This is a genomic window from Rhodovulum iodosum, assembly GCF_041020385.1.
GTDB lineage: Bacteria > Pseudomonadota > Alphaproteobacteria > Rhodobacterales > Rhodobacteraceae > Rhodovulum > Rhodovulum iodosum.
Genome location: NZ_JBEHHI010000001.1, coordinates 277,265 through 333,145, shown reverse-complemented (window position 1 = coordinate 333,145; position 55,881 = coordinate 277,265). Strand labels below are relative to the sequence as shown.

Annotated in this window: 53 protein-coding genes, 1 tRNA gene and 1 pseudogene (2 of these 55 only partly in view); 21 read left to right on the top strand and 34 right to left on the bottom strand. The window is 67.4% G+C overall.

Annotated features, from left to right (window positions below):
* The 20 genes from hypD to Ga0609869_RS01510 form a co-directional block, all read right to left on the bottom strand.
* Positions 1-1,031: the 5' portion of a hydrogenase formation protein HypD gene (gene hypD, locus Ga0609869_RS01605; protein WP_125404437.1), read on the bottom strand. 112 nt of this gene lie to the left of the window's left edge; 1,031 of the gene's 1,143 nt are visible here — the first part of the coding sequence; it begins with the start codon at positions 1,029-1,031; its stop codon lies beyond the left edge, outside the window.
* The gene (locus Ga0609869_RS01600; RefSeq protein WP_125404435.1) at positions 1,028-1,318 is read right to left on the bottom strand and encodes a HypC/HybG/HupF family hydrogenase formation chaperone; all 291 of its coding nucleotides are present in this window, start codon (positions 1,316-1,318) and stop codon (positions 1,028-1,030) included. The genes hypD and Ga0609869_RS01600 overlap by 4 nt, the downstream gene beginning before the upstream one ends.
* 3 nt (positions 1,319-1,321) lie before the next feature.
* Entirely contained in the window at positions 1,322-2,800 is a 1,479-nt protein-coding gene (locus tag Ga0609869_RS01595) for a sigma-54-dependent transcriptional regulator (protein ID WP_125404434.1), read from the bottom strand.
* A complete protein-coding gene (gene hypB, locus Ga0609869_RS01590; RefSeq protein ID WP_125404432.1) occupies positions 2,800-3,648 on the bottom strand; it encodes a hydrogenase nickel incorporation protein HypB in 849 nt (282 codons plus the stop codon). The genes Ga0609869_RS01595 and hypB overlap by 1 nt, the downstream gene beginning before the upstream one ends.
* Positions 3,648-3,989 carry a hydrogenase maturation nickel metallochaperone HypA gene (gene hypA / locus Ga0609869_RS01585; protein WP_125404430.1) on the bottom strand — a complete coding sequence of 114 codons (342 nt, stop codon included), beginning with the start codon at positions 3,987-3,989 and terminating at the stop codon, positions 3,648-3,650. Before hypA ends, hypB begins: the two co-directional genes overlap by 1 nt.
* Complete coding sequence (locus Ga0609869_RS01580; protein WP_125404428.1) at positions 3,982-4,872, bottom strand: HupK protein; 891 nt, start codon at positions 4,870-4,872, stop codon at positions 3,982-3,984. Before Ga0609869_RS01580 ends, hypA begins: the two co-directional genes overlap by 8 nt.
* Positions 4,869-5,684, bottom strand: coding sequence for a [NiFe]-hydrogenase assembly chaperone HybE (gene hybE / locus Ga0609869_RS01575; protein ID WP_125404426.1), 816 nt, complete (start codon positions 5,682-5,684; stop codon positions 4,869-4,871). Before hybE ends, Ga0609869_RS01580 begins: the two co-directional genes overlap by 4 nt.
* Positions 5,681-6,514, bottom strand: coding sequence for a hydrogenase expression/formation protein (locus Ga0609869_RS01570; protein ID WP_125404424.1), 834 nt, complete (start codon positions 6,512-6,514; stop codon positions 5,681-5,683). The genes hybE and Ga0609869_RS01570 overlap by 4 nt, the downstream gene beginning before the upstream one ends.
* Before the next feature lie 10 nt (positions 6,515-6,524).
* Positions 6,525-6,902, bottom strand: coding sequence for a thioredoxin domain-containing protein (locus Ga0609869_RS01565; RefSeq protein WP_125404423.1), 378 nt, complete (start codon positions 6,900-6,902; stop codon positions 6,525-6,527).
* 4 nt (positions 6,903-6,906) lie between these two features.
* Entirely contained in the window at positions 6,907-7,227 is a 321-nt protein-coding gene (locus Ga0609869_RS01560) for a HypC/HybG/HupF family hydrogenase formation chaperone (protein WP_125404421.1), read from the bottom strand.
* Positions 7,227-7,850: a HyaD/HybD family hydrogenase maturation endopeptidase gene (locus Ga0609869_RS01555; protein ID WP_125404419.1), complete on the bottom strand. Its 624-nt coding sequence runs from the start codon at positions 7,848-7,850 to the stop codon at positions 7,227-7,229. The genes Ga0609869_RS01560 and Ga0609869_RS01555 overlap by 1 nt, the downstream gene beginning before the upstream one ends.
* A 287-nt stretch (positions 7,851-8,137) precedes the next feature.
* Entirely contained in the window at positions 8,138-8,923 is a 786-nt protein-coding gene (gene cybH / locus Ga0609869_RS01550; protein ID WP_125404417.1) for a Ni/Fe-hydrogenase, b-type cytochrome subunit, read from the bottom strand.
* Positions 8,920-9,141 (bottom strand): hypothetical protein, encoded by a 222-nt coding sequence (locus Ga0609869_RS01545; protein WP_125404415.1) that lies wholly within the window; start codon positions 9,139-9,141, stop codon positions 8,920-8,922. Before Ga0609869_RS01545 ends, cybH begins: the two co-directional genes overlap by 4 nt.
* A gap of 14 nt (positions 9,142-9,155) precedes the next feature.
* Positions 9,156-10,946 carry a nickel-dependent hydrogenase large subunit gene (locus Ga0609869_RS01540; RefSeq protein ID WP_125404414.1) on the bottom strand — a complete coding sequence of 597 codons (1,791 nt, stop codon included), beginning with the start codon at positions 10,944-10,946 and terminating at the stop codon, positions 9,156-9,158.
* Between the two features lie 3 nt (positions 10,947-10,949).
* Positions 10,950-12,035, bottom strand: coding sequence for a hydrogenase small subunit (locus Ga0609869_RS01535; RefSeq protein WP_125404412.1), 1,086 nt, complete (start codon positions 12,033-12,035; stop codon positions 10,950-10,952).
* A 217-nt stretch (positions 12,036-12,252) separates the two neighbouring features.
* Positions 12,253-14,493, bottom strand: a complete 2,241-nt coding sequence (hypF, locus tag Ga0609869_RS01530; RefSeq protein WP_125404410.1) for a carbamoyltransferase HypF — start codon at positions 14,491-14,493, stop codon at positions 12,253-12,255.
* Positions 14,494-14,497: 4 nt separating this feature from the next.
* Positions 14,498-15,925, bottom strand: a complete 1,428-nt coding sequence (locus Ga0609869_RS01525; RefSeq protein WP_125404408.1) for a nickel-dependent hydrogenase large subunit — start codon at positions 15,923-15,925, stop codon at positions 14,498-14,500.
* Positions 15,922-16,914 carry an NADH-quinone oxidoreductase subunit B family protein gene (locus tag Ga0609869_RS01520; RefSeq protein WP_125404406.1) on the bottom strand — a complete coding sequence of 331 codons (993 nt, stop codon included), beginning with the start codon at positions 16,912-16,914 and terminating at the stop codon, positions 15,922-15,924. The genes Ga0609869_RS01525 and Ga0609869_RS01520 overlap by 4 nt, the downstream gene beginning before the upstream one ends.
* Complete coding sequence (locus Ga0609869_RS01515) at positions 16,911-18,242, bottom strand: sensor histidine kinase (RefSeq protein ID WP_125404404.1); 1,332 nt, start codon at positions 18,240-18,242, stop codon at positions 16,911-16,913. The genes Ga0609869_RS01520 and Ga0609869_RS01515 overlap by 4 nt, the downstream gene beginning before the upstream one ends.
* A 79-nt stretch (positions 18,243-18,321) precedes the next feature.
* On the bottom strand, positions 18,322-20,049 hold the full coding sequence (locus Ga0609869_RS01510; protein WP_245972211.1) for a serine protease: 1,728 nt from the start codon (positions 20,047-20,049) through the stop codon (positions 18,322-18,324).
* 161 nt (positions 20,050-20,210) lie between these two features.
* Here Ga0609869_RS01510 and Ga0609869_RS01505 point away from each other — a divergent pair, with 161 nt between their 5' ends.
* The 8 genes from Ga0609869_RS01505 (at position 20,211) to glmM (ending at position 30,892) form a co-directional block, all read left to right on the top strand.
* Positions 20,211-21,134: a glycine--tRNA ligase subunit alpha gene (locus Ga0609869_RS01505; protein WP_125404402.1), complete on the top strand. Its 924-nt coding sequence runs from the start codon at positions 20,211-20,213 to the stop codon at positions 21,132-21,134.
* Entirely contained in the window at positions 21,131-21,661 is a 531-nt protein-coding gene (locus tag Ga0609869_RS01500) for a DUF6446 family protein (protein WP_245972209.1), read from the top strand. Before Ga0609869_RS01505 ends, Ga0609869_RS01500 begins: the two co-directional genes overlap by 4 nt.
* A gap of 32 nt (positions 21,662-21,693) precedes the next feature.
* A complete protein-coding gene (gene glyS / locus Ga0609869_RS01495) occupies positions 21,694-23,946 on the top strand; it encodes a glycine--tRNA ligase subunit beta (RefSeq protein WP_125404401.1) in 2,253 nt (750 codons plus the stop codon).
* A 73-nt stretch (positions 23,947-24,019) separates the two neighbouring features.
* Positions 24,020-26,569, top strand: coding sequence for a putative PEP-binding protein (locus Ga0609869_RS01490; protein WP_438826856.1), 2,550 nt, complete (start codon positions 24,020-24,022; stop codon positions 26,567-26,569).
* A 181-nt stretch (positions 26,570-26,750) separates the two neighbouring features.
* Positions 26,751-27,440: a cell wall hydrolase gene (locus tag Ga0609869_RS01485; protein ID WP_245972207.1), complete on the top strand. Its 690-nt coding sequence runs from the start codon at positions 26,751-26,753 to the stop codon at positions 27,438-27,440.
* Positions 27,441-27,547: 107 nt separating this feature from the next.
* On the top strand, positions 27,548-28,492 hold the full coding sequence (locus Ga0609869_RS01480; RefSeq protein ID WP_125404395.1) for a dihydroneopterin aldolase: 945 nt from the start codon (positions 27,548-27,550) through the stop codon (positions 28,490-28,492).
* Positions 28,493-28,532: 40 nt separating this feature from the next.
* Positions 28,533-29,552 carry a dihydropteroate synthase gene (gene folP / locus Ga0609869_RS01475; protein WP_125404393.1) on the top strand — a complete coding sequence of 340 codons (1,020 nt, stop codon included), beginning with the start codon at positions 28,533-28,535 and terminating at the stop codon, positions 29,550-29,552.
* Entirely contained in the window at positions 29,549-30,892 is a 1,344-nt protein-coding gene (gene glmM / locus Ga0609869_RS01470) for a phosphoglucosamine mutase (RefSeq protein ID WP_125404391.1), read from the top strand. Before folP ends, glmM begins: the two co-directional genes overlap by 4 nt.
* Positions 30,893-30,949: 57 nt before the next feature.
* On the opposite strand, the gene Ga0609869_RS01465 is transcribed toward glmM, so the two are convergent.
* Entirely contained in the window at positions 30,950-31,768 is an 819-nt protein-coding gene (locus Ga0609869_RS01465; protein ID WP_170168795.1) for an FkbM family methyltransferase, read from the bottom strand.
* A 315-nt stretch (positions 31,769-32,083) separates the two neighbouring features.
* On the opposite strand from Ga0609869_RS01465, the gene Ga0609869_RS01460 reads away from it, so the two are divergent.
* Positions 32,084-32,239 (top strand): hypothetical protein, encoded by a 156-nt coding sequence (locus Ga0609869_RS01460; RefSeq protein ID WP_170168794.1) that lies wholly within the window; start codon positions 32,084-32,086, stop codon positions 32,237-32,239.
* Positions 32,240-32,303: 64 nt separating this feature from the next.
* Here the strand turns inward: Ga0609869_RS01460 and ilvC are convergent, their stop codons facing one another.
* Positions 32,304-33,326 carry a ketol-acid reductoisomerase gene (gene ilvC / locus Ga0609869_RS01455; protein WP_125404388.1) on the bottom strand — a complete coding sequence of 341 codons (1,023 nt, stop codon included), beginning with the start codon at positions 33,324-33,326 and terminating at the stop codon, positions 32,304-32,306.
* Positions 33,327-33,461: 135 nt separating this feature from the next.
* On the opposite strand from ilvC, the gene Ga0609869_RS01450 reads away from it, so the two are divergent.
* Positions 33,462-33,920, top strand: a complete 459-nt coding sequence (locus Ga0609869_RS01450) for an Lrp/AsnC family transcriptional regulator (RefSeq protein WP_125404386.1) — start codon at positions 33,462-33,464, stop codon at positions 33,918-33,920.
* A complete protein-coding gene (locus Ga0609869_RS01445) occupies positions 33,917-34,375 on the top strand; it encodes an Lrp/AsnC family transcriptional regulator (protein WP_125404384.1) in 459 nt (152 codons plus the stop codon). The genes Ga0609869_RS01450 and Ga0609869_RS01445 overlap by 4 nt, the downstream gene beginning before the upstream one ends.
* A gap of 6 nt (positions 34,376-34,381) precedes the next feature.
* Here Ga0609869_RS01445 and Ga0609869_RS01440 read toward each other — a convergent pair whose 3' ends face one another.
* The 3 genes from Ga0609869_RS01440 to Ga0609869_RS01430 all read right to left on the bottom strand — a co-directional run bounded on the left by Ga0609869_RS01440 (position 34,382) and on the right by Ga0609869_RS01430 (position 36,639).
* Positions 34,382-35,593, bottom strand: a complete 1,212-nt coding sequence (locus tag Ga0609869_RS01440; RefSeq protein WP_125404382.1) for a UbiH/UbiF family hydroxylase — start codon at positions 35,591-35,593, stop codon at positions 34,382-34,384.
* Positions 35,594-35,654: 61 nt separating this feature from the next.
* Positions 35,655-35,900, bottom strand: a complete 246-nt coding sequence (locus Ga0609869_RS01435) for a hypothetical protein (RefSeq protein ID WP_125404380.1) — start codon at positions 35,898-35,900, stop codon at positions 35,655-35,657.
* A gap of 73 nt (positions 35,901-35,973) precedes the next feature.
* Complete coding sequence (locus Ga0609869_RS01430) at positions 35,974-36,639, bottom strand: pyrimidine 5'-nucleotidase (RefSeq protein ID WP_125404379.1); 666 nt, start codon at positions 36,637-36,639, stop codon at positions 35,974-35,976.
* Positions 36,640-36,739: 100 nt separating this feature from the next.
* Between Ga0609869_RS01430 and Ga0609869_RS01425 the strand changes: the two genes are divergently transcribed.
* Positions 36,740-37,393, top strand: coding sequence for a GntR family transcriptional regulator (locus Ga0609869_RS01425; protein ID WP_125404377.1), 654 nt, complete (start codon positions 36,740-36,742; stop codon positions 37,391-37,393).
* 6 nt (positions 37,394-37,399) lie between these two features.
* Here Ga0609869_RS01425 and Ga0609869_RS01420 read toward each other — a convergent pair whose 3' ends face one another.
* Entirely contained in the window at positions 37,400-39,304 is a 1,905-nt protein-coding gene (locus tag Ga0609869_RS01420) for a glycosyltransferase (protein WP_125404375.1), read from the bottom strand.
* A 69-nt stretch (positions 39,305-39,373) separates the two neighbouring features.
* Positions 39,374-40,525 (bottom strand): glutamine-hydrolyzing carbamoyl-phosphate synthase small subunit, encoded by a 1,152-nt coding sequence (gene carA, locus Ga0609869_RS01415; RefSeq protein WP_125404373.1) that lies wholly within the window; start codon positions 40,523-40,525, stop codon positions 39,374-39,376.
* A gap of 177 nt (positions 40,526-40,702) precedes the next feature.
* On the opposite strand from carA, the gene Ga0609869_RS01410 reads away from it, so the two are divergent.
* Complete coding sequence (locus Ga0609869_RS01410) at positions 40,703-41,161, top strand: GatB/YqeY domain-containing protein (RefSeq protein WP_125404372.1); 459 nt, start codon at positions 40,703-40,705, stop codon at positions 41,159-41,161.
* Between the two features lie 200 nt (positions 41,162-41,361).
* Positions 41,362-41,682, top strand: coding sequence for a hypothetical protein (locus Ga0609869_RS01405; protein WP_125404370.1), 321 nt, complete (start codon positions 41,362-41,364; stop codon positions 41,680-41,682).
* Positions 41,683-41,691: 9 nt separating this feature from the next.
* Here the strand turns inward: Ga0609869_RS01405 and Ga0609869_RS01400 are convergent, their stop codons facing one another.
* The 3 genes from Ga0609869_RS01400 to lipB form a co-directional block, all read right to left on the bottom strand.
* Positions 41,692-42,216, bottom strand: a complete 525-nt coding sequence (locus Ga0609869_RS01400) for a DUF2244 domain-containing protein (protein WP_125404368.1) — start codon at positions 42,214-42,216, stop codon at positions 41,692-41,694.
* A 241-nt stretch (positions 42,217-42,457) separates the two neighbouring features.
* The gene (gene ctaD, locus Ga0609869_RS01395; protein WP_125404366.1) at positions 42,458-44,131 is read right to left on the bottom strand and encodes a cytochrome c oxidase subunit I; all 1,674 of its coding nucleotides are present in this window, start codon (positions 44,129-44,131) and stop codon (positions 42,458-42,460) included.
* A gap of 244 nt (positions 44,132-44,375) precedes the next feature.
* A complete protein-coding gene (lipB, locus tag Ga0609869_RS01390; RefSeq protein WP_281273273.1) occupies positions 44,376-45,041 on the bottom strand; it encodes a lipoyl(octanoyl) transferase LipB in 666 nt (221 codons plus the stop codon).
* 88 nt (positions 45,042-45,129) lie between these two features.
* Between lipB and Ga0609869_RS01385 the strand changes: the two genes are divergently transcribed.
* The 7 genes and pseudogenes from Ga0609869_RS01385 to Ga0609869_RS01355 all read left to right on the top strand — a co-directional run.
* Complete coding sequence (locus tag Ga0609869_RS01385; protein WP_125404362.1) at positions 45,130-46,470, top strand: peptidoglycan-binding domain-containing protein; 1,341 nt, start codon at positions 45,130-45,132, stop codon at positions 46,468-46,470.
* A 122-nt stretch (positions 46,471-46,592) separates the two neighbouring features.
* A tRNA-Leu gene (locus Ga0609869_RS01380) sits at positions 46,593-46,679 on the top strand.
* Positions 46,680-47,067: 388 nt separating this feature from the next.
* Complete coding sequence (locus Ga0609869_RS01375) at positions 47,068-48,165, top strand: ABC transporter ATP-binding protein (RefSeq protein ID WP_245972205.1); 1,098 nt, start codon at positions 47,068-47,070, stop codon at positions 48,163-48,165.
* A 79-nt stretch (positions 48,166-48,244) separates the two neighbouring features.
* Positions 48,245-49,351 carry an extracellular solute-binding protein gene (locus tag Ga0609869_RS01370; RefSeq protein WP_125404360.1) on the top strand — a complete coding sequence of 369 codons (1,107 nt, stop codon included), beginning with the start codon at positions 48,245-48,247 and terminating at the stop codon, positions 49,349-49,351.
* Between the two features lie 107 nt (positions 49,352-49,458).
* Positions 49,459-49,749, top strand: coding sequence for a DUF1330 domain-containing protein (locus Ga0609869_RS01365; protein WP_125404358.1), 291 nt, complete (start codon positions 49,459-49,461; stop codon positions 49,747-49,749).
* Positions 49,746-51,470 (top strand): ABC transporter permease, encoded by a 1,725-nt coding sequence (locus Ga0609869_RS01360; protein WP_245972203.1) that lies wholly within the window; start codon positions 49,746-49,748, stop codon positions 51,468-51,470. The genes Ga0609869_RS01365 and Ga0609869_RS01360 overlap by 4 nt, the downstream gene beginning before the upstream one ends.
* Before the next feature lie 12 nt (positions 51,471-51,482).
* Positions 51,483-52,337: pseudogene (locus Ga0609869_RS01355) on the top strand (ABC transporter permease); the annotation flags it as partial.
* Between the two features lie 3 nt (positions 52,338-52,340).
* On the opposite strand, the gene Ga0609869_RS01350 reads toward Ga0609869_RS01355, so the two are convergent.
* The 4 genes in view from Ga0609869_RS01350 to Ga0609869_RS01335 are tightly spaced (at most 9 nt apart) and all read right to left on the bottom strand, a layout consistent with a single transcriptional unit that may run on beyond the window.
* The gene (locus Ga0609869_RS01350; RefSeq protein WP_125404357.1) at positions 52,341-53,270 is read right to left on the bottom strand and encodes an AEC family transporter; all 930 of its coding nucleotides are present in this window, start codon (positions 53,268-53,270) and stop codon (positions 52,341-52,343) included.
* Positions 53,270-54,070, bottom strand: coding sequence for an MBL fold metallo-hydrolase (locus tag Ga0609869_RS01345; RefSeq protein ID WP_125404356.1), 801 nt, complete (start codon positions 54,068-54,070; stop codon positions 53,270-53,272). Before Ga0609869_RS01345 ends, Ga0609869_RS01350 begins: the two co-directional genes overlap by 1 nt.
* On the bottom strand, positions 54,067-54,873 hold the full coding sequence (locus Ga0609869_RS01340; protein WP_125404355.1) for a TatD family hydrolase: 807 nt from the start codon (positions 54,871-54,873) through the stop codon (positions 54,067-54,069). The genes Ga0609869_RS01345 and Ga0609869_RS01340 overlap by 4 nt, the downstream gene beginning before the upstream one ends.
* A 9-nt stretch (positions 54,874-54,882) precedes the next feature.
* A protein-coding gene (locus tag Ga0609869_RS01335; RefSeq protein ID WP_125404354.1) for a DNA polymerase III subunit delta' crosses the window boundary here: on the bottom strand, positions 54,883-55,881 show its 3' portion. 138 nt of this gene lie beyond the right edge of the window; the window shows 999 of its 1,137 coding nt (coding positions 139-1,137); its start codon lies beyond the right edge, outside the window; it ends in the stop codon at positions 54,883-54,885.

Genomic DNA, 55,881 nt, shown 5'->3' with positions numbered 1-55,881 from the left:
CCGAATTGCGGGCAGGCGGTCGGCTTGATCCGACCGGTCATCACCTGGCCGCAGGCGCAGCCCTCGGGCTCGGCCACATTGCGCGGTCCGGCGGCATAGCCCACGCCGAATTTTTCCTCGGCATCATAGGCGGCATAGACGGGCCGGATGCGCAGGCCCGAGGCGTCGATCTCGCCCAGCCCCCGCCATTCGAAAGACGGGCGGCGTTCGTAGACATCGGCCATCGCGGCCAGGCTGACCGGATTGCCATGCTCGGGCACGACGCGGGCATACTGGTTCTCGACCTCGGCCCGCCCGTCACGGATCTGTTCCAGCACCATCAGCACCGACTGCAAAAGGTCCAGCGGCTCGAACCCGGCCACCGCGATGGGCTTGGCGTAGTCGCGGGCGATAAAGTCATAGGGGTGCGTGCCGATCACCATGCTGACATGGCCCGGCCCGATAAAGCCGTCCAGCACCATATGCGGGTCGTCCAGCAGCGCCTTGATCGGCTCGGGCACGGTGATGTGGTTGCAGAAGACGCTGAAATTTTCCAGCCCCTCGCGTGCCGCCTGCTGGATCGCCAGCGCGGTCGAGGGCGTCGTGGTCTCGAACCCCAGGCCAAAGAACACCACCTCGCGGTCGGGGTTCCGGCGGGCCAGTTCCAGCGCGTCGAGCGGCGAATAGACCATGCGGATATCGGCCCCGTCGGCCTTGGCCTGCATCAGGGATTTCCTGGTCCCGGGTACCCGCATCGCATCGCCGAAGGTGGTGAAGACCACCTCCGGCCGCTCGGCGATCTCCACGCACTCGTCGACACGGGCCATCGGCAGCACGCAGACCGGGCAGCCTGGGCCGTGGATGAATTCGATCCCCTCATGCACCAGCTTGTCCAGCCCGTAGCGAAAAATCGCGTGGGTATGGCCGCCGCAGATCTCCATGATATGAACCGGGGCGGCACGGGTCGCGCCGATCTCGTCGGCCACAGCCGCGATCCGGGCGAGGACGGCCTTCGCGGCCTTCGGGTCGCGGAACTCGGTGGCGTATTTCATGACTGCCCCTCCAGCGCCTTCTGGCCCGCTTCCATCGCCTCGAGCGCCTCCTGCGCCTCGCCCAGATCGCGCAGGGCTTCAAGCGTCTTGGCGGCCTCGTCCGCGTCGATCAGGGCCATGGCAAAGCCGACATGGATCAGCGCCCATTCGCCCACCAGGTCGCCGATGGGGCGGTCCAGCACGCAGGCCACGTTGACCTCGCGCCGCACGCCCGACACTTCGGCCAGCGCCATCATGCGGGTCTCGTCCGTGACGGCCACGATCTGGCCGGGAATGCCAAGGCACATCGTTCAGTTCTCCTGTTCAGCTTTGGCGGCGGATTCTGCGATTCCGTAGCGGTCGAGCTTGGCTCGAAGCCCGACGCGCGACAGGCCGAGCTCCGCCGCCGCGCGGCTTTTGTTCCAGCGGTGGCGGGTGAGCGTTTCGCGCAGGATGCGCATCTCCATAAGCTCTACCCGGTCCTTCAGCGTGCCCTCGGCCGATATCGCGGACTCGGCCGAGCGGTCGGCGCCCTCTTCGCCCGGCGGCGCCTGCAGGATGTGGCGCGAGATGAGGTCGGCGCCAAGTACGCTGTCGCGGGCAAAGATCAGCATGCGGGTGATCTCGTTGGTCAGCTCGCGCAGGTTGCCGGGCCAGTCGTAGTTTTCCAGAAACTCCAGCGCGGCTTCGTCCAGCCCGTGCACCGGCTTGCCGTGCCTGGCGCTCAACTCGGCCAGCAATGCCTGCGCCAGGATTGCCACGTCGCCCCGGCGCGCGCGCAGCGGCGGCACCGCGATCTCGCCCCCGGCAAGCGCAAAGAACAGGTCCGAGCGGAACGTGCCCTCGGCCACGCAATCGCGCAGATCGCGCCCCGAGCCGCAGATCAGCCTCAGGTTGGTGGTCAGCCTTTCCTGCCCGCCGAGGGGGGCAAAGCTGCCCTGGGTCAGCACCCGCAAGAGCGCCAGTTGCAGCTCGGGCGAGGCCGTGTCGATCCCGCCAAGAAAGAGCGTGCCCCGGTCGGCCTTTTGAAACAGGCCGATCCGCGCGACAGACCCGGCCAGCATGCCCCGCTTGGCGCCCATCAACTCGGCCGCGGCCAGATCGGCGGGCATCCCTGTCAGGTCGAGCTCGTAAAACGGCTTGTCCGAGCGGAGCGAGCCGAAATGCATCGCCCGGGCGATCTGGGTCTTGCCGGTGCCGGGCTCGCCCGTCAGCAGCACCGGCACATCGAAGCTGGCGAATTGCCGCGCGGTTTCGACCGCGGCGTTCATCGGCGAATTCGGGGCCCGCAGCACGGTCTCGAAGCCCATGCCCTCGCGCAGTTTCTTGCGCCGCTTTTCCACGCGCGACTCGGCGGTCGCGTTCAGCAGCCGCATCTCCAGCGCCAGCCGCTCGTTCTCGCGCGCCAGGTGAAACAGCCGCGCCGCGTTGCGCGCCGCGATCAACAGCTGGTCGGGATGCCACGGCTTTGTCAGGAACTGGTGGATGCCGGCATCGTTGATCGCCGAGACCATCGCCGATGTGTCGGTATAGCCGGTGATCAGCAGGCGCACGGTCTCGGGCCAGCCCTCGCGCACATCGGACAGGAATTCGACACCGCTCTGGCCCGGCATCCGCTGGTCGCAGATCACGACCTGCACCCAGTCCTGTTCCAGCACGTTGCGGGCCTCGGCCGCGTCCGGCGCGGTGAGGATCTCGAACTCGTCCTCCAGCGCCATCCGCATTGCCGACAGCGAATGCGGCTCGTCATCGACGAGCAGGATCGCCGGCTGCGAACTGCCACCGGCCATTACGCCGCTGCCCCTTCGGTTTTCCGCGCAAGCTGCGCGCGCAGCCAGGCGACCCAGCCCTCCATGCCCTCGCCGGTGCGGGCCGAGACGCGCAGCACCTCGATATGCGGGTTCACACGGCGCAGGTTGGCCTCGTAGGCGTCCAGATCGGCATCGCAATGGGGGGCAAGGTCGACCTTGTTCAGGATGGCCAGCCGGGCGGCGGTGAACATGTCGGGATATTTCAGCGGCTTGTCCTCGCCCTCGGTGACCGACAGGATCGCCACCTTGGCGTCTTCGCCCAGGTCGAAGCCCGCGGGGCAGACCAGGTTGCCAACGTTCTCGATAAACAGCAGCGCGCCGCGCGGCAGGTCGAGATGGTCCATCGCGTGCCCGACCATGTGGCCGTCGAGGTGACAGCCCTTGCCGGTGTTGACCTGCACCGCCTTCGCGCCGGTCGCGCGGATGCGGTCGGCGTCGTTGCTGGTCTGCTGGTCGCCCTCGATCACCGCCAGCGGCTGCGCGCCCAGCATCTCGACCGTGCGGCACAACAGGGTCGTCTTGCCCGAGCCGGGCGAGGACACGAGGTTGACCGCGTAGGCGCCCAGCGCCTTCAGCACGCGGCGGTTGCCGTCGGCGTAGGCGTCGTTCTTCGACAGGATGTCGGTTTCGATTTCCAGCAGGCGCGACTGGCTGACGCCGGCCACACTGGTACCCGCCGCGCCGGCGCCGAAATGCAGATCGCCGGTCGGTCCGTGGTGATGATGGCCGTGGTCGTGGTGCTCGTGGTGGTCGTGGCCGGGCGCATCGTCCTCGCCATGGCCATGCCCCTCAACCGTCGCCGTTCCGCATCCGCACACCGTGCACATCAGACAACCTCCATGTCCTTGATCCGCATCTCGTCGCCCGCCACGGGCATCAGTTTGCCGCCGCCGCATCTGGGGCAGGGCGCAAGCCGATCTTCGATTTCCACCTCGACCATGCAATCGTAGCACATGGCCCGCCCCGGCAGGTCGATCATTTCCAGCCGCGCGCCCTCGGCCGGGCTGCCGCGCATCACCACATCGAAGGCAAAGGCGAGCGCGTCTTTTTCCACACCCGCGAAGCGCCCGATTTCCAGCCGCAGCGTCCTGACCGTATCGAAGCCGTGGGCGCGGGCCTGATCCTCTACGATCCCGCGAATCCCTTCGCAAAGCGACATCTCATGCATGGGCGGCCTCCGTGATCTCGACGGGCAGGCACGGGTCGAGGATATCGACCAGCAGCGGGGCCAGATGCGCCTTGGCCGGCGGCAGGCCCGCCAGGGCCTGCTCCAGCGCGCCGCCGGGGGCCAGCAGGTGTTCGGTGGGCGTATGGCGGACAAAGGCCGCGACGCGGCCCTCGACCAGCCGCGCCGAGAGCGTGTAGGTGCCCCGCGCGGCATGGACGTAACACGTGCCGTCGATCTTGCGCGGTGCACAGTCGAGCGTGCCGCGCGCGCAGGCGTCGAGATCGACGAGCCGCCCCAGCGCCCGCCACAGCGGACCCCGGCCAAAACGCTGCTCGGCCGAGTGCAGCAGGGCGGCGTCGCGGTGCCGCGACCAGGGGCTGTTTTCCTGGGCGACCGCGCGGCACAGCGTGTCGGGCCGCGGCGCCGGCAGGTCGGCCACCGCCTCGCCCGGGGCAAAGGCCCGGGCGATGGCATTCAGCACAGGCGCCACGCCGCTGCCCGAGGCCAGCCAGCCGTCCAGCCCGCCGGGATCCGGCAAACCGCCCGCGGGGCCGAAAACGGCCGCGCGCAGATCGTCGGCGTCCGGCAGGCGGGTGGGGGCGAGGCCCAGCCGGCGGGGCCACAGAACGAAGAGCCGCATCAGATGCTCGCGCAGGATCTCCTGCGCCAGCGCCTCGGTCACGCCGGGGCGGGCGGGCAGGCCCAGCGCCATCCGCGCGCCGGTTTCCTGCGCCGCGCGGCACAGGTTGAACAGCCGTGGCAGCATCTCGGCGGCCTCTTCGGCGCTGCGGCCCAGCACCATCGCCTCGACCCCGAGGGGGGCAGGCGGCGCGACCCGCACGCCGCCTTGTATCAGGGCGATATGCAGGGCCGCGAGGGTCATGCCTCTGAACCGGTGTCGCGCTCGGGCGCCATGCCGGCCGAGATGACGGTGCGCCGCGTGGGGGCTACGTCGGCCACGACCCGTTCGGCGGATTCGGCCTCCTGCGCGGCGGCGAGGTCGGCCTCGCGGGTTGCGCGGATGTCGGCGGTCCGGTCGGTCTCGGTCCGGTTCTCGGCCTTGAACAGCTCCGACATCACCGCGCGGGCGATCTCGACCGCCTGCATCTGGCTGGCGAAATCCGACATCGGCGAGAACAGCGAGCATGCCTTGTAGCCGCCTACCATCGGCCGGACATTATGGATGAATTCGTAGCTGCCCGAGGGGAAGGCGATGGCCTCCTTCGCGCCCGGCGTCAGCGTGCGCCAGTCCTCGCCCTCGGCGGGCAGAAGCACCAGGTTCATGAACCAAGGCGCCACCAGTACGCCCAGCGGCCGGCCCTCGTGCGCGGCAAAGCCCACCGCCTCGACATGGAGCGATTTGTTGACCAGCGGCACGTCGCGCATCTTGCTGTTCCAGACTTCCCGGAAATCGGCCGCCAGCGCCTCGGCCTTTTGCGCGATATAGACCGTCGAGCAGCCCGCCTGCGCGCCGGGGTCCTCGCGCACCATGAACTGCTCGCGGGGGGCGCCGCAGGTCGGGCAGGTCCAGTCGTCGGGCAGGGCGGCAAAGGGCGTTTCGGGCAGAACCTGGCGATAGTCGTCGCCCTCGGCCGGGTCGTAGACCGTCCAGCAGATCTTGCATTCCATGATGGCCGCGGCGCTGATCCGGTCGTCCGCGCCCAGGTAGCTGCCTTCGAAGCGGGGCGCGGTCATCGGATCGCCTCCATGACCTCGCGGATGCGTGCCGCGCTGTCGGCCAGGTCCTCGGGTGCGGCCTTGGCCACCTCCGGCATCTCGGTAACCTCGAAGCTGTCCAGGATCAGCGTATCCATAGAGTTGAAGAACTGCACGCGCCAGACATGCGGCGTGGCCGTCGCGGCGATCCGGCAATTGCCGTAGCCGCGCGACAGGATCGTGACCGCCCCCTCGCCCAGCGCGGCATCGAGCCAGGCAAGATCCTGCTCGGTATGGGGCAGCAGCGTGAGGTTGATGACATGCGGCTCATGACCGGGCAGGCGGCGTGCCGACTTGTCCAGCAGTTCGGCCAGCAGGGCCGGCGCATTGACCACGCCGGGCGCGCGCGGCGCCTCGGGCCCCTCGGCCGGGCGCGCCGGGTCGAAGGCGGCCAGCGCGCGGGCGGGAACCGGCCCGATCTCGATCCGGTCGACGCCGGTGCCCAGCACCTGCCAGACCCCGGCAAAGACACTTTCCTGCACCGCGACCGCGGGCAGGCCGCGGATCTTCATCGACACCTCGCCCTGGCCCAGGGTTTCGGCCAGCGTCCGCCGCGCCTCGGGCGCCATGCCGTTCAGCTGCAGGCTGGCGCCCTCGCCCCCGGCGGCGCAGGCCGCGCAGGCGCGGGCGAGCTGGTCGAGCGTGTCGAGGGTGGTGGCCATGGCCTGGGTGTCGGCGTCGGTGGTCTCGGGGATCGACGGCGAATAGGTGCGCATCCCCGAGGGCAGCGGCATGTAGCCCAGGTCTTCGTCGGTCGGCTGCGAGCCGGGGCCGAAGCCGGACGGCGGCAAGTGAAAATTCGAAGCCATTGCGTCCTCCTCAGGCTGCGGCCAGCGACAGGATATGCGACACGCGGGCGAGGTAGTCGTCCCAGTCGCGGATTTTCTGGATGTCGCCCAGGTAGGCGCCCTCACGAAAGAACAGGAACCCCGGCGTCTTGAGCGCGCGGTAGCTTTCGCGGACCTGCGCCTCGATCGCGTCGTCCACCAGCGCGCAGTCGAAGGCTGCCTGAAACGCATTGCGCAGCTCGGGCAGGATGACCGCGGCGTCGGCGGTTTCTAGGTTGCGCGCCGGGTCGCCCGGCACGAACAGGCAATGCGCGCCGGGCGCAGCGGTGAACGCGGCGACCGCGTCCATCGAGGACAGGCGCGGCCAGCCAAACTCGGTTTCCAGTCGTTCGATCAGCGGGTGGGTCATGGCGTCATCCTTGGGCCTGGCCGGCATCGAGCGCGGCTTGAAGGTGGGGGGGCAAGGCCGGCTGGCGGGCCTCCAGATCGGCAAAGGCACTGCCCGCGCTGCCGCCGGCCATCACCGCCCGAAGGCCATCCAGCGCGGCGGCGATCTTTCGCGCCTCCTCGGCGCCGATCACCTCGCGCGCGGCGCCGAGGAAGGTCAGCACCCAGTCGCCCACGGCGGCGTCCGGCGTCAGCGACAAATCGATGATGCTCTCGGTCTCGCCATCGCTGGCGCGCCCTGCAATGCCGTCGATCCCGATGATCTGAAGGGGCAGCCCGATGCACATCAGCCGGCGCGCCCCGGCAAAAAGCGGGCATCGCCCGACCGGCAGGCGGCGTCTTCCGAGGGGCGGCCCGATTCGTAGGCGCGCCGCCGGATCGACGGATCGGCCAGGTCGCCGGTGTCGGTCCGGCCCGGACGCGCCTCGATGCCCCAGGAGGCCAGTTCGGCCAAGCCGGCGGCAAGCGCCGGGGCGATCTGGGCGGCCACCGTGTCGCGCAAGCCGCCGCCGTAATCGTCAAGCTCCTGGGGCTGGCACCCGATCAGCGTCATCCGGGCCGGCGCGCAGCCCTTGAAGGCGGCGGTGGCCAGCACGTCCTGAAATCCGGTCTGGTGCAGGCTCATCTTCTTGGCGCCCATGAACGAGGGCACATCGCCGTCGCGCACGATCTTGAGCGTGCCGGGCGCCAGCCCGTAATCGACCGCATCGAAGATCAAGAGCGCCTCGGCCTCTTCGATGAACGGCAGGAGGTAAAGACCTTGCGTGCCGCCGTCGAGCAAACGGACCGAGTCGGGCAGCGCGTAACTGGCGGCCAGCGCCTCGGCGCAGCGGGGGCCGAACCCCTCGTCCGCCCAAAGCACGTTGCCGATCCCCATAACGAGCACCGAGTCGAATTGCGCGTCTGGCATCGGGTTCCTCCTTGGGCAAGGGCTGGCGGTGTGGGGCCAGCGTGCACTCACACCGACACTAGACTTTGCGCGGAAGGGTGTAAGCGGCCAACTTTCCAATGCTGCGACAATTCATCCAATATATTGTGGTGAAAGGATAAAAACGGCATTCCTGCGTATACAGATGTGAGCCAAATGGAAAGTAAATTTCCAGTAAATTAAAAAAATGGAAGATTTAGGGGCGCAAAGGCAAAGGGCGCAGCCGATGGCCGCGCCCTTGGTCGTTTTCTGCGCCCTGAATCGCCGGTCTATTCCACCCGGTCGTCCTTGAAGGTCCGCCAGCCCGAGATGATCGTCGTGATCATCGACTGGCGGGACATGATGTCTTCGCGGATCGCGGCGTAGATATGGATCACCGCGAAGAGCGCGATCGCCCACATGCCCAGATGGTGCAGGGTGTGCAGCCGCTGGGTATTGCCTGCCAGCCCGATCACCCAGCCGAACAACTGGTCGTAGATCGACCCCTGGCCCGCGCCCTCGGCATAAAGTGCAAAACCGGTGAAGATCATGAAGGTCATGCCCAGCGTGATGAAAAAGAACATCGCGAAATGGGCCAGCGGGTTGTGGCCGATGTATTTCTTCGGCTCCTTTTCGAGAAACGCGTACCAGCGCGCCTCGAAGATCAGCTCCTTCCACCAGCGCAGACGCCAGAACGGGATGTAGAACAATTGGCGCGCGTGCCGGTTGCCGACGAAGGCCCAGTAGATCCGTGCGATGAATGCCACGGTCATCACCATCGCGGCGGCGAAATGCGCAAAGCGGATATAGCCGAACACGAACTGGTTGGTGGCCTCCGAGATCTCGACGGTGGGCGGCGGCGAGCCGATGAGATAGCCGGTGACGATCAAAACGGTGATCGCCAGCGCGTTGACCCAGTGCCAGACGCGCACAGGGACCTCGTAGACATAGACGGCCGCCTGCATCCGCAGGCTTTCGATATCCTCGGGCCGCGCGCCGCCGGTCAGGCGCGCCGCCTCCAGCGGGGTGGGCGCGTCGGGGTTGGGGACGTGGATATTGGCGCGTGTGTCGGTCATGGCGTCCTCCGTGTGCCCGGCCGGGCCGGGTCGGGACGCCGGCGCCGCAGGGCCGCCACGCCCAGCACCGCAAGGACGCCCAGCGCGGTGATCGGTGCGGCAAGCAGCATGGCATGGGCCAGGCCGTGCAGCGTCTCGGGCGCGGGCGCATGCCCGCCATGGGCCAGCGCGGGGGCGGCGGTCGCGGCCAGCGCCGCGGCAAGGATCAGTGTCTTCATTGCGTTTTCCTCCCTCAGCGGACCTTGACCGAGGTCAGTTCCTGACCCTCGGGCGACATCACGTGGGTGGAGCAGGCCAGGCACGGGTCGAAGCTGTGCAATGTGCGCAGGATCTCCACCGGCTCTTCGGGCCGCTCCATCTTGGTATTCATCAGCGCCGCCTCGAAAGCGCCGATATTGCCGGCGCTGTCGCGCGGGGATCCGTTCCAGGTGGTGGGCACAACGCATTGATAGTTGTCGATGCGCCCGTCCTTGATCTGCACCCAGTGCCCCAGCGCCCCGCGCGGGGCCTCGGTCATGCCGACGCCCTTGCACTCTTTCGGCCAGGTCTTGGGCTCCCACTTCTCGACATTGGCGGTGGAACTGTCGCCGTTGCGGATATTGGCGATCATCTTGTCGAAAAACTGCTTTTGCAGCCGGGTGCAGTATTCCGCCTCCAGTGCCCGCGCGGCGGTGCGCCCGAGCGTCGAGAACAGCGCCGAGACCGGCAGGTCCATGGTCCTGAGCAGCCCTTCGACCTGGCCCTTGATGTCCTCGTGGCCGCTGGCATAGCCGATGATGTACCGCGCCAGCGGGCCCACCTCCATCGCGTGGCCTTTCCAGCGCGGCGCCTTGATCCACGAATATTTCGCCGCCTCGTCGATGGCCTCGATATTGGTCCTGCTGCCCTTGGTGTTCGGCCCCAGCTCGAAATTCGCCTCGGTCACGCCGTCCCAGGGATGCAGGCCCTTGCCCGGCTCGCCGTAGTTGTACCACGAGTGATCGACGAATTCCTGCACCTGCTCGGGGTCGCGCACATCGACCTCGTGCACCTCGTTGAGGTTGCCGTTGATGATCGCGCCGCGCGGCAGGTGCAGCTGGTCCGCCGAGAAATCGTTGGGATGCTCGGGGATGTCGCCGTAGGCCAGGCACGCCTGAGAGGACAGCCCGCCGCCGTAGAGCCAGTTCTTGTAGAACCCGCCGATGGCGATCACGTCGGGGATGTAGACGTTGTTCACGAAAGCGGTGCATTTGTCGATGATGGAGCTGACCAAGTTCAGCCGCTCCATGTTGATCGCGCCGACCGCGCCGGTGCCATCGACGTTGATCGGGCACGGCACGCCGCCTACCAGCCAGTTCGGATGCGGGTTCTTGCCGCCGAAGATCGTGTGGATCTTGCAAAGCTCGGTCTGCAGGTCCAGCGCCTCGAGGTAGTGAGTGGTGGCCATCAGGTCCGCCTCGGGCGGCAGCAGATAGGCCGGGTTGTCCCAATACCCGTTCTTGAACAGGCCCAGCTGGCCGGATTCCACGAATTGCTTCAGCCGGTTCTGCACGTCGCGGAAATAGCCCGGCGACGACATCGGATGCGACGGGGACACGGATTGCTGCAACTCGCTGGTCGCCTTTGGGTCCGCCCTGAGCGCGTTGACCGGGTTCACCCAGTCGAGCGCGTGCAAATGGTAGAAATGCACGATGTGGTCATGCACCTGCAGGTTAAGCTGCATGATGTTGCGGATCGAGTTGGCGTTGTCGGGAATGGTGATCCCCAGCGCGTCCTCGACGGCGCGGACCGATGTCAGCGCGTGCGTCCCGGTGCAGACGCCGCAGATGCGCTCGGTAAAGGCCCAGGCATCGCGCGGGTCGCGGCCCTTCAGGATCACCTCCAGCCCGCGCCACATGGTGCCGGTGGAGACCGCGTTACGGATGAAGCCGTCCTCGTCCACATTCACTTCGCAGCGCATGTGGCCCTCGATCCGGGTTACCGGGTCCACGACGATGCGCTTGCCCGAATTGTCGAGGTCGAAGCCGTTGGGAGTGGTCGCCATGGATCAGACCTCCTCGCTGTCTTGTTTCTTGCGCTGGGCGCTTTTCAAGGCGCTCGCGGCAATATGGGCGGCGATGCCCGCACCCACCGCACCGGCGGCGGCAATACCCATCTGGTCGGCCGTGGCCTCAACCCCGAACTGCTTGACGGTGGTCAGCCTGTCGTAGAACCCGCCCTGGTCCCAGAACCCGTCTTCGGAACAGCCGATGCAGCCGTGGCCCGACTGGATCGGAAAGCTGACGCCCTCGTTCCAGCGCACGGTCGAGCAGGCGTTGTAGGTGGTCGGCCCCTTGCAGCCCATCTTGTAGAGGCAATAGCCCTTGCGCGCGTACTCGTCGTCCCACTCCTCGACGAACTGGCCCGCGTCGAAATGTGGCCGGCGATAGCATTTGTCGTGGATGCGCTGGGAATAGAACATCTTGGGCCGGCCCTGGCGGTCGAGTTCCGGCAGCCGGTCGAAGGTCAGCATGTAGGTGATGACGCCGGTCATCACCTCGGCGATGGGCGGGCAGCCGGGCACCTTGATGATCGGCTTGTCGGTGATGACCTTGTGCACCGGCGTGGCCTGGGTGGGGTTGGGCGCGGCGGCCTGCACGCAGCCATAGGAGGCACAGGCCCCCCAGGCGATCACGGCCTTGGCGTCTTTTGCGGCGTGGCGCAGCTGGTCGACGAACGGCTTGCCGCCGACGATGCAATACATCCCGTCCTCGTTCAGCGGCGGGTTGCCTTCGACGGCGAGGATGTAGTTGCCCTTGTATTTCTCGATCGTGTCTTCCAGCGCCGCCTCTGCCGCATGCCCGGCCGCCGCCATCAGAGTGTGGGAATAGTCGAGCGAGATCATCGACAGCACCACGTCCTTGGCCAGCGGGTGGGCGCCGCGGATGAAGCTTTCCGAACAGCAGGTGCATTCCAGCCCGTTGACCCAGATCACCGGGGTGCGCGGCTTGGTCTCCATCGCGTGTGCGATCTTCGGCACGAAGCTCGGGCCCAAGCCCAGCGCCGCCGCCGTGAGCGAACAGTATTTCATGAAGCTGCGCCGGGTGATCCCCTGCCGGCGCATGACCTCATAGAAGGTTTCGATTTCGGCCAAGACGGTTCTCCCTACCTGGGCCCGGGCGCGCCGGGGCGCGTGGGCAGTTTCAGTATCCCAGGGTATGCAAGCAGGAGGGGGCAGGGACGGGCAAAGAAAATCCGTGCTCGGCCCGAAATCTGGAAAAAGGCAATAGAATAAATTTGTTAACGGATATTTCGGCGCAATCCCATTGGCGGCCTCCGGTCAGGCGGTTGCCAAAGGCCGGGCCGGGCGGTCAGCTGCTTTCCGGAGGGGAAAGCCGCGCCGCGGCCGCGACCGCCGCCTGGCCCAGCGCGAGGCCGCCGTCATTGGCGGGCGTTTCGCGATGGGTCAGCACCGGCAGGCCGGCCAGTTCGCGGCGCATTTCTGTCAGCAGCAGGGCGTTTTGAAAACAGCCACCCGACAGCACGATCACCTCGGCGTCGCCGCGCTCCACCAGCCCGCGGGCCGCGGCAGCGAACTGCCGGGCAAGGCCGGTGTGGAACCGCGCTGCGATCAGCGCGGCGTCGGTCCCGGCCCCGAGGTCGGCGACAAGGGCCGCGAACATCGGCGCGGGGTCGATTTCGCCCCCCGCCACATCGAAATCGTACCCGGCCCCCGTGTCGCCCGTGCGCGCGAGCGCCTCCAGCCGCATCGCGGCCTCGCCCTCGAACCCCTGCGCCAGCGGGCAGAGCCCGAGGCAAGCCGCCACCGCATCGAACAGCCGCCCGGCCGAAGAGGAGGGCGGTGCGTTCAGCCCCGCCGCGGCCGCCTGCCGTGCCAGCGCCAGCGGGGCGCCCGCGAACAGCCGGTCGGCGGCCTCGTCCAGCCCCGCCGCGTCGAGCCGGACCAGCGCGTTGCGCCACGGCTCGGCCTGCGCCTTGTCGCCGCCGATCAGGGGCGCGGGTTTCAGCCAGGCGCGCCGGTCGAAGCCGCGATAATCGCCCAGCAGAACCTCGCCGCCCCAGACCGTCCCGTCGGGCCCGAGGCCCAGGCCGTCCAGAATGATGCCCGCAACCCTGCCGCCGTCCAGCGGCCAGCCGTTCTCGGCCAGGCAGGCGGCCATGTGCGCGTGGTGATGCTGGACGCGCACCACCGGCAGCCCGGTGGCCTCGGCATATTGCGTCGCGCGGAAATCGGGGTGCAGGTCGCAGGCCGCGATCTCGGGGCGGTGGCCGAACAGCGCCGCGTAGTCGCGGTCCGCCTGGACGAAGGCATCGTAGGTCAGCGCGTCGCCCATCTCGCCCAGATGATGGCCGAGCAGCGCCTGCGCGTTCTTGGTCAGGCAAATCGCGGCCTTCATCTGCCCGCCATAGGCGACGATCTGCGGCGTCCGCTCGAAGCCCGGCGGCAGGGGCAGGGTGCCCGGCACCCGCCCCCGCGCGCGGCGCAGCACCATCGGCGGGTCGGCGCGTTCCACGCTGTCGTCCAGCCGGCGGGCGATGGCGCGGTCATGCATCAAAAACGCATCGGCAAAGGCCGAAAGCTTGGCGCGGGCCTCGTCATTGCCGATCGCTTGGGGTTCGCCCGAGAGGTTGCCCGAGGTCATCACCAGCGGGCGCTCTACGGCGTCCAGCAGCAGGTGGTGGAGCGGGGTGTAGGCCAGCATGACGCCGAGGCGATCCATTCCGGGCGCGACGCATTCGGGCAGCGCGCCGGTGCCCGGGACCAGAACGATGGGCGCGGCGGCGTCCCGCAACAGCGCCAAGTCGGCCGCGCCGGGCGCGCAAAACCCGGCCAGATCCTCTTGGCGGGCCATCAGGGCAAAAGGCTTGGACGGGCGGCGCTTGCGGCGGCGCAGGGTTTCGACCGCGCCCGCATCGGTCGCGTCGCAGGCGAGGTGAAAACCGCCCAGTCCCTTGACCGCCACGATGCCGCCCGCGGCAAGGATGCGGGCCGCGCCGACGATGGGGTCATCCGCGCTTTCGCGGCCGTCGGTTTCCAACCAGAGGCGCGGGCCGCAGTCGGGGCAGGCGATGGGCTGGGCGTGAAAGCGCCTGTCGGCGGGGGTGTCGTATTCCGCGCGGCAGGCGGGGCACATTTCGAACGCGGCCATCGTCGTCTGTTCGCGGTCGTAGGGCAGCCGGCGGAGGATGGTGAAACGCGGGCCGCAATGGGTGCAGTTGGTGAAGGCATAGCCCTGCCGGCGGCCCGGCGCGCGGATCTCGGCCAGGCACGCGGCGCAGGTCGCGGCATCGGGCGCGACCCGTGTCTCGGCCCCCCCTCTGCCGCTGGCCGCGATGACGAAGGCCTCGGGCGGGGCAGCAAAGGCGATGGACCGGGTCTCGACCGCATCCACCCGCGCCAGTGCCGGGGGCCGGGCGGAGAGCGCGGCCTCGAACGCGTCCAGGTCGCCGCCCGCGGCGCGGATCAGCACACCGTGGGCATCGTTGCACACCTCGCCGCATACACCGTGGGTCTGCGCCAGTTGCCAGACAAAGGGGCGAAAGCCCACGCCCTGCACCTGGCCGCGCACGCGGATTTCGCGCCCATCCATCGCTTTAGTGCACCGTGCAGACCATGCAGGGATCGAACGAGCGCACGATATGCTGCACGGTGACCGGCGTGGTCTCGCCCGGCGCCACCGGCGCCCCGACAAGGGCGGCCTCCAGCGGTCCGGGCTGGCCCGCGGCATCGCGCGGGCTGAAGTTCCAGGTCGTCGGCGCGACGATCTGATAGCCCGCGATCCGGCCCTTTTCGACCCGGACCCAATGGCCGAGGGCGCCGCGCGCGGCCTCGACCAGACCGGCACCCTGACCGGCGCGCACCTCTGGCGCGGGGTCCATGAACCGGGCCGAGACGTCGATCTCGCGTGCCAGCCGCTCCATCACCGCCTGGCTGCGCGCCAGTTCCAGCAGCCGGCCGGCCACGCGGGCCAGAACGCCGCCGCCCGCCAGCGCGCGCGCCAGCGGGTGGCCATCGACGACCTGCCGGGCCAGCGCGCCGGTTTCCATGGTCTCGCCGGCCAGCCGCGGCGCCTTGCACCAGCTATAGGCGTCCTCGCGCATATCCTCATCCGGCAAGGTCTGCCCGGCCGCGGGATGGGCGGCCGGCCCCAGCATCCAGCTATGGGCGACCTCCTCGACCATCCGCGTCAGGTCCAGCGGGTCTTGCCGACCGTCGCGCCAGAGGCCTGGCGCGAAGGCGTGGCCGCAATCCTGCGGATAGGCCCCGAAGGACAAATAGCGCCCGCTGCCGCGGCCGAGCGCGTCGAGGTCCAGATCGGCGGCGATATCCAGAAACAGCCCGGCATCGCCGCGCCCCCATCCCATCAGCGCGTCGCGGTCGGCGATCTCGGCGAACGCCTCCAGCGGGCCGCCGAAAACGGTCTCTTCCAGGTAGCGGCGAAAGGCGGTGAGGCTGGCCATGATCCGCACCTTGTCGCTGGGACCGGGCGCGCGGGTCACGCCGCCGGGCTGGATCGCCAGCGTGTGGGGCCATTTGCCCGCCATCAGACCCAGGATATGCATCAGCGCCGCCCGCGCCTCGATCGCCGCGCGCTGGGCGCCGCCCTCGGCCGCGGCAAACCTGTCCACGGCGCGGCCATGCCACGGGCGGGCGGCATAGGTAGGGCGCGTGAAATCGGGCATGAAGAACAGGTTGAAATGGAACAGGTGGTCCGAAACGTTCTCGACCGCGTGGATCAGCGCGGCGATTGCCGCGCCCTGCGGCGCGGCGGCGTGACCGCCCGCCGCCGCCAGCGCCCGCGCCGCCGCCGCGGACTGGCTGATCGAGCAGATGCCGCAAATCCGCGGCGTCAGCGTCAGCGCATCCGACGGCGCCCGCCCCAGCAGCATCCGCTCGAACCCGCGATAGAGCGGCGCGTTGACCCGGGCGCTTTGCACCGCGCCGTCCGCCACGTCGAGTTGGACCTCCAGATCGCCTTCCACGCGGTTGAACGGCCCCACGACGAGCCGGCTTTCGCTCATCCCGGCGGCTTCCTGTGGGTGGGCAGAATGCGCACGCGGTCCGAGGTCGCGTTCTTCGACAGCCGCTCGGGCGTGGCCGCCTTGGACAACGAGGCCAGCGCCATGAACCACGCCTTGGGCATGTCCGACGGCAGGCCCACGGGGATGCCCGCGACCTTGGGGGTTTCGGTAAAGGCGTGCTTGGGCTCTTCGAATTCGGGCGCAGTGCAGGAAATACACGGATAGCCGCCGCGCGTGCAACTGCCCGAGCCGTTCCAGGGCCGGATGTTGCAATCGCCGACCGCCTGGGTGCCGACGCAGCCCAGATGCTCCATCATGCAGCCGATCTCGCACAGGTGGACGGCCGAGGCCTTGTATTCGTAGAACTCGTTTTTGGGGCAGCCGTGATGTACCAGGTGCTGGGCGAAAAACAGCGGCCGGCCCAGCGCGTCCAGATCGTCGGCGCCCAAGGCGCCGTTGGCCAGCAGCATCAGGGTTTCGGTCACCCAGTCGGGATGGGTCGGGCAGCCCGCCACGTTGATCACCGGCAACCCGCCGTCGCAGCGGAACGTCGCCGGCAGGACGCCGCCCAGATGCGTCCCCTCGTATTGCAACCCGGCCGCGTCCGAGGGGTTTTCTCCGGCGCTGGTGACGCCGCCATAGGCCGCGCAACTGCCTACGGCCACAACATGCCGGGCCAGCGGCGCAAGCTGGCGCACCCAGTCCAGAACCGTCCGGCCGGTGCCCGACAGCATCTGATAGCGGCCGGTACCGCGCGGCCCCCGCGCGATCGCCCCCTCGACGCACAGAACGTCGAGCGGCAACGCGCCAGACGCGACCCGGTCGAGCAGGGCGTGGACCTCGCCGCCGGTCTCGAGGCTGAGAGCGGGGTGCCACAGAAACCGGATGCCCGCCCCCGCCAGCAGATCGACAATATTCGGATCCTCGGCGCACAGCAGCGACATCGTGCAGCCGCCGCAGCCAGACGCCTGTAGCCACAGAACGTTCATACAGGGTCCTTGGGCAGCGGAAGCGTGACCTGGAAACATGTCCCGTCCGTTTCCGCGCAGAGCCGCAGGTCGCCGCCATGTTCGTGCGTGATCTTGTGGCTGATCGACAGGCCCAGCCCGGTGCCCTTGCCCACGTCCTTGGTCGTGAAGAACGGATCGAAAATCGACTGCCGCACGTCCTCTGGCACGCCGGGGCCGTTATCGGCCACGCGCAGCACGGCAAACCCGTTCTCGCGCGATGCGGCGAGATCGATCCGGCCCTTTTCCTCGGTCTCCAGGGCGTCGAGGGCGTTCTGCACGAGGTTCATCACCACCTGCTGGATGTGGCCGGGCCGGCCCCGGACCATGACACGCGGCTCGCCCGAGAACGTGACTTTGACCTCGCGCTTGGTGCCGCGCAGCACCCATGTCGTGGCGACATTGGCGGTCTCTACGAGGTCGAACTCGATGATCTCGCCGGTGCCCTCCGCGGACAGGCGGCGCAGGTCCTCGACGATGTCGCGCACCCGCTCGGCGCCGTCGCGCGCGCCGGCCACCGCGTCGCGCAGATTGCCGATTTCGCGGTCGAGCCGCAGCTCTTCGCGCAGCTTGACCAGCTCGTCCCGGCTGGCGCCGGCCTGCACCTTGTCGAAATAGGCCTCGAACTTCGCGCCGTACCGCTCAAGCGCGTGGACATTGGCATAGACAAAGCTGATCGGGTTGTTCAACTCGTGCGCGACGCCGGCCAGAAGGCGGCCGAGCGAGGCGAGTTTTTCATTGCGCACCAGCAATGTCTGGGCGGCTTTCAGCTCGTCGTGGCTATGGGCCAGATCGGCATAGGCCTGCCGCAATTCGCCCAGCGGACGGCCGGTCAGCACGTGGCCGCTGATGCGCCCGCGCTCGTCCAGCCGCGGACTGATCGACAATTCCAGAGGGCTCTGGCCGTCCTGCGCGATCAGGCTGCTTTCGATGGTCGCCGGCGCGCGGTCCAGCGCGGCGCGGCGCATGCCCTCGACGACCGCCGCGCGATCGGCCTCGGCAAAGAGCTGCACCACCTGCTGCCCCGCCAGCGCAGTGCGCGGCCGCCCGGTCATCGCAGCGACCGACTCAGACACTTTTTCGATGGCGCCCTGCCGGGACACGACGATCAGAACGTCCGAGACCGATGACAGGATCGAGGCGAGAAACGACCGCATCGTTTCCAGCTCGGCGTTCTGCCGCTCCAGCCGCTCCTGGTAGCCGACCAGTTCGGCATAGGTGCGGTCGACGGCCGCCAGCACATTCGCCCACACCGTGTCCGAGAATTCGGTCGACCCTGAAACCAGATCCTTGGTGATCGTCTCGGCCATCATTCCTCCACCGGCGGAGGATACATGGCATGCCGTCATCTGCCAATGCCGCCCGCGCGCCGTGCGCTTGACGTTCGGCTCACTCCCAGCAGGAGACCTGCACGGTCATGTCGGCCGCCAGGGTGCTGAGATCCTCGGGCGGCAGGCTGGCGTCGGGCAGCGCCGCGTCGACCGCGATGCCGTTGGCCGACAGGAACCCCGCGATCGCCTCGACATTGGCGGCAAAGCGCACCTCGTCGGGCAGTTGCCGCGCGCCGTCTTCGCGCGGCAGAAGGATCCCCAGAACCGCGCCGGCGGCGTCCATCACCGGGCCGCCGACATCGCCGGGCAACGCCGAGAGGTTCAGCCGCTGGCGGCTGACCTCGCCGTCCAGTCCGCGCAAATCGGCCAGTTCGCCGTAGGTCAGTGCCGGCAGAGTCAGCACGGCGCCGTAGGAATAGCCGGCCACCGCCACGTCGGATTTGAGCCGCGGCTCGGAGGTGCGAAAGGCGGCATAGCCCAGCGGCGCGAGGTTCTCGCGCGGTTTGAGCACGGCGAGGCCCAGCTTCATGTCTATCGCCGCGATTTCGGCCTCGTGATCGTCCCCGACGGTGATGCGGCTGCACCGGCCCAGCCCGTCAGTGGTGGTCAGCACTTGGCCCGTATCGTCGACGAAAAAGCCCGAGCGCGTAAATTCGGGCCGGCGGATTTCCAGCCCCGACAGCAGGTCGAAGCCTTGTTCGGCCTCTGGGTCGATCTGCGCCTCGTCCAGCACCACGCCGCGCACCGGCTCGAAGCTGTCGCGCATCATCTGCACGGCCTTCTGCATCAGCTTGTCGTCTTCGGGAGGCCACGCCAGGGTAAAGCCCTTGACCGTGCCGTCCGACACCGTGGCGTAGGTGTAGGAATGCAGCGTCTCGTTCTGCCCGGTCAGCACGAAGGAATTCTGCCCGCGATCGCGCTCGCCCTCGAGCGGCACGATCTCCAGCGTCTGCATGATGTCGTAAAGGCCGAAAAGCGTCGCCTGATCGCCGGTCTGGCTGATCAGAAGGGCGCGCACATCGCTGTCGCCCTTGGGGGCGAAATGCACGAAGGGCGGCTCGTAGCGGGAAAACGTCACGAGGCCCGCGGGCATGTCGATGCGGATGCCGGCCTCGGCCTCATCGACGCTTTGCATTCCGAGCCGGGCCAGCGCGTCGCGGTAACCCTCACTCAGCACCGCGCGCTGGCGGGTGGTCAACACGCCGGTCACTTCATAGCCGTTCGCCGCCTGCCAGTCGGCCATGGCCGCCCGTGTGCCGCGCCCGAAGGCGCCGTCGATGGCGGCGGTGTAAAAGCCTTCCCATTGCATCGCCTCCTGCAGGGCGCGGCGCTCCTCGGCGGTCAACAGCCGCTCGCTGCGCCTGGCCTCGGCGGGGGTCTCGTCGGGCAGAACAATCCCGGCGGGCGCTTCGGGGGCGGCCGGCGCGGCCGGCGCGGCGACGGCGGGCGCGCTCAGCGCATTCGCCCCGGCGGGCCAGATCTGTTGGCGGAAGGCGCTGCCATCGGCCACGAAACTGTCGCCGGGCACCAGCCGCTCGCGCCTGAGATCGCTCAGGCGCCGGGCCGCGGCCTCGCCGGTATAGGGGCCGAGCGCGATGGCGTACCAGCCCGAGCCGAGGCTGAAGGCGTTGACGTCCTGGAAGGCGCCCGAATAGGCGCGGGCGCGCTCCTCTGCTTCGCGCAGCGACGGGTGCGCCTCGATCTGCACCCAGGCGCGGTCTTGCGCCCAGCCCGCAAGTGCCGTGAACACAAGAAATGCAAAGCTTGCGAAAATTCGTTTCAGCACGGCTCGATACCCTCGTTTCCCTTGCGGCGGCCCAAACCGCCGAATCCCGTCAGACCGTATCAAAGCGGCTCCGCGATGCACGTCAATACTCCGGCGCGATTGACCCTCGGGGCGCGCTTGGCTAGTGAGGCGCTGTTTTGCGATACGCAGGAACCACCCCGATGGACCAGTCCAAGCCCCGCAGTTTTCAAGAGATCATCCTGCGGCTTCAGAATTACTGGGCCCTGCAGGGCTGCGCGATCCTGCAACCCTATGACATGGAAGTGGGGGCGGGCACCTTCCACCCGGCGACCACCCTGCGCAGCCTCGGCTCGAAACCCTGGGCCGCGGCCTATGTCCAGCCCTCGCGCCGGCCCACCGACGGGCGCTACGGCGAGAACCCCAACCGGTTGCAGCACTATTACCAGTACCAGGTGCTGATCAAACCCAGCCCGCCCGACCTGCAAGAGCTTTACCTCGGCTCGCTGGCCGCCATCGGCATCGATTTCGACTATCACGACATCCGCTTCGTCGAGGACGACTGGGAAAGCCCGACGCTGGGCGCCTGGGGTCTGGGCTGGGAGGTCTGGTGCGACGGGATGGAGGTCAGCCAGTTCACCTATTTCCAGCAGGTCGGCGGGCGCGACTGCCACCCCGTTTCGGGTGAGTTGACCTACGGGCTGGAACGGCTGGCGATGTACGTCCTCGGCATCGACCACGTGATGGACATGCCGTTCAACGACCCCGACGCGCCAATCCCGTTGAGCTATGGCGACGTGTTCCGCCAGACCGAAGAGGAATACAGCCGGTTCAACTTCGACGTGGCCGACACCGACAAGCTGTTCGACTTCTTCGCCGCGGCCGAGGCCGAATGCGCGCGCATCCTCGACCATCCGCAGGACGACCCCAAGACGGGCAAGCGCATCATCATGGTGCATCCCGCCTATGACCAGTGCATCAAGGCCAGCCATTTCTTCAACATGCTCGACGCCCGCGGCGTGATCTCGGTGACCGAGCGGCAGGCCTATATCGGCCGGGTCCGTGCGCTGGCCAGGCGCTGCGCCGATGCCTTCGTCGAGACCGAGGCCGGAGGGAGGCAGGGGTGAGCGGCAAGCTTCTCTCCCTGGTGATCGTGATGGGGGCATTGCTTGCGGGCGCGGCGGTCTATTACCTGCAGGTCTACGCCTATTACGAGCCGGTTCCGGTCAGCGCGCCCGCGGCCGAGGTACGGCTGACCTCGCTGGTCACCGGCGAGGCCGAGATGGTACCGGTCGACGGGTTCGAGGGAATCGATTCCGAAAGCTCTCCGTTGCGGTTCCGCGCCTGTTTCGAGATGCCGCTCTCGCTGGCGCTGTTGACCGAAACCTATGTGATCCGCGACGAGGCGGTGCCGCTGAACGCGCCGGGCTGGTTCGACTGCTTCGACGCCGCCGAGATCGGCGCGGCGCTGGAAACGGGCGGCGCGGTGGCGTTCCTGGGCGAGGCGAACGTGAGCTACGGCATCGACCGGGTGGTCGCGGTGTTCGAGGATGGACGCGCCGTGGCCTGGAACCAGATCAACGCGTGCGGGCAAGTGGTGTTCGACGGGCGCCCGCCGCCGCCCGGATGCCCGCCGCCGCCCGCAAACGACTAGAAACCCCGCGCCGCCGGCGCCGAGGACCGAAAATGCCCGACCTCCTGATCGAACTCTTCTCCGAGGAAATCCCGGCCCGGATGCAGGCCCGCGCCCGCACCGACCTGCAAAAGCGCGTCACCGACGGGCTGGTGGAGGCGGGGCTGACCTACGCCGCAGCCAAGGCGTTCTCGACGCCGCGCCGGCTGACGCTGCATGTCGAGGGGCTGAGCGCGCGCAGCCCCGACCTGACCGAAGAGCGCAAGGGGCCGCGCGTGGACGCGCCCGAAAAGGCGCTGGAGGGGTTCCTGCGCGCGACCGGGCTGACGAAAGACCAACTGGAGGCCCGCGACGACAAGAAGGGCCAGGTCTGGTTTGCCGTGATCGACCGGCCCGGCCGCCCGGCCGCCCAGATCGTCGCCGAGGTGCTGGAGGCGACGATCCGCAATTTTCCATGGCCCAAGTCGATGCGCTGGGGCGCTGGCACGCTGCGCTGGGTGCGGCCGCTGCAGTCCATCCTGTGCCTGCTCAGCGACGAGGCGGGGTGCGAGGTGGTGCCGCTGGACGTCGACGGGATCGTCGCGGGCGACGCCACGCGCGGCCACCGGTTCATGGCGCCCGATCGATTTTCCGTATCGTCCTTCGAAGATTACGAGGCAAAGCTAAAGCGCGCCCATGTGATGATCGACCACGAGGAGCGCGCCGCGCAAATCTGGCACGAGGCGACCAACGCCGCTTTCGCACAGGGGTTGGAAGTTGTCGAGGATGCCGGGCTTCTGGCTGAGGTGGCCGGGCTGGTGGAATGGCCCGTGGTGCTGATGGGGCCCATCGGCGAGGACTTTCTCGACCTGCCGCCCGAGGTCTTGCAGACCTCGATGAAGGAGCACCAGAAATTCTTTTCGGTCCGCGACCCCAAGACCGGCAAGATTGTTCGATTCGTGACCGTTGCCAACCGGGAAACCGCCGATAATGGGGCCACGATCCTGGCCGGGAACGAAAAAGTGCTATCGGCGCGGTTGTCCGATGCCCGGTTTTTTTGGGCCAATGACCTGCGCGTGGCCCGGGCGGGGATGGAAGACTGGCTCGATACGCTCAGCCATGTGACCTTCCAGCGCGAACTGGGCAGCCAGGCGCTGAGGATCGACCGCATCGCCAACCTGACCCGCGAGATCGCGCCGATGGTCGGCGCCGATGCAGAGATGGCGGCACAGGCCGCGCGCGTCGCCAAGGCCGATCTCGCCTCGGAAATGGTCTATGAATTCCCCGAGCTTCAGGGCGTGATGGGCCGTTACTATGCCGAGGCCGCCGGCCTGCCCCAGGCGGTGTCCGAGGCCTGCGAGATGCATTACAAGCCGCTCGGCCCCGCCGACGCGCTGCCCGAGCACCCGGTTTCCATCGCCGTGTCGCTGGCCGACAAGCTGGACACGCTGGCGGGCTTCTGGGCCATCGACGAGAAACCCACCGGCAGCAAAGACCCGTTCGCGCTGCGCCGCGCCGCGCTGGGGATCATCCGCACGGTGCTGGAGCGCAAGCTCCGCGTCGGGCTGGAGGCGCTGATCAACCGGCATCTGCTGGTGCATGTGATCGCGCTGAACCTCGATACCGCGCAAGAGCGCGAGACCTATTTCTTGCAGGAGATGGTCGATGAGGTGGCCCGCCACGGCGTTTTCGGCGCGGCATTCCACGCGCTGGTCGACCGCTTTCGCGCCGATGACACGCCCGTGCCCATCGAAGAGGGCACCTGGTTGGCCCGCCTGCGCCACCAACTACCCGAGATGAGCGGCGACCTGCTGGCGTTTTTCCACGACCGGCTGAAGGTGCATCTCAAGGCCGAGGGGCTGCGCCATGACGTGATCGACGCCTGCCTGGCGATGCCGGGCGCCGACGACCTGACGCTGCTGGTCAAGCGGGCCGAGGCGCTGGGCGCGGTGCTGAACACCGAAGACGGCGAAAACCTGGTGCAGGGCTTTCGCCGCGCCAACAACATCCTGATCCAGGCCGAAGAGGCCGACGGGGTGGAATACCGGTTCGGCGCCGATCCGAAATTCGCCAAGGACCCCACCGAAACCGCGCTTTTCGCCGCGCTGGACGCGGCCGACAAAGCCATCGGCCCGGCGCTGGAGGCCGAGGATTTCTCAGGGGCCATGGCGGCCCTGGCCGCGCTGAGGGCCCCCATCGATGCCTTCTTCGAGGCGGTGCAGGTCAACACCGACAACGACATCGTGCGGCGCAACCGTCTGAACCTCTTGCACGCTATTCGCGAGACCTGCCTGCAAGTGGCCGACCTGACCCGGATCGAAGGCTGAAACGCGACGCTACGCCAAGCTTGCCTGCCGCCGCCATGAGCGTATGCTGCAAGTGAGAAAGGAGCGTGCCGCAGTGCAGAAACACACGGATTTCGCAGGCTTTACCGAGATCACGCCCTCGGCCGAAATTGCCGCCGACCGCCATGGCGGTCGCGCGAAATGCCTGCAACGCCTGATCCGGCTCGACCTGCCCATGCCGCGCACGGTGGCGCTGTCCTTCGATGCGGTCCACCTGATCGCGTCGGGCCAATTGCCCGACACCGAGGCGATGCTCGCGGGCTTTGGTCCCGGGCCGCTGGTGTCGGTCCGGCCCAGTTCGGCCGACCCCGACTGGGGCGGGCCGGGCGCGATCCTCAACATAGGTATGAACGACGCCCGCCATGCCGAGCTGAGCGAGAGCCACGGGCGCAGGGCGGCCAACGCGCTCTACCTGCGTTTCATCCGTGCCTACGCGATCCATGTCGCCAGGCTGGACCCCGAGATGTTCGAAGGCGACGAAAGCTCGGACGCGGTGCTGGCCGCCACGCTGGCCGCCTATGTCGACGAGACCGACAGCCCTTTTCCGCAAGACCCCGCCCGCCAGCTGACCGAGGTGCTGCGTTCGATGGCACGGGCATGGGAGGGCACGACGGCGCGGCTGTTGCGCCAGGCCCGCGGTGCGCCGGCCGATGCCGGGCTGGGGCTGGTCGTGCAGGAAATGGCGCTGGGGCTCGGCCCCGAGGAAAGCGGCTCGGGCGTGATCCAGTTCGTCTCTGGCACCACGGGCCAGCGTCAGATCACCGGCCGGTATCTCAGCCAGAGCCAGGGCCGGGCGGCGCTGGCCGGGGCGGAAGGCGCGCTTTACCTCACCCGCGATCAGCGGGGGGAGTCGCTGGAAGAGCGCTGCCCCGACATTTTCAAGAGCCTCAAGCGCTACGGCGAGACCTGCCGGCTGAACCTGCGCGAGGAAATGCAGATCGAATTTACCATCGCAGGTAACCGGCTGCACATTCTCGACGCGGTGCGGGTGGCGCGCAGCGCGCGCGCGGCGGTACGCATCGCCGTGACGCTGGCCGACGAGGGGATCATTGCACGCTCCGAGGCGCTGCAACGGATCGAGCCGCGCGCGCTGAGCGAGCTTTTGCACAGCCAGGTCGACCCCGAGGGGCCCCGTGACACGTTTGCCAGCGGCATCGCCGCCAGCCCCGGCGCGGCGACCGGGCGCATCGTTTTCGGATCGGCCGCCGCCCAGGCCAGCGCAGCGCGCGGCGAGCCCTGTATCCTGGTGCGCCGCGAAACCACGCCCGAGGACATCCGGGGGATGCACGCGGCCAGCGGCGTGCTGACCGAGAGGGGCGGAATGACCAGCCACGCCGCGGTGATCGCCCGCGGACTGGGCCTGCCCTGTGTCGTGGGCGTATCCGACATGCGGATCAAGCCGCGCGACGGTGTCGTGATCGCCGCCGACGGGCGCAAGCTGCACGAAGGCGACATCATCACGCTCGACGGCACCGGCGGCGAGGCCCTGCTGGGCGAGGTGACGATGCTGGAGCCCGCCCTCGACGATGCCTTTCATGCGCTGATGAACTGGGCCGAGGACGCCTGCGATATCGGCGTGCGCGCCAATGCCGACACCCCCGCCGACGCGCAGACCGCGCGGCTTTTCGGGGCCGAGGGGATCGGGCTGTGCCGCACCGAGCACATGTTCTTCGAGCATGACCGCCTGACGGTGATGCGCGAGATGATCTTTGCCGACACACCAGAGGACCGTGCCTCGGTGCTGGAACGGCTGCTGCCGATGCAGCGGGACGATTTCACCAGGCTCTTCGAGATCATGCAGGGTCTGCCGGTCTGCATCCGCCTGTTCGACCCGCCGCTGCACGAGTTTCTGCCCCATTCCCGCGAAGGTGTGCGCGAAATCGCCGAGGCGCTGGACCTGCCGCTGTCGGACGTGTCGCGGCGGGTGCAGGCACTGTCGGAATTCAACCCGATGCTGGGGATGCGGGGGGTGCGCCTGGGTATCACCGTGCCCGAGATATACGACATGCAGGCCCGCGCGATTTTCGAGGCCACCATCGACGCCAGCCATAACAGCGCCCCTGTGGTGCCCGAGATCATGATCCCGCTGGTTTCTGCCATGCGCGAGGTCGAACTGGTCAAGACCCGGATCGACGCGCTGGCCGCTGCCGTGCGCACCGAACGGGGGGTGGATTTCGATTATCGTCTGGGCGTCATGGTGGAAACGCCGCGCGCCGCGCTGCGCGCCTACGACATCGCCCAGCACGCCGCCTTTCTCAGCTTCGGCACCAACGATCTGACGCAGATGACCTATGGCCTCAGCCGCGACGATGCGGGCCGTTTCATGGGCTCTTACGTCAAGCAGGCGGTCTTTCCCGAAGACCCGTTCCACACCCTCGATATCGAAGGCGTGGGTGAGCTTCTGAGCATCGGGGCCGAGCGCGGCCGGCGCGCGCGCCCGGACGTGGTGCTGTCGCTGTGCGGCGAGCATGGCGGAAATGCCGAATCGATTGAATTTTGTCGCCGCGCAGGATTTGATTACGTTTCGTGTTCGCCGTTCCGCGTACCGGTTGCCCGGCTTGCGGCGGCGCGTCTTGCGCAAGAATCCGCCGATCGCGCGGATTGAAATTTTTTTTGCGTTAAATCAATGATTTGACGAACATCCTTCCGTTTCGGAAGCGCCGCGGCAGCCAATTCCGCCCGTAGAATGCCGCCTCGGGCCCGTTGCGAAAATGCCACTAGGGTGGACGTTCGTGCGTCTTTGACGTAACTGCCCCCCCGGCGCGGTTCCTTACGCGCCGCCGACTATGGGGGTAGTCATGATAATTCGTCTTGCTCGTGCGGCGTGCAGCGCCGCCGTCATTACCGTTTTTGCCGGCGCCGCGTACGCGGACATGTCTGCCTCCCAATCAAACGATCCCACCGCGACCTTCGACAAGGATGTTGCCCGGCTTCTGGGCGCCGAGCGCATCGCGATGAGCGCGGTCAGCCCGCGGCGATTGCGCAAGCTGTCCGTGCCGAAAGAGACCAAGGCCAGCGCCCCCGCGGTGAAGGATCTGCGCTACAATCCTGAATTTCTGGCCGAAATTCCCGCCGCAAAGGGCGGCGCCGAATGGCAATGCCTCGCCGAGGCTCTGTATTTCGAGGCCCGCGGCGAAAGCGTTAGGGGCCAGTTCGCGGTGGCCGAGGTGATCCTGAATCGTGTCGCGTCTCCGGCCTATCCGGCCACGGTCTGCGGTGTGGTCCATCAGGGCACGGGCAAACGGTACGCCTGCCAGTTCACCTATACCTGCGACGGCCATGCCGAGGTCATTTCCGAGCCGAGGGCGTTTCGGCGCGTGGGCAAGGTCGCCCGGCTGATGCTGGACGGCGCGCCGAAGCAACTGACCGAAGGCGCGACCCACTATCACACCAAATCCGTGCGCCCGCGCTGGGCCAGCCGCTTTCCGCGCACGGCCACGATCGGCGTGCACCATTTCTATCGCCAGCCCGGTTAAGCCCGCGCCCCTGTCGCTTGCGGGCCTCGTCGTGCCGTCTGCGGGCCGTCCGGCCCCGGGTCGAGCGCTATTGTGTGCCAAACCGCTGGCGCTGACGGGAGACCCGCATGAGTGACGAGATCCGCCTCGCCTTCGCCCACCCGAGTGAAAGGGCCGAGGCGATGGAAGCCCCACGCGACCCGCGCGACCGCATTTCGCTACGCGATCACGAGGTCGAGGTCGAGATCGGCGCCTTTCAGGCCGAGCGCGGTGCGACCCAGCGGGTGCGCTTCAACGTCGTCGTCGAGGTGCGCCCGCACCCCGCGCCGCTGGCCGACGATGTCGACCGGGTGCTGTCCTACGACACCATCACCGAGGCGATCGCGGCCGAACTGTCTTCGGAGCGGTTGAACCTGCTGGAAACGCTGGCCGAACGCATCGCCGCGCGGCTGCTGGCCGAGCCCCAGGCCGAGCGCGTCTTTGTAAGGGTGGAAAAGCTCGACCGCGGGCCGGGCGCGCTGGGGGTCGAGATCGTGCGTTCCCGCCGCCCGGACGCGCCGCGGTTGGTACAGCCCGCCCCGGCCGAAGAGGCCAGCCAGCACCCGGTGGTGGTGTTCCTGTCCAACGCCGCCATCGCTGCGCCCGATCTGCCGCGCTGGCTCGACCGGCTCGAAGCCGGGCCGCACCCGGTGATCCTGGCCGTTGGACCCGCCGACATGGCCGCGCCGCGGTCGGAGGTGGGCCCGGCCCAGCGGCGGATCGACCTGCTGGCGATCGAGCAGAACGCCTGGGTGTTGGCCGGGCGCGACCCGCGCTGCGTGGTCACCGGCACCCGCACCGAGATCGACTGGGCGATGAAGCACCGCCAGATCGTCGTCTGGGCGCCCTCCAAGATCGTACTCGACGCGGTCGACCGCCCCCCGGTCAGCCCGCGCGACGCGGTGGCGCTGGCGCTGTGGTTCGCGCAAGAGGTCGAGGCCCGGCGACTGGTGGTGATCGGCGCACAGGCGCCCGAAGCGCCGCGGCTGCCCGTCACGTCGGTGTCGCCCGAGGATGCAGAGGCCGCCCTCTGAGCCCTTGCAAACCGCGGCGCGATGGCGAAAACAGGCGGCCATGACTGCCTATTTCCGCCCCATCGCCCGCACCGACCCCGCCCGCCCGGCCGAGGCCCGATGGCTTGCCGGTGGCTGGACGTGGTTTTCCGAGGTCGAAGAGATGACCCGCGGCGGCGGAAGGCGGCTGATGCCGGTCTCTGACCTGCCCGCCGAGGTGCTAGAGGCGCTGACCGTGCGGCGCGCGCCCGTCGCCGGGCTGACGATGGACCGTCCGCGGCTGATGGGCATCCTCAACGTCACCCCCGACAGCTTTTCCGACGGCGGGCTGTTCGAGCGGCCCGGCGCAGCGCTGGACCATGCCGGCGCGCTGATTGCGGGCGGGGCCGACATTCTCGATATCGGGGGCGAATCGACCCGTCCCGGGGCCCGAGAGGTGCCGGCGGAGGAGGAAACCCAGCGCACCGCGCCGGTGATCGCCGCGCTGCGCGCAGAAGGGCAGGGCGTGCCCATTTCCATCGACACGCGCAAGGCCGGCGTGGCCCGCGCCGCGCTGGCGGCCGGGGCCGACCTTGTCAACGACGTGGCCGCGCTGACCTTCGATCCCGCGCTGGCGGGGGTCGCGGCCGAGGCCGGTGCGCCGCTGGTGCTGATGCACGCCCAGGGCGCGCCGGAGACGATGCAGCAAGACCCGCGCTACGACGACGTGTTGCTCGACATCTACGATTATCTTGCGGAACGGGTGGCGGCCGCGGAGGCCGCCGGCATCGCCCGCGCCCGCATCGTGGTCGATCCCGGCATCGGGTTTGGCAAGACCAAGGAACACAACCTCGCCCTCCTGCGCGGGCTCAGCCTGTTTCACGCGCTGGGCTGCCCGGTTCTGCTCGGTGCTTCGCGCAAGCGTTTCATCGGCACCATCGGCAATGCGCCCGAGGCCCGCGACCGCGCCCCGGGCTCCATCGCCGTGGCGCTGGCGGCGGCGGCGCAGGGGGTGCAGATCCTGCGGGTGCATGATATCGCCGAGACGCGGCAGGCGCTCTGCCTGGCAGAGGCGCTTTGGACGAGGGAGGAGCGGCCATGAGCGATCGGCTTTTCGGTACTGACGGCGTGCGCGGACAGGCCAACAGCTATCCGATGACGGCAGAGATGGCGCTGCGGCTGGGCGCGGCGGCAGGGCGCTATTTCCGCCGCGACGGCAGCCACGGCCACCGGGTGGTGATCGGCAAGGACACGCGCCTGTCGGGCTACATGTTCGAGAACGCGCTGACCGCGGGGCTGACCTCGACAGGGATGAACGTGTTTCTGCTGGGCCCGGTGCCCACGCCGGCGGTCGGCGTGCTGACCCCCTCGATGCGCGCCGATCTGGGCGTGATGATCTCGGCCAGCCACAACCCGCACCACGACAACGGGATCAAGCTGTTCGGCCCCGACGGGTTCAAGCTCAGCGACGAGGCCGAGGCCGAGATCGAGGCGCTGACGCTGGCTGGCGTCGAGCCCGCGCAGGCGGGAAATATCGGCCGCGCCAGGCGGATCGACGAGGGCCGCTACCGTTATAATGAGCGGCTCAAGGCCAGTTTTTCCTCGGGGCTGCGGCTGGACGGGATCAAGGTGCTGGTCGATTGTGCCAACGGTGCGGCCTACCGGTCCGCGCCCGAGGTGCTGTGGGAACTGGGCGCCGAGGTGATCCCGATCGGCGTGGCGCCCAACGGCTTCAACATCAACGACAAGTGCGGCTCGACCGATACCGCGGCGGCGGCCGACGCGGTGCGCGCGCATGGTGCCGATCTGGGCATCTCGCTGGATGGCGACGCCGACCGGGTGATGCTGATCGACGAGACCGGCAAGGTGGCCGATGGCGACCAGCTCATGGCGTTGCTGGCGCGGCGCTGGGCCAAAGCGGGGCGGCTGAACGACGGCACGCTGGTGGCCACGGTGATGTCCAACCTGGGGCTTGAACGGTTTCTGGAGGGCCACGGGCTGAAGCTGAAGCGCACGCCGGTGGGCGACCGTTACGTGGTCGAGACGATGCGCCGGGGCGGGTTCAACCTGGGCGGCGAGCAGTCGGGCCATATCGTGATGACCGATTTCGCAACCACGGGCGACGGTCTGTTGGCGGGGCTGCATTTCCTGGCGGCGATGGTCGAGACCGGGCAGCCGGCCAGCGCGCTGCTGCACAGCTTCGAGCCGGTGCCGCAGCTGTTGAAAAACGTCCGCTTCGCGGCCGGCAAGGCGCCGCTCGAGGCCGCCGAGGTGCGTGCGGCCATCGGCGCGGCCGAGCGGCAGTTGGACGGCAAGGGACGCCTTTTGATCCGCAAATCGGGCACCGAGCCCTTGATCCGCGTGATGGCGGAATGCGAAGACGACGCGCTGCTGGCCCAGGTGGTCGACAGCGTTGTGGCCGCGGTCGAGGCGGCGGTCTAAGCCACTTCGGCCGCGCGATATTCCATCCTGACCGGTGCGGCCCGAAAGCGGCGCGGGTCAGGTGCGGCGACTGGCGAATGTCTGGGCGAGTTGGCTTAGCGGGGCGTCGGACAGATCGCCGGTCCGTGCTGCCGGGACGGCCACGAAATCGTGGTGCAAATCCCACTCTGCCGCCGTCGTCACCCGTTTGACCCGCGGCGAGAAGACCGTGCGCGACAGCCCGAAAATGGCAAAGCCGTTCGACCGGAAAAGATCGGCCAGAAGATCCTTGTTGCGGTCCCCCTCGAAGACCACGAATTGAAGGCCGGGCAGCCGGAAAAGACCGGGAAGGATATTCGGCTCGGCCCCCTCGACGTCGATCTTCACACCGAACGGGCGATCGCCGAGCAGCGGGCGCAGATAGGATTCGGTTTCGACGGCGCGCACGGTGATTTTCCTCGTCCAGCCATCGCTTCCGTCGCGTCCCACGATGGTGGCCATGCCGGAATGGTGCTCTGGCATGGCCATTTCGAAACTGCCTTCGCTCTCGAACAGGGCCACGTCGTGCACATGGTGGTTGGAAAGCCCGTTTTCGGAAATGACGTTGCGCAGCTTCGCAACGAGGTCCGGCTGCGGTTCGAAGAAATGCACCGCGCCGGTGGGGCCGACGACCTGCGCCGCCGCAAAGCCGACCGTGCCGTGGTTCGCCCCGATATCCAGAAGGACATCGCCCTTGTGCAAAAGGGCGCAGGCGGTGCGTGTCACCTTCCAGTCGTTGTTGCCGAAAAGCCAGAGGATGCGGCCGTGGTAGTCGGAGCTGTCGATGGGGATGCGGTAGCCTTCGGCCGTCCGGGCCTCCAACTCGCGGGGGAGCTGGGCGAAGAGCGAGCGTGTCACGCGGTTGAAGCTGAGCCGTGTGAGTCCGGAATTCGGTCGCAGCCGTCGCAGAAGGAAGCGGTAGGTACTTAGAAAAAAAGAAGCAATTAACCTGTTCATGGGCTCGTCCGAAATCGCTGACCCTCGCAACGCGTACCGACCGGCGGGTGCGCGGTCAAGCGTACCGCCGCGGGGCAAGGCCAAGCGCGGCTACCAGGGGCAGGTCTGCGGGGCCGATATCCGCCGCGGCGGTCATCCTCACTCATACGTGATGGAAACCATGCACGGGGTGCGGGCGTTGATCTGTTGAACCGAAACGAAAAAAGGAGGACCGACATGGAAGTCTGGATCATTCCGCTGCTTGGCCTGATGACCATCGGGGCCGTTCTGGCCTTCGCCTGGTCGAGCAAGAAGAAAACCGAAAAGCGTATGCATGACCCGAACGCGCCGAAAAGCACCCTGGCCGCGGACGGGCCCGACACGCGCGGCTGAGGCGCGTGGTAGCAGAGTTTGAAAAACGGTCGGGGCCGGCGATAGCGCCGGCCCCGAGCCATGTTCAGTTCTTGGATTTGTCCACCATCTTGCCGGCGGTGATCCAAGGCATCATGCCGCGCAGCTTTTCGCCCACTTCCTCGATCTGGTGGGCATCGTTGTTACGGCGGATCGCCTTGAACGACGGCTGGCCCACGGTGCATTCGGCCATCCAGTCGCGCACGAAGCGGCCCTGCTGGATGTCGTCGAGCACCGCCTTCATCCGCGCCTTGGTCTCGTCGTAGGGCAGGATGCGCGGGCCCGAGACATACTCGCCATACTCGGCGGTGTTCGAGATCGAGTAGTTCATGTTGGCGATGCCGCCCTCGTAGATCAGGTCGACGATCAGCTTCACCTCGTGCAGGCACTCGAAATAGGCCATCTCGGGGGCATAGCCGGCCTCGACCAGGGTCTCGAAGCCCATGCGAATGAGTTCGACCAGGCCACCGCACAGAACGGCCTGTTCGCCGAAGAGGTCGGTCTCGCACTCTTCCTTGAAATTGGTCTCGATGATGCCCGAACGCCCGCCGCCGATGGCCGAGCAGTAGCTCAGGCCCAGCTCCAGCGCGCGGCCGGTGGCGTCGTTATGCACGGCCACCAGGCAGGGCACGCCGCCGCCCTTGACGTATTCGCCGCGCACCGTGTGGCCGGGGCCCTTGGGCGCCATCATGATGACGTCGACGCCGGCGGGTGCCTCGATCAGGCCGAAATGCACGTTCAGGCCGTGGGCGAAGGCAATCGCCGCGCCCTCGCGGATGTTGTCCTTGACGTATTTGTTCCAGGTGTCGGCCTGCAGCTCGTCGGGCATGGTGAACATCATCAGGTCGCACCACGCGGCGGCCTCGGCGATGCCCATCACCTGCAGCCCCTCGCCCTCGGCCTTCTTGGCCGAGGGCGAACCCTCGCGCAGCGCCACCGCCACGTTCTTGGCGCCGGAATCGCGCAGGTTCAGCGCGTGGGCATGGCCCTGGCTGCCGTAGCCCAGGATGGCCACCTTCTTGTCCTTGATCAGGTTGATATCGCAATCGCGGTCGTAATACACGCGCATGGTGTCTGTCCTTTCGGCTATTGGGTCTGGCGCGCAGGGTATGCCCGATCATGGCAATAATGGCTTTCAATTCTTGAAGGTTTTTCCAGAAATCAGGAATAGTCATGCGGCACGATTTGAGTTAGTGAAATAATCATGCAGATAGATGACGCCGACCGGCGCATGTTGCGCCACTTGCAGGCCGATCCGGCCATTTCCACCGCCGAGTTGGCCGAGCGTGCGGGGCTGGCGCCGGCCACCTGTTGGCGGCGGCTGGAAAAACTGCGGGCGGCGGGGGTGCTGAAAGGGGTGCAGGCGGTGATAGACTGGGCGCGGCTGGGCTATGCGGTGCGCGTCAGCCTGCGCGTCACCATCGACAAGACCGATCCGCGCGCCTTTGACGAGATCATCGCCGCGGCCCGCGAGGTGCCCGAAGTGACCGAGATCCAGACCTTTCTGGGCCGGGTCGATCTGCGGCTCGACATTCTCGCCCGCGACATGGCGCATTATCAGGAGTTGTTCCGCACCCGCATCCTGACCCTGCCGCATATCGCCGACCTCGAGGCGCTGGTGCATGTGGCCGATATCAAGACCGACGAGGCGCTGCCGCTGTGATCGACCTGGACGAGACCGACCGCAAGCTGCTGCGCGCCCTGAGCGAAGACGCGACGCAAAGCGCGGGCGCGCTGGGGCGGCGGCTGGGCCTGTCGCAGCCGGCGGCCTGGCGGCGGGTGCGGCGGCTGGAGGAGGCCGGCGCCATCGCCGGGCGCCGCGTGGTGCTGGACAAAGAGGCGCTGGGCTTTGGCGTGACGGTGTTTCTGGGGGTCAAGCTGGCCACCAAGGGCCGCGTCAGCCTGGATGATTTCGAGCGCGCAGTGGGCGCCATCCCCGAGGTGCAGACGGTGCAGCACGTGCTGGGATTGTTCGACTATCGCCTGCGGGTCGTGGCGCGCGATTTCGCCGATTTCGAGCGGGTATTGCGGCGCCGGATCATGACGTTGCCGGGGGTGGGCGACGTCGACGCCAACGTGTTGCTGAGCGAAGAGCGGCGCCCGGGGCCCTTGGGCTAGGGGTGGCTACGGGCGGCTGCCGCGCGCCCCGAGACCTGCCCGCATCAGCGTCTTGCGCACAGGACCCACCGAATAAAGCACCGTGATTGCCGCGGCGCGCAGGTCGCGCAGGATGCGTTCGCCGCGCATCGAGGCGCGGTTGAGCATGTCGATGCCGGCCACGCGGGCCTGCACCTCGGGCCAGCGCCGGCGGTGATAGGTTTCCAGCATCCGCCGGCTGCCGAGGCCCTCGGGGTCGGCCCGGGCGAGGTCGAGCAGCACGTGAATATCGGCCAGGCTCATGTTCAGCCCCTGTGCGCCGATCGGCGGCACAACATGCGCGGCCTCGGCAATCAGTGCGGTGCGCTCGCCGGAAAACCGCTCGGCGATCTGGCTGATGATCGGCCAGACGCTTCGGCGCGATGCCAGCATCAGGGGGCCAAGCAGCGCGCCCGAGCGGGCGGTCATCTCGGCGTTGAACTGCGCCTCGGGCAGGGCGGCGAGGTGCAGCGCCCTGGGTCCGGTTTCCATCCACACGATGGCCGAGCAAGGCTTGCCGTCGCGGTCGGGCAAGGGAACCAGGGTAAACGGCCCGCCCGAGCGGTGGATTTCGGTCGAGACGTTCTGGTGCGCCACTTCGTGGGTGACGGCGAAGGCCAGCGCCTTTTGCCCATAGCGGATGGTGCGCGCCTTGATGCCCAGCGCCTCGCGCACCGGAGAATTGCGCCCGTCGGCGGCGATCAGCAGGCGGGCCGCGACGCCAGTGCCGTCCGACAGCGTGACCAGCGCCTCGCGCTCGCGGGTGATCACGCCGCTTGTCGCGACGCCGGGGCGGAAGGTGACGTTGGGCAGCTCGTCCAGCCGCGCGACCATCTCGCGGCGCAAAAGCCAGTTGGGCAGGTTCCAGCCAAAGGGGTCGTCCGAGATGTCGGAGGCGTCGAAATCCTTGGTCAGCCGCGGCGCCGGGGTCTTGCCGCCGGCATCGACGATGCGCATCACCTGCAGGTCGGTGGCATAGGGCGCAAGCCTTGCCCAAAGGCCGGCCGCTTCGAGCACGGGCTTGGAGGGTTGAAGGAAGGCGGTGGTCCGGAGGTCGGCGCCTTCTTCCTTTTCGCAGGTGACCGGCGGGGCGGGATCGACGCAGATGACCGAGAAGCCGGCCGAGCCAAAGGCGGCGGCCGCAGTCAAACCTGCAACGCCGCCGCCGGAAATCAGGATGTCGGTGCTTTCTCGGGTCATGTCCGGGCCCCTCTTTGACCAGAGTTAGGCGATAGTCGGCTCCGGTCAAAGCGGCAAGCTGTCATCCCCGGGTGATCAGGAGAAGCGTGAACATGATCACCGGCACTGCAACCACCGCGGGTATGTAGAGGCCCGGGATGCCCCAGGTCGCGATGGAAAGCGCCCAGAGCGCGACGAGCACGGCAAGGGCCAGCCAGATCCAAAGATGCTCTTCGGTGCGAACCGCGTTGATCGCGCGTGAAACGGTGCGGCCCACGCCGGTGCGGTTGAGGTCTGCCGATTGCTGCTCGATGGTATTCGAATACATGAATGTCTCCCTTGTGCCGCGCCATTAAGACGCATGCGACATTTGGTAAAATGCGGCAGGATGTCGCATACACCTAAGCGCCGCCGCCGTGCCGGCCATCCAGACCGGCCAGAAACCCCGCGAGATCGGGTGTGTGGTGGTGAATATGCGGCGCCGTCTCGGGGGCGGGCGCAACATGCACCGTGCGCATCCCCATGTCGTGAGGCGCGGCAAGGTTGCGCGGGTCGTCCTCGAACATCGCCGCTTGGGCCGGCGACAGCCCATCTGCTGCAAAGACCGATTCGAAGGCCGCGCGCTCGGGCTTGGGTCGGAAACCGGCCTCTTCCACACCGTAGAGCGCGTCGAACACGCCGGACAGGCCGCGCGCTTCGACCACCCTTGCGGCGTACTCGGCGGTGCCGTTGGTGTAGACGATGCGCCGCCCGGGCAAGTCGGCGATGCGCGCGCGCAGCTCCGAGTCGGGGGTAAGCCGGTCGAGTGAAATGTCGTGCACCTTGTGCAGATAGGGGCCCGGGTCGACCCCGTGGACCTCCATCAGCCCGGCCAGCGTGGTGCCGTACTTGGCCCAGTAATGTTTGCGCAGCCGGTCGGCCTCGGCCGCGTCGACCGACAGCGCCTCCATCACGAAGGCGGTCATCCGGACCTCGATCTGGTCGAAGAGCCGGGCTTCGGGCGGGTAAAGCGTGTTGTCGAGATCGAACACCCACGCCCGCACATGGCTGAAATAGCGGGAAACCATGGAGAGCAGGTAGCGCCCTGCGGCAATGGGATCAATGCATCGGGCTTGATTCGCTGCGCGCCGGCGCCCTAATGTAGACCATCGTATGCAGGAGCCACCGATGAAAGACCTCAAGTCCGGCCACAAGGACGCTTACGACCTGATACTTGAGGCGATCGACATGGGCACCTACGGCCCCGGCGACCGTCTGGTGGAAAGCGAACTGGCCGAGCGTTTCGGCGTCTCGCGTACCCCTATCCGCGAGGCGCTGCAACGGCTGGAGACGCAATCGCTGCTCAGCCGCGACGGGCGCAGCCTGATCGTGGCCTCGTTGACCCATGACCAGATGGCCGAACTCTACGTCGTGCGCAGCGAGCTGGAGGGGCTGGCCGCGCGGCTTGCCGCCCGCCACGCAACGGACGAGGAAATCCGCGTGCTGCGCGCGATGGTCGAGGAAGACCGCGCCTATCTGACCGACCCCACGGCCCTGGCCCGCGCCAACCGGCGGTTTCACAAGCAGGTCCACCTCGCGTCGCACAACCGCTACCTGGTGCAGCAGCTCGACCTCGTGCACCGCACGATGGCGCTGATGGCTACCACCTCGCTCGCCGCCGAAGGGCGCGGCGAGAACGCGCTGGCCGAGCATGACGCCATTGTCGCCGCGATCGAGGCGCGCGACGGGGATGCCGCCTACAAGGCGTTGAAATCCCACATCTCCATCGCTTTCGAGACGCGGCTGAGGCTGGACGCGGCCGATTACGCCGACCAGGTCTGAGGCCGGCTATTCCGCCGCGCGGGCCATCGCCGGCTCTGCCATAGCGTCGGCTTGGCCGAGCGGCGACAGGTGGCCATGCCGCGTCTTGTCCCAGAAAAACGGCTTGCTGGCGATCTCGAACAGCGCCTTGTAGCTGGCCAGCGCCGCCATCGGGAAATAGAAATGCAGCGTCGGCACCCAGGGGATCAGGCCGGGCCGGCCCGCGCGCCTGAGGCCCGCCACGCCCACGGCGATATTGATCGCCTCGGAGGCGACGAATAGTAGGCAGAGCGCTGACATCACGGGCCCGCCCAGCACCCCCGCCAGCGGATGCGGCAGATCCAGCAGGATCAGCCAGAACGACCACAAGAGCGGCATCAGCAGGAATTGCGACAGGGTGCCGAGAAAAAGCACCTGCGCGCCGAAGAACCGCCACGGCCCGAGCTGGCGCCACAACAGGCGGGGATCGCGCATCAGCGTGGTCCAGGTCATCGCGTAGCCTTTCAGCCAGCGCGACCGCTGGCGCACCCAGGGCCAGGCGGCGCAATTGGCCTCTTCCAGGGTGACGGTCTGAACCATCTCGGTGCGATAGCCGTGCCGGGCGAGCCGGAGGCCCAGGTCGGCATCCTCGGTCACGTTGTGGGCGTCCCAGCCGCCGACGGCCTCTAGCGCGGTACGGCGGAAAAACACCGTCGTGCCGCCCAGCGGCAGGGCGAGGCCAAGCCGCGCGAGCCCGGGCAGCACCACGCGAAACCAGCCGGCATACTCCACGGTGAAGCAGCGCGAGATCCAGTTGGCGCCGTGGTTGTAGAAATCCAGCACACCCTGAAGGCAGGCCACCTGCGGGTCGGCGCGGCGGAACTGGCGCACGACGGCCCGGATCTGGCCCGGATCCGGGGCGTCCTCGGCGTCGTAGATACCGATGATGCTGCCCCGGCAGAACGCCAGCGCGTAATTCATCGCGCGGGGCTTGGTCTTTGGCGGGGCGTCGGGCACGACGATCACCCGCATGAAGGGCGGCAGGTCCGCCGCGGCCAGCTCGGCCTGGGTGGCGGTGTCGTCCTCTTCGACGATCAGGCAGATATCCAGCAACTCGCGCGGGTAGTCGAGCCGGCCGAGCCGCGCCAGCAGCCGCCCGGTCATGCCGGTCTCATGGAACAGCGGGACCATGAGCGACACCACCGGCACCGGTGCGATCGAGGGGATGGCGGGGGGTGGGGCGGGCGGCGGCGGCCTGCCCGGCCCGGCCGCGAGGGCCGCCAGTTTCAGCACGCTGCCCAGCAGCAGCGTGAAGGCAGCCCAGAGCGTCAGCGCCGACAGCACCGGTGCCGGGGCGGCCAGTATCGCCGCTGCGAGGCCCAGAACGCCCAGCGCCATCGCCCGGCGCGGCCCGCGCGCATACCAGAAGCGGCAGCTTTCGGGCCCGGGGGTGCGGTTGGCGGCGGCCAGGGTCAGCCGGCGCCGCGCCGCCCGGCCGACCGCGGCATCGACGCCGGCCCGGTCGGTGAGCGCCATGATCGGCAGGCCAAAGGACGCCGGCAGATCGGCGCAGAACGCAGCGAACCGGTCGGGCTGGCTGGTGGCGATCACCGTGGCGCCGCCCATGGCCCGCCAGGGGACCGCACCCTCGTGCAGGCAGCGGGCCGCGCCGAGACGGGCCACGAGGCGCGGGTCGGGCGGTGCCGCCTCAAGATCGACCGCGCGCGCGCCGTGGCGCATCGCCTCGGCGGCCAGTACCTGCGCGCGGCGCACCGTCCCGCGCCGGACCAGCAGGTCGCCCAGCCCAAGCCGGCGCCGGCGCGCCAGCCGTTCGGCCCGGCGCAGCGTGGCGCTGTCGAGTGCGCCCTGTGCCAGCAGCGCATGGCCGAGCCCCATGGCCGGCGCGGGGGCCGCGCGCGGCGCGGCGGCAGGTCTTGGATCGGAAGACAGCATGGCAAGGCGGTATCCGGCTGAACCTCTTCAGCCTGTCGCCAGCTTGGTTAATGCAAGGTTAACCGCGCCTTACGCGCGGGCGTTCATCGCCGCCGCGAAGCGCTCGAACAGGTAATAGCTGTCTTGCGGGCCGGGGCTGGCCTCGGGGTGGTATTGGACCGAAAAGACCGGGCGGTCTGCAAGGCGGATGCCGCAGTTCGACCCATCGAAGAGCGAGACGTGGGTTTCCACCACGCCTTCGGGCAGGGTCTGGCTGTCAACGGTGAAGCCGTGGTTCATGCTGGTGATCTCGACCTTGCCGGTCTCCAGGTCCTTGACCGGGTGGTTGGCGCCGTGGTGGCCGTGGTTCATCTTGATCGTCGTGGCCCCCAGGGCGAGGGCCAGCATCTGATGGCCGAGGCAGATGCCGAAGACGGGCAGATCGCGCGCCAGCACCTCGCGGATCATCGGCACCGCATACGCGCCGGTCGCTGCCGGGTCGCCCGGCCCGTTCGACAGGAACACGCCCTCGGGGTTCAGCGCCAGCACGTCCTCGGCCGTGGCGGTGGCCGGCAGAACGGTCACTTCGCAACCCGCCGAGGCGAGGCAGCGCAGGATGTTGCGTTTTGCCCCATAGTCGATGGCGACGACGCGCCGGCCCGCACCGTCGCGCCGGGTGTAGCCCTCTGGCCAGGCCCAGCGCATCTCGTCCCAGCGATAGCTTTGGGCGCAGGTGACCTCGCGGGCGAGGTCGAGCCCCTCGAGCCCGCAAAAGCCGCGCGCCTTCGCCACCAGACGCTCGACGTCGAACTTTCCCTCGGGATCGTGGGCCAGCGCCACGTGGGGCGCGCCCTGCTGGCGGATCGCGCGGGTCAGGCGGCGGGTGTCGAGCCCGCCGATGCCGATCCGCCCGCGCTTGGCCAGCCAATCCCACAAGGGCTCGGCGGCGCGCCAGTTCGACGGCTCGGTCGGGTCCCATTTCACAACCATGCCGGCGGCCACGGGCTCGGCTGTTTCGTCATCCTCGGGGTTGACGCCGACATTGCCCACATGGGGAAAGGTGAAGGTCACCACCTGCCCCGCATAGGAGGGGTCGGTCATGATCTCCTGATAACCGGTCATCGCGGTGTTGAAGCACAGCTCGGCCACGGTCTCGCCGGTCGCGCCGAAGCCTTGGCCGTAGAACACGGTGCCGTCGGCGAGCGTCAGGCAGGCGGTCGGGCGGGGCTGGGCGGCTGGCATGGCGCACTCCATTGTGGGGATCGGCGGGACAATATGGTGTGCGGGGGCCATAGGCAAGGGCCGAGGCAAATTGACTTTTGCAATTAAAACAAAAGCTTGTATCCATCGTGCCCGGTTGCCTCTGCTGCGCTGCGGCGTTATGGTCCGACGTCTCGGGACTCAAGGGATGATGACCGGATGGATATGCGAACGCGCATCGCGGCCGCGCTGAAAGATGCGATGAAAAACAGGGAGGCCGAGCGGCTGGCCACGCTCCGCCTGATCAACGCTGCGATCAAGGACAAGGACATCGCGCTCAGGGGCGAGGGCCGCGAGGACGGTGTGGGCGATGCCGAGGTGTTGGCGATCCTCGGGCGCATGGTCAAGCAGCGCCAGGAAAGCGCCCGCGCCTACGAAGAGGGCGGACGGCTCGATCTTGCAGAACGCGAACGCGCCGAGATCGCCGTGATCGAGACCTTCCTGCCGCGCCCGCTGAGCGACGACGAGGTCGAGGCGGCGGTTTCGGAAACGATCGAAAACCTCGAAGCCGCCTCGATCCGCGATATGGGCCGGGTGATGGGGGCGCTGAAGGAGAAATACACCGGACGGATGGATTTCGCCGTGGTGGGGCCGATGGTCAAGGCCCGGCTGGGCTGAGGCCGGCGGCGCTGCGACGATTGACCCGTCATGTCCGGGGACGTTGTGACAGCATGTCTCTTGCGCGCTTTTTCGCGGGGGCAGATTTTGCTATCACGGCAGCAACGGTCGCAGGTGCGCCCGACCGGGTCATCGCCCTGCCGTTCGGGCGCAGCCGGCAGCGCGCCACGTAACAACCAAGGGCAAAGAAGAGACGGGCAATGCTGAAATTCTTCAATAACGTGAAACTCGAGGACATGCCGGCCCTCATCCTGCGCGCGCTGGCGGTGGGCCTGATCCTCGTGCAGCTTTTCATTGCCGTTTTCATCGTCAATCATTACCGCTCGGTTTTCGTGCTGACGTCTATCGTGTTCAGCCTGCTGCTGGCCCGTGAGATGTACGAGGATCTGGCGCAGCGTTTCTTCCGGCTGAAGGCCGAGGAATACGAGCACGAGCTCGAGAAGCTCCGCGCCCAGCAGGCCGACGCGGCCGAAGAGCCCCAACTGATGATCGAAGGCACCAGCCAGCGCGGCGAGGCCTGATCGCCGGCCTCAGGCCGGGTGCAGCGCGCGCTGCAACTCGTCATGCAGCGCCAGCCGCTCTTCGGGGCTGAGAAAGGCGCCGATCTCCACTTCGCGGCCGCCGCCCTCCAGGGTGACGTAATTGGTCACCGGCCCGCCCTCGCGGTGCAGCTCCACGCGCACCCAGTAGGGGTTGGCGTGCCAGTCCTGCCGCGGCCCGCGCGGATTGTGGCGGGTCAGCTCGACCCGGTCGGGCCAGAGCGACAGCTCTTCAATCAGCTCGCCATCCTTGTACGACCGTTCGAGAAAGTACCAGAGCATCCCCAGAACGATCAGGCCGAAAGGCAAAAGGCCCCACAGGACCGGCGTGCCGATGACCGCGATCAGCGGCACGAGGATCAGCGCGTAGGCCATCAGGATCACCGCGGCAAATCCCTTGCGCGGCAGCGAGCGGTGCGGCCAGAGGCGCAGACGCAGCGCCGCCGGGCCGCCGCTGTCGTAAGAGGGCGCTTTCGGGGGCAGCGCGGCAGTGCCGGGGGTCCATCGGTGGGGCATGGCGTTGGCGGTAGCTCTGGCCCGCCGCGTTGGCGATCTCGCGCAAGCGGCGTGCTGTGACGGTGCTTTGCTGGAAGGGCTGCGCTCCGCCCTGGTGGGCAAGAAGCGTCCGTCCCTTTTGTGGGCGGGTCCGGCGCTGCACGGCGCGAACGCCGACGGTACCCAAGATCGAAGCGCGGCCTTCATCCTGCCCGGTGGTCGCATGGGCCGGGCCCGTATCCGGGGCCCGGCCGTGCAATGGTCAGTGGGCGTGGCCCTTGTCCCAGTCCTCGCGCTTGGGAAGCGTCTCGAAGGTGTGCTCCGGCGGCGGGCTGGGCAGGGTCCATTCCAGCGTGTCGGCCCAGTCGTTCCAGTAGTTATTCTCGGTGATCCGGCGCCCGGCGAGCAGGGTGTAGGCCATGATCCCGATGAAGAACAGGAACGAGGCGAAGGCGATGAAGGCGCCGATCGACGAGATCTTGTTCCAGTAGGCGAACGCCTCGGGGTAGTCGATGTAGCGCCGCGGCATACCCTGACGTCCCAGGAAGTGCTGCGGGAAGAAGGTGAGGTTCGAGCCGATGAACATCGCCCAGAAATGCAGCTTGCCCGCCCATTCGGGGTATTGCCGCCCGCTCATCTTGCCGATCCAGTAGTAGATGCCGGCAAAGATCGCGAAGACCGCGCCGAGGCTCATCACGTAGTGGAAGTGGGCGACCACGTAATAGGTGTCGTGATAGGCCCGGTCGACACCGGCCTGGGAAAGCACGACGCCGGTGACGCCGCCCACGGTGAACAGGAAGAGAAAGCCGAACGCCCAGAGCATCGGTGTCTTGAACTCGACTGAGCCGCCCCACATCGTGGCGATCCAACTGAAGACCTTGATGCCCGTTGGCACCGCGATCACCATCGTCGCCAGCATGAAGTAGCTCTGCTGGGTCAGGCTCAGCCCCACGGTGTACATGTGGTGCGCCCAGACGACGAAGCCCAGCGCGCCGATCGCCACCATCGCGTAGACCATCGGCAGGTAGCCGAAGATCGGCTTGCGGCTGAAGGTGGCGATGACGTGGCTGATGATCCCAAAGCCCGGCACGATGATGATGTAGACCTCGGGGTGGCCGAAGAACCACAGGATGTGCTGGTAAAGCACGGGGTCGCCGCCGCCCTCGGGCTGGAAGAAGGTGGTGCCGAAATTGCGGTCGGTCAGCAGCATGGTGATGGCGCCGGCCAGTACCGGCAGCGACAGCAGGATCATCCAGGCCGTGACGAAGATCGACCACGAAAACAGCGGCGCCTTGTGCATGGTCATGCCCGGCGCGCGCATGTTCAGGAAGGTGGTGATCATGTTGATCGCGCCGAGGATCGAACTGGCGCCCGAGACGTGGACCGCGAAAATCGCCAGGTCCATCGAATAGCCACCCTCGTTGGTGGAAAGCGGCGGGTAGAGCACCCAGCCCACGCCCGAGCCCAACTGGCCGTTGCCGCCGGGGCTGAGCACCGAGGCCACGGCCAGACAGGTGCCCGCCACGTAAAGCCAGTAGCTGAGGTTGTTCATCCGCGGGAACGCCATGTCCGGCGCGCCGATCTGCAGCGGCATGAAGTAGTTGCCGAAGCCCCCGAAGAGCGCGGGGATCACCACGAAGAACATCATCAGGATGCCGTGGGCCGTGATCAGCACGTTCCAGATATGGCCGTTGGGGCTGCACTCGCCTTCGGCCGCGGCGGTGATCCGCGCGCCTTCCATGCACATGTACTGGACGCCCGGATCCATCAGCTCCATGCGCATGTAGACGGTGAAGGCCACCGAGACGAAGCCGACGATGGCTGCGGTGAAAAGGTAGAGTATCCCGATGTCTTTGTGGTTGGTGGACATGAACCAGCGGGTAAAGAACCCGCGGGTATCCTGCCCCCCGTGGCCATGAACGGCGGCGTCGGCCATGTGTCGCTCCCGATTCCCTGTTTTCCGCGGCGCCTCGGTTGGTATGGGCACGCGGACTTCCCTCTGCGCGACGCCTCAACATCGTGCCGGCGGGACCGTGCCGTGCCTTGCTGGGCACGGCCGGCTCCCTTCCCGCCGACGGGCCCTCCCTCGGACCGCAGCGATTTGTCGCATAGCTATGGTTACAGAGGCGCGCGGCGAAATCAAAGGGGTTTCTGCATGCTTTCGTATGCGGCGGGGCCGCTCAGCCGAACACCCGGTCAAAGCTGCGCCGGAGCGCCAGGTCGACATCGGCCATCGTCACCGGAAGGCCCAGGTCGACAAGGCTGGTCACCCCGTGTTCGGCGATGCCGCAGGGGACGATGCCGTCGAAATGGGACAGATCCGGATCGACGTTGATCGAGATGCCGTGAAAGCTGATCCACTTGCGCAACCGCACGCCGATGGCGGCGATCTTGTCCTCGCGCGGGCTTCCGTCGGGGGTTGGGGGGCGGTCGGGCCGCACCACCCAGACACCGACCCGGCCCTCCCGGCGCTCGCCCCTGACGTTGAATTCGGCCAGGGTGGCGATCACCCATTCTTCGAGCTGCCAGACGAAGCGGCGCACGTCGCGGCCCCGGACGCCGACATCGAGCATCACGTAGGCCACGCGCTGGCCGGGTCCGTGATAGGTGTATTGCCCGCCGCGCCGGGTCTGGAATACCGGGAACCGGTCAGGGTCGATCAGGTCCGCCGCCTTGGCAGAGGTGCCGGCAGTATAAAGCGGTGGATGTTCCAGCAGCCAAACCGCCTCTTCCGCGCGGCCCGCGGCGATGGCCTCGACTCGGGCCTCCATCCATGCTTCGGCCTCGGGGTAGGGCACCGGTGCCTCTGAAATAAGCCATTCCAACATGTTTTGCCGATTTTCCAGACTTGACAGGATGGGCCGCTCGCCGCGACCATTTCCTGATAAACGCGTCGCCGCCCCGGCGCAGCCCCTGATTTCAAGGAGTGATCTGATGCACCCGAAACATTTCACCGTGGCAGCTCTGGCCGCAACCCTTGTGCTGACGCCGGCAACGCGGGTCGCCGCGGATGCCGGCGACGTGGCCGCCGGCCTGTTCTTCGGTGCCATCCTCAACGAGGCGGCGCGCAACAACCAGCGCACCACCACCAGAAAGGTTTACCGCAAGCCGGCGGTCTCTTCGGCGGTGCGCGCGCAAAACCGCGAAACCCAGACGTCCCTGAACTATTTCGGCTTTCCCGCCGGGGTGGTCGATGGCGTGATGGGCCGCAACAGCCGCAACGCGATTTCGCAGTACCAGGCGCATATGGGCTACCCGGCGACCGGCCAGTTGACCCAGTATGAGCGCGATTTCCTGATCACCTCGTATCACCGTGCCATCGCCGGTGGCCAGGCCACGTCGCAAATGATCGCTGCCCACCCGCAGGGACCGCGCGGTCTTCTCAAGACCTACCAGCAGCAGTTGGCCGCGGGTAGCGCGATGACCCCCGTGCCCCAAACCGCCATGCCGGGCACCACTGTGGTGGTTGCACCGCAGGTAGCGCCCTCGGAGGCCCCCGCCGCCAAGGCCGAGCCGGAAACGCCTGTGGTCGAGGCGGCCAAGCCCGCCGCGCCCGCGCTTCCCAACTTCATGGGGCAGGGCGAAGAGGTTTCGCTGGCCTCGCATTGCAACAAGGTCAGCCTGCTGACCAACACCAACGGCGGCTTTACCACGCTGGCCTCGATGTCCGACCCCGCCTTTGCGCTGAACGAACAGTTCTGCCTGGCTCGGACCTATGCCATCGCCGCCGGTGAAGAGATGATCGCCAAGGTGCAGGGGTTCTCGCCCGAACAGATCGCCGAGCAATGCCGCACCTTCGGTCCCGCGCTGAAAGAGCCGGTGGCCGCGCTCTCGCTCAAGCCCAAGGATGCGGTGCTGCAGGATGTCGGCGCCTTCGTGCTGAGCTCGGGCATGTCGCCGGCGCAACTGGCCAGCACCGCCAAGATCTGCCTGTCGGTCGGCTACCGCACCGATGACATGAAGGTCGCCATTGGTTCGGCACTGGTGCTGACCGTTCTGGGCGAACAGGTTTATGCCGAGCTTCTGGGCCATCACATCAGCCAGGGTTTCGGTGCGACCAAGCGCAGCGATCTGTCGCTGCCTTGGTATCAGGCCAGCTTTGACGCGATCGCGAACGGTGCGAAGCCTGTCTTCGCACCCGGACAGCCCGAGCGGGACGAGTTGCTGCAAAAAGCGGCCTTCTCGCTGTCGGGCAGGTCGGATGGTGCGAGGATGGCGCCCAAGGCGAACGATCCGCAGCCCGCCGCGCTGCCCACGTTCTCGGTCGAGAACTGAGGGTCTCAGGGCCCGCAGCCGGGGGCGCGCAGACGCCCCCGGCACGCCGCCTGAAAAGGTCGCAAAACCCCCTTCACAAGGCTCGGCCAAGCGGCTATGTAGCGCCGCACTACCAGACACGTGCGGTCGTGGCGGAATTGGTAGACGCGCAGCGTTGAGGTCGCTGTGGGGTAACACCCGTGGAAGTTCGAGTCTTCTCGACCGCACCAATCATCCTGGAACAGCCCGGAATCATTGACCGCCGAAAACGGCGGCAATGCTCTATTTTGTTGCATAAATCCTGTGCGCCGACGCTTTGATGTGCCATCATGCGGGACTGCTGGGGTGGCGCTCTGGGGGCTGCTTTGCGAGACGGACGAGGCGGGACGGCGGATTGCCGTCGGCGGGAAAAGCTGTTTTCTTGTCGTAACGTCAGCTTTCCGCTTTTTGGGCCGAGCGAAGGGTACAACATTGGTTTTGAAAGAGTTTTCTGGCCAATGCCTGTAATCAAGTTCTGCATTGATCTTGCTGCACAGGATGTTACCGTTCGTAACAAAAGCGCCTAGGCGTAAAAAAACTGCGTGCCCAGATGTGCGCGGATCAACACGGGAGAGTCGCTTGACGACCGCATCTGACACGGATTTCGTGGTCTTTGATCGCGTCCAGAAAAGCTACGACGGCGAAACGCTCGTTGTGAAAGATCTGAACCTCGGTATCGGCAGGGGCGAATTCCTGACGATGCTCGGACCCTCCGGGTCGGGCAAGACGACCTGCCTGATGATGCTCGCGGGCTTCGAGACGGCCACGCATGGCGACATCCTGCTCGCGGGGCAGCCCATCAACAACATTCCGCCCCACAAGCGCGGGATCGGGATGGTCTTCCAGAACTACGCGCTGTTTCCGCACATGACCGTGGCCGAGAACCTCGCTTTCCCGCTGGAGGTACGCAATATCGGCAAGTCAGACCGCGACGCCAAGGTGCAACGCGCCCTCGACATGGTGCAGATGGGCGAATTCGGCGGTCGACGCCCGGCGCAGCTTTCGGGCGGGCAGCAACAGCGGATCGCGCTGGCGCGCGCCCTGGTGTTCGAGCCGGAGCTGGTGCTGATGGACGAACCGCTGGGCGCGCTCGACAAGCAGCTGCGCGAGCATATGCAATTCGAGATCACGCGACTGGCCCACGAACTTGGGATCACCACGGTTTACGTCACCCATGACCAGACCGAGGCGCTGACCATGTCGGACCGGGTCGCGGTGTTCGACGACGGGCGCATCCAGCAACTTGCGCCGCCCGACGAGCTGTACGAGCAGCCGCAGAACAGCTTCGTCGCCCAGTTTATCGGCGAAAACAACACGCTGATGGGCACCGTCAAGGAAATCAACGACGGCGTGGCGCTGGTCGAACTCGACGATGGCGAGCTGATCGACGCCAAGCCGGTCAACGTTTCGCAGCCTGGCGAGCGCACGCTCATTTCCATCCGCCCCGAGCGGGTGGAGATCAACAAGGACCGGTTGGGCGAAAACGCCCATACCATCCATGCCGAGGTGCTGGAGTTCATCTACATGGGCGACATCTACCGCACCCGGCTGCGCGTTGCGGGCAACGACGATTTTGTCATCAAGACGCGCAATGCCCCCGATCAACGCCGGCTGCAACCAGGCGAGAAGATCGAGATCGGATGGCAGCCGGAGGATTGCCGCGCGCTTGAAGCCTGAGCGCGCGCAGCCCCTCAATCCTGCCCGGGCAGAGGGGCATGTACCGCTAAAGGGCCTACGAAACTAAGGAGAGAACTGCATGAAACTGAAAAGCATTCTGCTTGCCACTGGGGCGGCGCTCGTCGCCGCACCGGCGTCCTTCGCCCAGGATATGACCGACTCGATGACGTTGGTCTCCTGGGGCGGCGCCTATCAGCAAAGCCAGATCAACGCCTATGCCGACCCCTACAAGGAAATGCATGAAGGGTTGGAGGTCGTCTGGGACGAAAGCTCGAACGAGGCCGTGGCCAAGCTGCGCGCCATGAACGAGGCTGGCAACATCACCTGGGATCTCGTCGACGTGGTCGCCTCTGACGCTATGCGCCTCTGCGACGAGGGCCTCGCGATGGAATACGACCCCGACGAGCTTCTGGCGCCGGCCCCCGACGGGACGCCCGCCTCGGAAGATTTCGGTGACCTGATCGTCAGCGACTGCTTCATCCCGCAGATCGTCTATTCCACCACCTTCGGCTATCGCACCGACATGGTGGGCGACACCCCGCCCTCGACCGTGTGCGACGTGTTCGACCTGGAGGCCTACCCCGGCAAGCGTTCGCTGGAGAAGCGTCCGATCAACAACATGGAATGGGCGCTCTACTGCGACGGCGTGGCCAAGGAAGACATCTACGACGTGCTCGAGACCGAAGAGGGCCAGGACCGCGCCTTCGCCAAGCTCGACGAGATCAAGGATCAGGTGGTCTGGTGGTCGGCCGGTGCCGACACGCCGCAGCTTCTGGCCGATGGCGAGGTCGTCATTGGCTCGACCTATAACGGCCGGCTGTTCAGCCTGATCGAAGAGCAGGACCAGCCCGTCGCGATGCTGTGGGACATGCAGGTGTTCGACCTTGACGGTTGGATCATCCCCACGGGCCTGTCCGACGAGGCGCTCGCCCGCGTGAAGGACTTCGTCAACTTCGCGACGGACACGCAGCGGCTGGCAGACCAGGCCAAGTACATCTCTTACGGCCCGGCCCGCGCCTCTTCGGCGCCGCTTGTCGGCGAGCATGCCGAACTCGGCATCAAAATGGCGCCGCACATGCCGACCGATCCGGCCAACGCCTCCAACACGCTGCTCTACAACTACGAGTGGTGGGCTGACTACCGCGACGACCTGGACGCCAAGTTCCAGGCCTGGCTGGCTCAGTAAGGCCCCTGTGCCGGGCGCCCTTTCCGGGGCGCGCGGCATGGCGACACGGACACATGCCCGGGGCGTGCATGCCCATGCCCCGGGCCCATGGATAGGGGGGCACACCCATGCCCAAGGGCTATGACGTCGGCCATATCACCGTGACCGACCCGGTGGCGTACCAGGAATACACCCGGCGCGATGCGCCGATCCCGGAAAGCCATGGCGGGCGGTTCATCGCCCGCGGCGGCGCCTCGGAGGCGCCCGATGGCCCGATCAAGGAGCGGCATGTCGTGAACGAGTTCCCCGATTTCGACGGCGCCAGGCGCGCCCTCTACTCTCCGGAATATCAGGAGGTGGCCGCGATGCGCCGTGCCACCGCCGAACGTGACATCTTGCTGGTCGAGGGGGTGCAATGACCGATCTTGCGACCGAAGCCGGCCCCGCCGGCCGATCTGCCCGGAGCGGCAGCGCCGAGGGCGAAGAGACCGGGCCGGTTCTGGCCGCAGACGGCCGCCCGCTCAAGCAAAGCCTGCGCCGCGCATTGCGCGCAGAAAAGCTGCGCGCGCTGGCGCTGATCGCGCCGCTGCTGATCTTTATCCTCGTGACCTTCATCGCGCCGATCGCGGACATGCTGTTCCGCTCGGTCGAGAACGAGATCGTCTCGGAAACCCTGCCGCGCACCACGGTCGCGCTTGAGCAATGGGATCATACCAGCGGCGAGATGCCGGGCGACGACGTGCTGGCGGCCTTTACGTACGACTTGGTGGCCGCCGCCGAGCGCAAGCAGCATACCCGCCTCGGCACCCGCCTGAACTACGAGATGACAGGCATCTCGTCGCTGTTCCGCAAGACCGGCCGAAGGGTCGACGATTTCGGCGAGGTTTATCTCGACCAGTTCGTGGCGCTGACGCCGGCCTGGGAAGAGCCCGCAACCTGGATGTCGCTGATGGCCGAGCCCGGCTGGAGCGCGCAATACGAAGAGTGGCTGGCCGACCGGGCCGCGGCCGAAGAGGCCGACCGCGATTTCGAGACCCCGCAGCCGCTATTCGAGGTGAAGGACGGCGTGGCGGATGTTCTGCCTGAAACCGCCGATGCCTATGGCGAATTCGCCCGCATCGCCCAGGTCGAGAACGACGACAACCCGGCCGCGGAAGAGCCCTGGGCGCCGGTCTATCTGGCGCTTTACCGCGACCTCGCCCAGGCGACGCCCGATTCCGTGGCAACGCTCGGCGCGGATGCGCAGGCGCTGCTCGAACCGGCCCGCGCGGCCGTGGCAGGGTTTGATACTGTGCCGCTGTCGGAGATGTTTGTCGACGCCGAGGAAGACTGGGCCGATCCCGATGTCTGGGCCACGATCCAGGCCTTCGCGCCGGACTACACCGCCGGCTATTTCCTGGCCTCGGTCGATTTGCAAAAGACGCCGGACGGCGTATCCGCCCAGCCCGAAGACCAGCGGATCTACATGCTGCTCTTCAAGCGCACGCTCTTCATGAGCCTGGTTATCATGGGCAGTTGCGTGCTGCTCGGCTATCCGATCGCCTATCTCCTGTCGAACTTGCCGCTGAGGACGTCGAACCTTCTGCTGATCCTGGTGCTGCTGCCATTCTGGACCTCGCTCCTTGTGCGGACCTCGGCCTGGAAGGTCTTGCTGCAACAGCAAGGCGTGATCAACGACGTGCTGGTGTGGATCGGGCTGGTGGCCGACGACGGGCGATTGGTCATGATCAACAACCAGTTCGGCACGATCGTTGCAATGACGCACATCCTGCTGCCCTTCATGATTCTGCCGCTCTACTCGGTGATGAAGACGATCCCGCCCTCCTACGTACGCGCGGCGAAATCGTTGGGCGCCACCAACTGGACGGCGTTCTGGCGGGTCTATTTCCCGCAGAGCGTGCCGGGCATCGGCGCGGGTTGCATCCTCGTGTTCATCCTGTCCATCGGGTACTACATCACGCCCGAGCTGGTCGGCGGCACCACGGGTACTTTCATCTCGAACCGGATCGCCTATCACATCTCCAGCTCGCTCAACTGGGGCCTCGCGGCCGCGCTGGGTACCATCCTGCTGGCGGTCGTGCTGATCCTTTACTGGGCCTATGACAAGCTCGTGGGCATCGACAACGTGAGCCTGGGGTAAAAAGCTATGTCACAAATGGACCTGCCACCCTATGCCACCACCGGCCAGCGCATCTGGCATTACGGTTTCAAGGTGATCTGCGGGCTGATCTTCTTCTTCCTGATCGCGCCGATCATGGTGATCATCCCGCTCAGCTTCAACGCCGAGAACTTCTTCACCTTCACGCCGGGGATGCTGGCCTTCGAGTCCGACGCCTACTCGCTGAAGCACTACCGGGATTTCTTCACCAATCCCGACTGGCAGCAGGCGCTGTCCAACTCGGTCAAGATCGCACCGATGGCGACCATCCTGTCGGTCAGCCTCGGCACGCTGGCCGCGGTGGGGCTCAGCCAGGACCATGTGCCGTTTCGCCGGGCGATCATGGCGATTCTGATCTCGCCGATGATCGTGCCGCTGATCATTTCGGCGGCGGGAATGTATTTCTTCTATTCGCGCATCGGGTTGCAGGGCACCTATATGGGCGTCGTGCTGGCCCATGCCGCGCTGGGCATTCCGTTTGTCATCATCACTGTGACGGCCACGTTGGTCGGCTTCGACAGGTCTTTGACGCGCGCCTCGGCCAGCCTGGGCGCAGACCCGGTGAAGACCTTTTTCAGGGTGCAGATGCCGCTGATCCTGCCCGGCGTGATTTCGGGTGGCCTGTTCGCCTTCATCACCTCGTTCGACGAGGTGGTGGTGGTGCTCTTCGTGGGCTCGGCCAACCAGCAGACGCTGCCCTGGCAGATGTTCACCGGCCTGCGCGAACAGATCAGCCCGACCATCCTCGCGGTGGCGACCATCCTGGTGGCGATTTCCATCGCGCTGCTGGCGACGGTCGAGATCCTGCGCCGGCGGTCGGAAAGGCTGCGCGGCATGAGCCCGGGCTGAGGCTCAGGGCAGGAGCGCGAGCCACAGCCAGATCGTCAGGATCGACACCGCCGTGCCGATCAGCACCGACGACGCCGCCACCCGCCGCGCCGCGCCGTACATGTTGGCGAAGATGTAGGTGTTCACGCCCGGCGCCATGGCCGCGGTCAGCACCGCCGAGCGGAATTGCCCGGTGTCGAGCCCCACGGCACGGCCCGTCAGCCAGGCAACGCACGGGTGCAGCACCAACGACAGCGCGCAGGCAAAGGCAATCACGCGCAGGTCGCCCTCGGGACGATAGCGCACCAGGATGCCGCCCAGCCCGAACAGCGCCGCGGGCAGGGCGGCGCGGATCATCATGTCGAGCGCCTCGGACAACACGCCCGGCAACTGGACGCCCGAGAGGTTCACCGCGAACCCCAGCGCGATGCCGATCACCAGCGCATTTCGGAACATCGACCGCAGGATCGCGCCGAATGTGCGGACAAGCCCGGCGCCCCGGTTGCGCACGATCTCCATCGCGGTCAGCCCGACCGCGTAGCAGAACGGCGCGTGGATCGCGATGATCGCGTAATTGGGTTGCAGCGCGTTCGCGCCGAAGGCGCGCTCGGTAATCGGCAGGCCCAGAAGCAGCGAGTTCGAGAACAGCCCGATGAACCCGATGGCGACGCTGTCCTCCCAGCCGCGCCCGAAGATCAGCCGCGCCCCGATCAGCCCGACGAAGAAGCCCGCCAGCGCCCCTGAGTAGAAGGTGATGAGAAGCCGCAGATCGAAGTTCTGACCCAGGTCGAGCGTCGAGATCGCCCGGAACAGCAGGCAGGGGATTGCGAAGTTCTGGGCGAACTTCATCAACCCGTCGACAGCCGCCTCGCTGAATAGCCCGCGCCAGACCGCAACATAGCCGAAGCCCAGCACCAGAAAGACCGGAAGGATGACCTCGATCAGCGCCTGCATCAGCTGGGTAGGGTCAGGGTCATCCCGTCATAGGCCGGGGTGACATGGGCGGGCGTTTCCGCCTCCACAGTGGCATAGTCGAGGTCGAGATGCATGTTGGTCAGGACCGCGCGTTTCGGCGCCAGCCGTTCGATCCATTCCAGCGATTTTTCCAGATGCAGGTGCGTGGGGTGCGGTGTGCGGCGCAGCGCGTCTAGGACCAGGATGTCGAGCCCTTCCAGCATCGCCCAGCTTTCGTCGTACATCTCGGCAACGTCCGGCAGGTAGGCCAGCCGGTCGATGCGAAAGCCCAGCGCGTCGATGGCGCCGTGGTTGACGCGGAACGGCATCAGCGTGACCGGCCCGCCGGGCCCGTCGATGGTGACCGGCCCGTCGATCGTGTGCATCTCCAGGATCGGCGGGTAGGGCGAGCCTTCGGGCTGGGTGAAGGCATAGCCGAACCGGCTGTAAAGCGCATCCTGCGTGGCACCGTCCGCCCAGACGGCCAGCCGGCGCCGGGTGTTGAACACGATCTGGCGCAGATCGTCGATGCCGTGCACATGATCGGCATGGGCATGGGTGTAGACCACCGCCTCCAGCACGCCCACCCCCGCCCGCAAGAGCTGGGTGCGCAGATCGGGGGTCGTGTCGATCAGCACCCGCGTGATGCCCCCCGCGCCTTCGCGGGTGATCAGCATCGAGCAGCGCTGGCGATGGTTTTTTGGCTCGTCCGGGTCGCAGGCGCCCCAGTGCCCGCCAAGGCGCGGCACACCACCCGACGAGCCGCATCCGAGTATGGTGAATGTCAGGTGTCCGCTCACGCGGCCTGCCTCCAGGCGGCGGCCTTGCTGAACAGCCGGTCGAAATTGGCCTGCGTCGCGGCAGCGAAATCGGGATAGTCCATCCCGAAGACATCGGCGCCCACACGCGCGGTGAGCGCGGTATAGGCCGGTTCGTTGCGCTTGCCCCTGTGGGGCGGGGGCGCCAGGTAGGGCGCGTCGGTTTCCACCAGGATGCGGTCGAGCGGTGCGGCGGCGAAGATCTCTCGCAGCTCTTTCGACTTGGGGAAGGTCGCAATACCCGACATCGACAGGTAAAAGCCAAGGTCCAGCGCGGCGCGGGCCAGCCCCGCGCCCGAACTGAAGCAATGCATGACGCAGGCATAGGCGCCGGCGCGGTATTCCTCGGCCAGGATGCGGGCCATGTCTTCATCCGCCGCGCGGGCATGGATGATCAGCGGCAGGCCGGTCTCGCGCGCGGCCGCGATGTGGATGCGCAGGCTTTGCTGCTGCGCCTCGGCGCTGTCGGCGGTGTAATGATAGTCGAGCCCGGACTCGCCGATGCCCACGAATTTCGGGTGTCTGGCCAGCGCCAGCAATTCGTCCACGGTCGCCAAGGGCTCTTCCGCGGCGCTCATCGGGTGGGTGCCGGCGGCGTAGAAGACCGGGGCAAACCGTTCGGCGATGGCGCGCACCTGCGGCTCGTGCCGCAGCTTGGTGCAGATCGTGACCATGCGGGTCACGCCGGCCTCGGCCGCGCGGTCCACGACGCCGGGCAGGTCGGGCGCGAAATCGGGAAAGTCGAGGTGGCAGTGGCTGTCGGTGATGTCTGGGGTGTCGGTCATGCGCTCGCCTCAGGCGGCGACCTTTGCCGCCGTTTCCTCCATTCTCAGCACCGTATCGAGGATGAGCGCGGCGGGGTCAAGGTTGACCGCCCGGCCCTGGCGCGCCCGCTGGGCGAGGTGCTGCGCCGCCTCGGCCCAGGCGCGGGCGGCCGACGGATGCGGCGCGAGCCGGGCCAGCAGCGCGGCCTCGCCGGGGGCGGCCTCGGCCTCGGGCGGGCCGGCCACGCCCGCGCGGGCCACGCGCGCGAGAAACAGCTCGATCAGCCGCACCAGCAGGTCGAACCGCGCCTCGGCGCCGCGCCCGGCCACGCTTTCGGCCAGCCGGATCGCGGCGGGCCGGTCAAGCCGCGGCTGGCCCGCCAGCAGTGCAACCAGATCGGCGTAAAGCTTCAGCCCGTCGAGATTGATCAGCCGGATCGCCTCGCCCACCGAGCCGCCCGAGAGCGCGGCCAGCGCCGCGGTGTCGCCTGTGGCCTGTCCGGCCAGCGCCAGCGCCTCGGCCATCTCGTCAGGACCCAGCGTGGCGAGCCGCAATTCGCGGCAACGCGAGCGGATGGTGGGCAAGAGGCGCGAGGGCTGGTGACTGACCAGCAGCAGCGTGGATCGCGCGGGCGGCTCTTCCAGGAGCTTCAACAGCGCATTGGCGGCATTCGGGTTCATCTCGTCGGCGGCATCGACGATGACGACGCGCCGCCCCCCCTCGGTTGCCGAAAGCGAGAAAAACCCCTTGAGCCGGCGCACCTCGTCGACCGTGATCACCGATTTCAGCCGGGGCGGCCGGGCCTTGTCGTCGACAGCCCGGCGCAACAGGAACAGCCCCGGTTCCGACAGCGCGGCCATGCGGCGCGCGACGGGGTGTTCGGGATCGATGGCAAGCCGGTCAGGGGCAGGGGGGGCGTCGCCGAACAGGCCCGGGCCTGCCTCGGCCTCGGCGGGCTGGGTCAGCAGAAAGCGCGCGATCGACCACGCGAGCGTGGCCTTTCCGACCCCGCGCGGGCCCGTGATCAG

Coding starts and splice junctions, on each gene's coding strand:
- Ga0609869_RS01600 (WP_125404435.1), bottom strand. CDS start 1,318: ATGTGCCTTGGCATTCCCGGCCAGATCGTGGCCGTCACGGACGAGACC.
- Ga0609869_RS01595 (WP_125404434.1), bottom strand. CDS start 2,800: ATGGCCGGTGGCAGTTCGCAGCCGGCGATCCTGCTCGTCGATGACGAG.
- hypB (WP_125404432.1), bottom strand. CDS start 3,648: ATGTGCACGGTGTGCGGATGCGGAACGGCGACGGTTGAGGGGCATGGC.
- hypA (WP_125404430.1), bottom strand. CDS start 3,989: ATGCATGAGATGTCGCTTTGCGAAGGGATTCGCGGGATCGTAGAGGAT.
- Ga0609869_RS01580 (WP_125404428.1), bottom strand. CDS start 4,872: ATGACCCTCGCGGCCCTGCATATCGCCCTGATACAAGGCGGCGTGCGG.
- hybE (WP_125404426.1), bottom strand. CDS start 5,684: ATGACCGCGCCCCGCTTCGAAGGCAGCTACCTGGGCGCGGACGACCGG.
- Ga0609869_RS01570 (WP_125404424.1), bottom strand. CDS start 6,514: ATGGCTTCGAATTTTCACTTGCCGCCGTCCGGCTTCGGCCCCGGCTCG.
- Ga0609869_RS01565 (WP_125404423.1), bottom strand. CDS start 6,902: ATGACCCACCCGCTGATCGAACGACTGGAAACCGAGTTTGGCTGGCCG.
- Ga0609869_RS01560 (WP_125404421.1), bottom strand. CDS start 7,227: ATGTGCATCGGGCTGCCCCTTCAGATCATCGGGATCGACGGCATTGCA.
- Ga0609869_RS01555 (WP_125404419.1), bottom strand. CDS start 7,850: ATGCCAGACGCGCAATTCGACTCGGTGCTCGTTATGGGGATCGGCAAC.
- cybH (WP_125404417.1), bottom strand. CDS start 8,923: ATGACCGACACACGCGCCAATATCCACGTCCCCAACCCCGACGCGCCC.
- Ga0609869_RS01545 (WP_125404415.1), bottom strand. CDS start 9,141: ATGAAGACACTGATCCTTGCCGCGGCGCTGGCCGCGACCGCCGCCCCC.
- Ga0609869_RS01540 (WP_125404414.1), bottom strand. CDS start 10,946: ATGGCGACCACTCCCAACGGCTTCGACCTCGACAATTCGGGCAAGCGC.
- hypF (WP_125404410.1), bottom strand. CDS start 14,493: ATGGATGGGCGCGAAATCCGCGTGCGCGGCCAGGTGCAGGGCGTGGGC.
- Ga0609869_RS01525 (WP_125404408.1), bottom strand. CDS start 15,925: ATGAGCGAAAGCCGGCTCGTCGTGGGGCCGTTCAACCGCGTGGAAGGC.
- Ga0609869_RS01520 (WP_125404406.1), bottom strand. CDS start 16,914: ATGAACGTTCTGTGGCTACAGGCGTCTGGCTGCGGCGGCTGCACGATG.
- Ga0609869_RS01515 (WP_125404404.1), bottom strand. CDS start 18,242: ATGGCCGAGACGATCACCAAGGATCTGGTTTCAGGGTCGACCGAATTC.
- Ga0609869_RS01505 (WP_125404402.1), top strand. CDS start 20,211: ATGGACCAGTCCAAGCCCCGCAGTTTTCAAGAGATCATCCTGCGGCTT.
- glyS (WP_125404401.1), top strand. CDS start 21,694: ATGCCCGACCTCCTGATCGAACTCTTCTCCGAGGAAATCCCGGCCCGG.
- Ga0609869_RS01485 (WP_245972207.1), top strand. CDS start 26,751: ATGGGGGTAGTCATGATAATTCGTCTTGCTCGTGCGGCGTGCAGCGCC.
- Ga0609869_RS01480 (WP_125404395.1), top strand. CDS start 27,548: ATGAGTGACGAGATCCGCCTCGCCTTCGCCCACCCGAGTGAAAGGGCC.
- folP (WP_125404393.1), top strand. CDS start 28,533: ATGACTGCCTATTTCCGCCCCATCGCCCGCACCGACCCCGCCCGCCCG.
- glmM (WP_125404391.1), top strand. CDS start 29,549: ATGAGCGATCGGCTTTTCGGTACTGACGGCGTGCGCGGACAGGCCAAC.
- Ga0609869_RS01460 (WP_170168794.1), top strand. CDS start 32,084: ATGGAAGTCTGGATCATTCCGCTGCTTGGCCTGATGACCATCGGGGCC.
- ilvC (WP_125404388.1), bottom strand. CDS start 33,326: ATGCGCGTGTATTACGACCGCGATTGCGATATCAACCTGATCAAGGAC.
- Ga0609869_RS01450 (WP_125404386.1), top strand. CDS start 33,462: ATGCAGATAGATGACGCCGACCGGCGCATGTTGCGCCACTTGCAGGCC.
- Ga0609869_RS01440 (WP_125404382.1), bottom strand. CDS start 35,593: ATGACCCGAGAAAGCACCGACATCCTGATTTCCGGCGGCGGCGTTGCA.
- Ga0609869_RS01435 (WP_125404380.1), bottom strand. CDS start 35,900: ATGTATTCGAATACCATCGAGCAGCAATCGGCAGACCTCAACCGCACC.
- Ga0609869_RS01430 (WP_125404379.1), bottom strand. CDS start 36,639: ATGGTTTCCCGCTATTTCAGCCATGTGCGGGCGTGGGTGTTCGATCTC.
- Ga0609869_RS01425 (WP_125404377.1), top strand. CDS start 36,740: ATGAAAGACCTCAAGTCCGGCCACAAGGACGCTTACGACCTGATACTT.
- Ga0609869_RS01420 (WP_125404375.1), bottom strand. CDS start 39,304: ATGCTGTCTTCCGATCCAAGACCTGCCGCCGCGCCGCGCGCGGCCCCC.
- carA (WP_125404373.1), bottom strand. CDS start 40,525: ATGCCAGCCGCCCAGCCCCGCCCGACCGCCTGCCTGACGCTCGCCGAC.
- Ga0609869_RS01410 (WP_125404372.1), top strand. CDS start 40,703: ATGGATATGCGAACGCGCATCGCGGCCGCGCTGAAAGATGCGATGAAA.
- Ga0609869_RS01405 (WP_125404370.1), top strand. CDS start 41,362: ATGCTGAAATTCTTCAATAACGTGAAACTCGAGGACATGCCGGCCCTC.
- Ga0609869_RS01400 (WP_125404368.1), bottom strand. CDS start 42,216: ATGCCCCACCGATGGACCCCCGGCACTGCCGCGCTGCCCCCGAAAGCG.
- ctaD (WP_125404366.1), bottom strand. CDS start 44,131: ATGGCCGACGCCGCCGTTCATGGCCACGGGGGGCAGGATACCCGCGGG.
- Ga0609869_RS01385 (WP_125404362.1), top strand. CDS start 45,130: ATGCACCCGAAACATTTCACCGTGGCAGCTCTGGCCGCAACCCTTGTG.
- Ga0609869_RS01370 (WP_125404360.1), top strand. CDS start 48,245: ATGAAACTGAAAAGCATTCTGCTTGCCACTGGGGCGGCGCTCGTCGCC.
- Ga0609869_RS01365 (WP_125404358.1), top strand. CDS start 49,459: ATGCCCAAGGGCTATGACGTCGGCCATATCACCGTGACCGACCCGGTG.
- Ga0609869_RS01360 (WP_245972203.1), top strand. CDS start 49,746: ATGACCGATCTTGCGACCGAAGCCGGCCCCGCCGGCCGATCTGCCCGG.
- Ga0609869_RS01350 (WP_125404357.1), bottom strand. CDS start 53,270: ATGCAGGCGCTGATCGAGGTCATCCTTCCGGTCTTTCTGGTGCTGGGC.
- Ga0609869_RS01340 (WP_125404355.1), bottom strand. CDS start 54,873: ATGACCGACACCCCAGACATCACCGACAGCCACTGCCACCTCGACTTT.